The organism is Burkholderia sp. BCC1047, assembly GCF_902833155.1.
Classification (GTDB): domain Bacteria; phylum Pseudomonadota; class Gammaproteobacteria; order Burkholderiales; family Burkholderiaceae; genus Burkholderia; species Burkholderia sola.
The window spans coordinates 1-56,505 of record NZ_CADFEH010000029.1 but is presented as its reverse complement, the minus strand read 5'-3'; the positions used below and the strand labels follow the sequence as shown (position 1 = coordinate 56,505).

At 67.7% G+C, this 56,505-nt stretch carries 55 protein-coding genes (1 of these 55 only partly in view); 24 read left to right on the top strand and 31 right to left on the bottom strand.

The annotated features are described in order from the left end of the window. A protein-coding gene (locus tag HWX55_RS26295; protein ID WP_050011890.1) for a sulfonate ABC transporter substrate-binding protein crosses the window boundary here: on the top strand, positions 1–335 show its end. It extends 646 nt beyond the left edge of the window; only the last 335 of its 981 coding nucleotides appear in the window; the start codon falls outside the window, past its left edge; the stop codon is at positions 333–335. Between the two features lie 79 nt (positions 336–414). Here HWX55_RS26295 and speB read toward each other — a convergent pair whose 3' ends face one another. Further along, positions 415–1,383: an agmatinase gene (speB, locus tag HWX55_RS26290; RefSeq protein WP_175977841.1), complete on the bottom strand. Its 969-nt coding sequence runs from the start codon at positions 1,381–1,383 to the stop codon at positions 415–417. A 361-nt stretch (positions 1,384–1,744) separates the two neighbouring features. Between speB and HWX55_RS26285 the strand changes: the two genes are divergently transcribed. From HWX55_RS26285 to HWX55_RS26265, 5 genes are all read left to right on the top strand, one after another. After that, positions 1,745–2,416 (top strand): lysoplasmalogenase, encoded by a 672-nt coding sequence (locus HWX55_RS26285; RefSeq protein WP_175977840.1) that lies wholly within the window; start codon positions 1,745–1,747, stop codon positions 2,414–2,416. A 246-nt stretch (positions 2,417–2,662) separates the two neighbouring features. Beyond that, the gene (locus HWX55_RS26280) at positions 2,663–4,243 is read left to right on the top strand and encodes an NAD(P)/FAD-dependent oxidoreductase (RefSeq protein ID WP_175977839.1); all 1,581 of its coding nucleotides are present in this window, start codon (positions 2,663–2,665) and stop codon (positions 4,241–4,243) included. A gap of 21 nt (positions 4,244–4,264) precedes the next feature. Beyond that, on the top strand, positions 4,265–5,194 hold the full coding sequence (locus tag HWX55_RS26275) for an SDR family oxidoreductase (RefSeq protein ID WP_175977838.1): 930 nt from the start codon (positions 4,265–4,267) through the stop codon (positions 5,192–5,194). Next, positions 5,191–6,096, top strand: a complete 906-nt coding sequence (locus tag HWX55_RS26270) for a metal-dependent hydrolase (RefSeq protein WP_124638960.1) — start codon at positions 5,191–5,193, stop codon at positions 6,094–6,096. Before HWX55_RS26275 ends, HWX55_RS26270 begins: the two co-directional genes overlap by 4 nt. A gap of 4 nt (positions 6,097–6,100) precedes the next feature. Continuing rightward, positions 6,101–7,042: an alpha/beta fold hydrolase gene (locus tag HWX55_RS26265; RefSeq protein ID WP_175977837.1), complete on the top strand. Its 942-nt coding sequence runs from the start codon at positions 6,101–6,103 to the stop codon at positions 7,040–7,042. Here the strand turns inward: HWX55_RS26265 and HWX55_RS26260 are convergent. Further along, complete coding sequence (locus HWX55_RS26260) at positions 7,003–7,557, bottom strand: putative glycolipid-binding domain-containing protein (protein WP_175977836.1); 555 nt, start codon at positions 7,555–7,557, stop codon at positions 7,003–7,005. The two genes, HWX55_RS26265 and HWX55_RS26260, sit on opposite strands and share 40 nt — an antisense overlap. A gap of 358 nt (positions 7,558–7,915) precedes the next feature. Here HWX55_RS26260 and HWX55_RS26255 point away from each other — a divergent pair, with 358 nt between their 5' ends. From HWX55_RS26255 to HWX55_RS26240, 4 genes are all read left to right on the top strand, one after another. Then, a complete protein-coding gene (locus tag HWX55_RS26255; protein WP_175977835.1) occupies positions 7,916–8,806 on the top strand; it encodes an urea transporter in 891 nt (296 codons plus the stop codon). Further along, positions 8,784–9,557, top strand: a complete 774-nt coding sequence (locus tag HWX55_RS26250) for a class II aldolase/adducin family protein (protein WP_175977834.1) — start codon at positions 8,784–8,786, stop codon at positions 9,555–9,557. The genes HWX55_RS26255 and HWX55_RS26250 overlap by 23 nt, the downstream gene beginning before the upstream one ends. Continuing rightward, positions 9,554–9,811, top strand: coding sequence for a 4-oxalocrotonate tautomerase (locus tag HWX55_RS26245; protein WP_279612700.1), 258 nt, complete (start codon positions 9,554–9,556; stop codon positions 9,809–9,811). Before HWX55_RS26250 ends, HWX55_RS26245 begins: the two co-directional genes overlap by 4 nt. A 189-nt stretch (positions 9,812–10,000) precedes the next feature. Next, positions 10,001–14,842 (top strand): NAD-glutamate dehydrogenase, encoded by a 4,842-nt coding sequence (locus HWX55_RS26240; RefSeq protein WP_175977833.1) that lies wholly within the window; start codon positions 10,001–10,003, stop codon positions 14,840–14,842. Positions 14,843–14,864: 22 nt separating this feature from the next. Here HWX55_RS26240 and HWX55_RS26235 read toward each other — a convergent pair whose 3' ends face one another. The 6 genes from HWX55_RS26235 to HWX55_RS26210 all read right to left on the bottom strand — a co-directional run bounded on the left by HWX55_RS26235 (position 14,865) and on the right by HWX55_RS26210 (position 19,855). Further along, on the bottom strand, positions 14,865–15,728 hold the full coding sequence (locus tag HWX55_RS26235; protein ID WP_175977832.1) for a class I SAM-dependent methyltransferase: 864 nt from the start codon (positions 15,726–15,728) through the stop codon (positions 14,865–14,867). A 7-nt stretch (positions 15,729–15,735) separates the two neighbouring features. Beyond that, positions 15,736–16,086: a VOC family protein gene (locus HWX55_RS26230; protein WP_175977831.1), complete on the bottom strand. Its 351-nt coding sequence runs from the start codon at positions 16,084–16,086 to the stop codon at positions 15,736–15,738. 1 nt (position 16,087) lies between these two features. Continuing rightward, positions 16,088–16,264, bottom strand: coding sequence for a ribbon-helix-helix domain-containing protein (locus tag HWX55_RS26225; protein WP_175977830.1), 177 nt, complete (start codon positions 16,262–16,264; stop codon positions 16,088–16,090). A 115-nt stretch (positions 16,265–16,379) separates the two neighbouring features. Further along, entirely contained in the window at positions 16,380–17,210 is an 831-nt protein-coding gene (locus tag HWX55_RS26220; protein WP_175977829.1) for an arylamine N-acetyltransferase, read from the bottom strand. A gap of 120 nt (positions 17,211–17,330) precedes the next feature. Then, entirely contained in the window at positions 17,331–18,017 is a 687-nt protein-coding gene (locus HWX55_RS26215; protein ID WP_069620967.1) for a hypothetical protein, read from the bottom strand. A gap of 353 nt (positions 18,018–18,370) precedes the next feature. Further along, positions 18,371–19,855: an amidase gene (locus tag HWX55_RS26210; RefSeq protein WP_175977828.1), complete on the bottom strand. Its 1,485-nt coding sequence runs from the start codon at positions 19,853–19,855 to the stop codon at positions 18,371–18,373. 386 nt (positions 19,856–20,241) lie between these two features. On the opposite strand from HWX55_RS26210, the gene HWX55_RS26205 reads away from it, so the two are divergent. From HWX55_RS26205 to HWX55_RS26195, 3 genes are all read left to right on the top strand, one after another. Next, positions 20,242–20,676 carry a universal stress protein gene (locus HWX55_RS26205; protein ID WP_175977827.1) on the top strand — a complete coding sequence of 145 codons (435 nt, stop codon included), beginning with the start codon at positions 20,242–20,244 and terminating at the stop codon, positions 20,674–20,676. A gap of 478 nt (positions 20,677–21,154) precedes the next feature. Next, complete coding sequence (locus HWX55_RS26200; RefSeq protein ID WP_050011907.1) at positions 21,155–21,403, top strand: hypothetical protein; 249 nt, start codon at positions 21,155–21,157, stop codon at positions 21,401–21,403. Between the two features lie 136 nt (positions 21,404–21,539). Next, positions 21,540–22,013 (top strand): nuclear transport factor 2 family protein, encoded by a 474-nt coding sequence (locus tag HWX55_RS26195; RefSeq protein ID WP_175977826.1) that lies wholly within the window; start codon positions 21,540–21,542, stop codon positions 22,011–22,013. Between the two features lie 29 nt (positions 22,014–22,042). On the opposite strand, the gene HWX55_RS26190 is transcribed toward HWX55_RS26195, so the two are convergent. Further along, a complete protein-coding gene (locus HWX55_RS26190; protein ID WP_244140644.1) occupies positions 22,043–22,780 on the bottom strand; it encodes a BPL-N domain-containing protein in 738 nt (245 codons plus the stop codon). Positions 22,781–23,213: 433 nt separating this feature from the next. Between HWX55_RS26190 and acnB the strand changes: the two genes are divergently transcribed. Next, the gene (gene acnB, locus HWX55_RS26185) at positions 23,214–25,799 is read left to right on the top strand and encodes a bifunctional aconitate hydratase 2/2-methylisocitrate dehydratase (protein ID WP_175977825.1); all 2,586 of its coding nucleotides are present in this window, start codon (positions 23,214–23,216) and stop codon (positions 25,797–25,799) included. A gap of 125 nt (positions 25,800–25,924) precedes the next feature. Here acnB and HWX55_RS26180 read toward each other — a convergent pair whose 3' ends face one another. From HWX55_RS26180 to HWX55_RS26105, 16 genes are all read right to left on the bottom strand, one after another. Continuing rightward, positions 25,925–26,338 (bottom strand): PPC domain-containing DNA-binding protein, encoded by a 414-nt coding sequence (locus HWX55_RS26180; RefSeq protein ID WP_175977824.1) that lies wholly within the window; start codon positions 26,336–26,338, stop codon positions 25,925–25,927. Positions 26,339–26,412: 74 nt separating this feature from the next. Further along, positions 26,413–26,964 carry a GNAT family N-acetyltransferase gene (locus HWX55_RS26175; protein ID WP_175977823.1) on the bottom strand — a complete coding sequence of 184 codons (552 nt, stop codon included), beginning with the start codon at positions 26,962–26,964 and terminating at the stop codon, positions 26,413–26,415. Positions 26,965–27,133: 169 nt separating this feature from the next. Beyond that, positions 27,134–28,534 carry an MFS transporter gene (locus tag HWX55_RS26170; RefSeq protein WP_175977822.1) on the bottom strand — a complete coding sequence of 467 codons (1,401 nt, stop codon included), beginning with the start codon at positions 28,532–28,534 and terminating at the stop codon, positions 27,134–27,136. A 37-nt stretch (positions 28,535–28,571) separates the two neighbouring features. Then, positions 28,572–29,816: an FAD-dependent oxidoreductase gene (locus HWX55_RS26165; RefSeq protein ID WP_175977821.1), complete on the bottom strand. Its 1,245-nt coding sequence runs from the start codon at positions 29,814–29,816 to the stop codon at positions 28,572–28,574. Beyond that, positions 29,813–30,775, bottom strand: coding sequence for a VOC family protein (locus HWX55_RS26160; protein WP_175977820.1), 963 nt, complete (start codon positions 30,773–30,775; stop codon positions 29,813–29,815). Before HWX55_RS26160 ends, HWX55_RS26165 begins: the two co-directional genes overlap by 4 nt. Positions 30,776–30,793: 18 nt before the next feature. Then, positions 30,794–32,284, bottom strand: coding sequence for an aldehyde dehydrogenase (locus tag HWX55_RS26155; RefSeq protein WP_175977819.1), 1,491 nt, complete (start codon positions 32,282–32,284; stop codon positions 30,794–30,796). A 71-nt stretch (positions 32,285–32,355) separates the two neighbouring features. Next, positions 32,356–33,177 carry an aspartate dehydrogenase gene (locus HWX55_RS26150; RefSeq protein ID WP_175977818.1) on the bottom strand — a complete coding sequence of 274 codons (822 nt, stop codon included), beginning with the start codon at positions 33,175–33,177 and terminating at the stop codon, positions 32,356–32,358. Further along, positions 33,170–34,837, bottom strand: a complete 1,668-nt coding sequence (locus HWX55_RS26145) for a thiamine pyrophosphate-binding protein (RefSeq protein ID WP_175977817.1) — start codon at positions 34,835–34,837, stop codon at positions 33,170–33,172. The genes HWX55_RS26150 and HWX55_RS26145 overlap by 8 nt, the downstream gene beginning before the upstream one ends. Beyond that, the gene (locus HWX55_RS26140; protein ID WP_175977816.1) at positions 34,830–35,627 is read right to left on the bottom strand and encodes an SDR family oxidoreductase; all 798 of its coding nucleotides are present in this window, start codon (positions 35,625–35,627) and stop codon (positions 34,830–34,832) included. The genes HWX55_RS26145 and HWX55_RS26140 overlap by 8 nt, the downstream gene beginning before the upstream one ends. Next, positions 35,624–36,484 carry an IclR family transcriptional regulator gene (locus HWX55_RS26135; protein ID WP_175977815.1) on the bottom strand — a complete coding sequence of 287 codons (861 nt, stop codon included), beginning with the start codon at positions 36,482–36,484 and terminating at the stop codon, positions 35,624–35,626. Before HWX55_RS26135 ends, HWX55_RS26140 begins: the two co-directional genes overlap by 4 nt. Then, positions 36,481–37,383, bottom strand: coding sequence for an alpha/beta hydrolase (locus tag HWX55_RS26130; RefSeq protein WP_175977814.1), 903 nt, complete (start codon positions 37,381–37,383; stop codon positions 36,481–36,483). Before HWX55_RS26130 ends, HWX55_RS26135 begins: the two co-directional genes overlap by 4 nt. Positions 37,384–37,401: 18 nt before the next feature. After that, entirely contained in the window at positions 37,402–37,929 is a 528-nt protein-coding gene (locus HWX55_RS26125; RefSeq protein WP_175977813.1) for a cupin domain-containing protein, read from the bottom strand. Between the two features lie 34 nt (positions 37,930–37,963). Next, positions 37,964–38,734 (bottom strand): SDR family oxidoreductase, encoded by a 771-nt coding sequence (locus HWX55_RS26120; RefSeq protein ID WP_175977812.1) that lies wholly within the window; start codon positions 38,732–38,734, stop codon positions 37,964–37,966. After that, on the bottom strand, positions 38,727–39,797 hold the full coding sequence (locus HWX55_RS26115) for an aromatic ring-hydroxylating dioxygenase subunit alpha (RefSeq protein WP_175977811.1): 1,071 nt from the start codon (positions 39,795–39,797) through the stop codon (positions 38,727–38,729). Before HWX55_RS26115 ends, HWX55_RS26120 begins: the two co-directional genes overlap by 8 nt. 63 nt (positions 39,798–39,860) lie before the next feature. Continuing rightward, positions 39,861–40,172, bottom strand: coding sequence for a recombinase-like helix-turn-helix domain-containing protein (locus HWX55_RS26110; RefSeq protein ID WP_050011926.1), 312 nt, complete (start codon positions 40,170–40,172; stop codon positions 39,861–39,863). Position 40,173: 1 nt separating this feature from the next. Next, positions 40,174–40,491, bottom strand: a complete 318-nt coding sequence (locus HWX55_RS26105) for a non-heme iron oxygenase ferredoxin subunit (protein ID WP_011354710.1) — start codon at positions 40,489–40,491, stop codon at positions 40,174–40,176. 444 nt (positions 40,492–40,935) lie between these two features. Here HWX55_RS26105 and HWX55_RS26100 point away from each other — a divergent pair, with 444 nt between their 5' ends. After that, positions 40,936–42,015 carry a porin gene (locus HWX55_RS26100; protein WP_175977810.1) on the top strand — a complete coding sequence of 360 codons (1,080 nt, stop codon included), beginning with the start codon at positions 40,936–40,938 and terminating at the stop codon, positions 42,013–42,015. Positions 42,016–42,129: 114 nt separating this feature from the next. Here the strand turns inward: HWX55_RS26100 and HWX55_RS26095 are convergent, their stop codons facing one another. The 5 genes from HWX55_RS26095 to HWX55_RS26075 all read right to left on the bottom strand — a co-directional run bounded on the left by HWX55_RS26095 (position 42,130) and on the right by HWX55_RS26075 (position 46,521). Continuing rightward, the gene (locus HWX55_RS26095) at positions 42,130–43,026 is read right to left on the bottom strand and encodes an IclR family transcriptional regulator (RefSeq protein WP_175977809.1); all 897 of its coding nucleotides are present in this window, start codon (positions 43,024–43,026) and stop codon (positions 42,130–42,132) included. A 283-nt stretch (positions 43,027–43,309) separates the two neighbouring features. Next, positions 43,310–43,789 carry a type 6 secretion system effector deamidase TecA gene (tecA, locus tag HWX55_RS26090; protein WP_175977808.1) on the bottom strand — a complete coding sequence of 160 codons (480 nt, stop codon included), beginning with the start codon at positions 43,787–43,789 and terminating at the stop codon, positions 43,310–43,312. Positions 43,790–44,099: 310 nt separating this feature from the next. Continuing rightward, positions 44,100–44,306, bottom strand: coding sequence for a hypothetical protein (locus HWX55_RS26085; protein WP_175977807.1), 207 nt, complete (start codon positions 44,304–44,306; stop codon positions 44,100–44,102). 303 nt (positions 44,307–44,609) lie between these two features. Further along, complete coding sequence (locus HWX55_RS26080) at positions 44,610–45,209, bottom strand: alpha-ketoglutarate-dependent dioxygenase AlkB (protein ID WP_244140643.1); 600 nt, start codon at positions 45,207–45,209, stop codon at positions 44,610–44,612. Positions 45,210–45,375: 166 nt separating this feature from the next. After that, positions 45,376–46,521, bottom strand: a complete 1,146-nt coding sequence (locus HWX55_RS26075; RefSeq protein ID WP_175977805.1) for a metallophosphoesterase — start codon at positions 46,519–46,521, stop codon at positions 45,376–45,378. Positions 46,522–46,707: 186 nt separating this feature from the next. Here HWX55_RS26075 and HWX55_RS26070 point away from each other — a divergent pair, with 186 nt between their 5' ends. From HWX55_RS26070 to HWX55_RS26045, 6 genes are all read left to right on the top strand, one after another. Next, on the top strand, positions 46,708–47,031 hold the full coding sequence (locus HWX55_RS26070; RefSeq protein WP_175977804.1) for a hypothetical protein: 324 nt from the start codon (positions 46,708–46,710) through the stop codon (positions 47,029–47,031). A gap of 183 nt (positions 47,032–47,214) precedes the next feature. Continuing rightward, on the top strand, positions 47,215–47,508 hold the full coding sequence (locus HWX55_RS26065; protein ID WP_175977803.1) for a hypothetical protein: 294 nt from the start codon (positions 47,215–47,217) through the stop codon (positions 47,506–47,508). Beyond that, positions 47,505–48,554 (top strand): multidrug transporter subunit MdtN, encoded by a 1,050-nt coding sequence (gene mdtN / locus HWX55_RS26060; RefSeq protein WP_175977802.1) that lies wholly within the window; start codon positions 47,505–47,507, stop codon positions 48,552–48,554. The genes HWX55_RS26065 and mdtN overlap by 4 nt, the downstream gene beginning before the upstream one ends. Next, positions 48,535–50,580 (top strand): FUSC family protein, encoded by a 2,046-nt coding sequence (locus tag HWX55_RS26055; RefSeq protein ID WP_175977801.1) that lies wholly within the window; start codon positions 48,535–48,537, stop codon positions 50,578–50,580. Before mdtN ends, HWX55_RS26055 begins: the two co-directional genes overlap by 20 nt. Further along, complete coding sequence (locus HWX55_RS26050; protein ID WP_175977800.1) at positions 50,567–52,111, top strand: TolC family protein; 1,545 nt, start codon at positions 50,567–50,569, stop codon at positions 52,109–52,111. The genes HWX55_RS26055 and HWX55_RS26050 overlap by 14 nt, the downstream gene beginning before the upstream one ends. Positions 52,112–52,415: 304 nt before the next feature. Beyond that, a complete protein-coding gene (locus HWX55_RS26045) occupies positions 52,416–53,123 on the top strand; it encodes an MgtC/SapB family protein (protein WP_050011936.1) in 708 nt (235 codons plus the stop codon). Positions 53,124–53,174: 51 nt separating this feature from the next. On the opposite strand, the gene HWX55_RS26040 is transcribed toward HWX55_RS26045, so the two are convergent. Further along, complete coding sequence (locus HWX55_RS26040) at positions 53,175–53,894, bottom strand: autoinducer binding domain-containing protein (RefSeq protein WP_175977799.1); 720 nt, start codon at positions 53,892–53,894, stop codon at positions 53,175–53,177. An 89-nt stretch (positions 53,895–53,983) separates the two neighbouring features. On the opposite strand from HWX55_RS26040, the gene HWX55_RS26035 reads away from it, so the two are divergent. The 3 genes from HWX55_RS26035 (at position 53,984) to HWX55_RS26025 (ending at position 56,062) form a co-directional block, all read left to right on the top strand. After that, positions 53,984–54,427 (top strand): DUF4902 domain-containing protein, encoded by a 444-nt coding sequence (locus tag HWX55_RS26035; protein WP_175977798.1) that lies wholly within the window; start codon positions 53,984–53,986, stop codon positions 54,425–54,427. Between the two features lie 210 nt (positions 54,428–54,637). Beyond that, a complete protein-coding gene (locus tag HWX55_RS26030; protein WP_175977797.1) occupies positions 54,638–55,246 on the top strand; it encodes an acyl-homoserine-lactone synthase in 609 nt (202 codons plus the stop codon). 51 nt (positions 55,247–55,297) lie between these two features. Continuing rightward, positions 55,298–56,062 carry a hypothetical protein gene (locus HWX55_RS26025; protein WP_175977796.1) on the top strand — a complete coding sequence of 255 codons (765 nt, stop codon included), beginning with the start codon at positions 55,298–55,300 and terminating at the stop codon, positions 56,060–56,062. Positions 56,063–56,505 lie beyond the last annotated feature (443 nt).

Here is a 56,505-nt window from a genome sequence, read left to right as displayed (position 1 = left end):
ATTTCTACGAGGCGACGCGGCGTTTCGCGCAACAGCATCCCGACGTGGTCGGCGCGATCCTGAAACAGGCGCGCGAAACCGGCCAGTGGGTCAACGGGCATCCGGCCGACACGGCCGCGCTGCTTGCACCGAAGGTCGGGTTGCCCGAGGCGCTCGTCGAAACGTGGATCAAGCGGGTGCCGTTCGGTGCGGTGCCGATCGATGAGCGCATCGTCGCCGCGCAGCAGGGTGTTGCCGATGCGTTCTACGCGGCGAAGCTCATTCCGCAGAAGCTGAGCGTGGCCGACAACGCATGGGTCGACAAAACCGTGGCGAGTGCGCTGGCGGCGAAGTAACGCTCGCGGCCCCATCCATCAGCAGGCCGGCCGGGCGCGATGCCCCACCGGCCGCTTTCGTGTCCCGAGCGGCACGCGCTCAACGCGGCGCCCCCGCCACCTTCTTCTGCCGCCACAAACACAGCAGATCGCACGCCACATGCGCGGCCGCGATCGCCGTGATGTCCGCGTGATCGTACGCGGGCGCGACCTCCACCACATCCGCTCCGACCAGATTCACCGCGCCGAGCGAGCGCACGATCGCCAGCGCCTGTGCCGACGACAATCCGCCCGCGACCGGCGTCCCCGTCCCCGGCGCGAACGCCGGATCGAGGCAATCGATATCGAACGTCAGATACGCAGGCCGCGCGCCGACGATCTCGACGATCCGCTCGACCGCCGCTCGCGGACCATGGTCATGCACCCACGCGGCATCGAGCCGCTCGATCCCGAGAAAGTCGTCGTTCCACGTACGGATGCCGACCTGCACCGACGTCGCGGGATCGATCAGTCCTTCGTTTACCGCCTTGTAGAACATCGTCCCGTGATTGAGGCTGTCCGGATCGTCGTCGGCCCACGTATCGCAGTGCGCGTCGAAATGGATCAGCGATAGCGGCTTGCCGTAGCGCTCCGCGTGCGCGACCAGCAGCGGATACGTGATGTAGTGGTCGCCGCCGAGCGTCAGCATCTTCGCGCCCGAGCTCAGGATCGTGCGCGCATGCTCGACGATCGCCGGCTTGATCGACAGCGGGTTGTGCGCATCGAACCAGCAGTCGCCGTAGTCGACGGCCGCGAGATCGTCGAACGGATCGAAGCCCCACGGATACGGATTGAGCTCCGCGAGCTGCACGCTCGCCGCGCGGATCGCGGCCGGCCCGAGCCGCGCACCGGAGCGATAAGTCGTCGCGAGGTCGAGCGGCACGCCGGAAATCGCGACGTCGACGCCGTCGAGCGCGCGCGAGTAGTTGCGGCGCATGAACGACAGCACGCCCGCGTAGGTGTTTTCGATCGACGAGCCGTACGGCGTCGTTCGACGGATCGCGCCGTCGCCGTGGAGAAGTTCGGTCATGGTCGGACCTGTTTTCGTGATGGCCGGACCGCCCCGCTTCGACTGAGCGCGCGGGCCGGGCACGGCGGGGATTCATCGGGCATGTACCGGCTCGCGCATCCAGTCGCGAAGCAAGGCGGGACATCGACAACGACAACGGTAATACCGCGGCGATCGTAGCAAGCCGAATCGGAACCGTTGCCCCGGTTCAGCCGGGGCAACGCGCGAAAAAAGTCCGGTGGCGGCGCCGCCTGCGGTCGCCGTCGTTTCCTAGAAGGGTTCGCCGGTTTTCGCGCACCCGTTCTTCCGGATAATGGCCAGCAGCCACGCGGTGAACGGCACATCGTCCACCGCGGACGACAACACACCGGAGACACCCGCCTTGATCGCCACGCTTCCCGCCACCTATCGCCGGCTCTGGCCGCTCGCCATCGCGGCGGCGCTGCTGTACGGGCTGTCGCTCGCCGCCGCGCCCTATCCGGGCCAGGCCGCCGCGAAGGCCGCGACGGGCGTCCTGCTGCTCGCGGCGGGCGGCACCTGCGGCGCGCCGCGCGAACGCGCGTGGCTGTGCGCGGCACTCGCGACGGCCGTGCTCGGCGACGTGCTACTCGCGCTGCCCGACTGGCCGCTGTCGTTCGTATTCGGCCTCGGCGCGTTCCTGCTCACGCACCTGTGTTATTGCGCGATTTTCTTCCGGTGGCGCGCGCGGCCGCGTGGCTGGCGCATCGTTGCGCTCGTCGGGCTGTGGATCGCCGCGCCGGCGTTCTACGTCGCGTTCTTCCCGCACCTCGGCGAGCTGCTGGCGCCGGTCGCCGTCTATATGCTCGTGCTGTGCGCGATGGCGAGCTTCGCGCTCGCCGCCCGCACGCGCGGCCCGCTGGTCGCGATCGGCAGCCTGATCTTCGTCGGCTCGGACACGCTGATCGGCGTCGGCCGGTTCCTCGGCGGTTTTCCGGGCATCGACTATCTGATCTGGGGCCTCTATGCGCTCGCGCAGGTCACGATCGTGGCCGGGGTTTTCCATGAGACGGCCGCTCGATCGATCCGTCCCTGATACCGTTTCAAACAGGCCGCCGCGCGCCGGCGGCTTGATCGCCAGCGCCTCCCGCCCTGCCGACGGCCTTTTCCGCGCATCCCGCATGGCGGAAACGGAACCGTTCCAAACCCCGCTCAGCCTTTCCCCGCTTGATTTCCTGCCCTTAGAGCGTCGCTTCTAGCCTCTTGCGGTTTCCGGGTTCACCCACTATCGTTACATCAACCAATGTAACATTAAAAAATGAGCCAGATCGGAGACACCCGGATGAATGCTCGCACGTTGCCTTTCGGTCCACCCAGCCCTGACGGCCTGGATGAAGCCATCGACATCGCCATCATCGGCACCGGCTTCGCCGGCCTCGGGATGGCGATCCGCCTGAAACAAACCGGCGTGACCGACTTCGTCGTCCTCGAGAAGGCTGCGTCGGTCGGCGGCACGTGGCGCGACAATCATTACCCCGGGTGTGCATGCGACGTGCAATCGCACGTCTATTCGTTCTCGTTCGCGCCGAACCCGCGCTGGACGCGCATGTTCGCGCCGCAGCCGGAGATCCGCGCGTATCTGGAAGACTGCGTGCAGCGCTTCGGCGTCGGCCCGCACCTGCGGCTGAATCACGAGTTGCAGCGCGCCGAGTACGACGAAGCCGCGCAACGCTGGCGCCTCACGTTCGCGAACGGCAAGCGGCTGTCGGCGCGCGTGCTGGTGTCCGGGATGGGCGGGCTGTCGCGCGCCGCGCTGCCGGCGATTCCCGGTGTCGAAACCTTCAAGGGCCGCGCGTTCCATTCGCAGCAGTGGGATCACGCCTACCCGCTCGAAGGCAAGCGCGTCGCGGTGATCGGCACCGGCGCGAGCGCGATCCAGTTCGTGCCGCAGATCGCGCCGCGCGTGAAGTCGCTCGCGCTGTTCCAGCGCACGCCGCCGTGGATCATGCCGAAGCCCGACCGCAACCTGACCGGCGTCGAGAAATGGCTGTTCCGCACGCTGCCGTTCACGCAGAAGGTCGTGCGCAGCGGCATCTACTGGATGCTCGAATCGCGCGTGCTCGGCTTCGCGATCCATCCGTCGCTGATGAAGAACGTGCAGAAGCTCGCGCTGCGTCACATCCGCAAGCAGATTCCCGATCCGGCACTGCGCAAGGCCGTCACACCGAACTACACGCTCGGCTGCAAGCGCGTGCTGATCTCGAACGACTACTACCCGGCGCTGTCGCGCAAGAACGTCGACGTGATCACGACCGGCATCGATCGCATCGAAGCCGACGCGGTCGTGACGACCGACGGCAAGCGTCATGAAGTGGACTGTCTGATCTACGGCACCGGCTTCCAGGTGGCCGACCCGTATCCGCGCGGCGCGATCATCGGCCGCGGCGGCCTCGACATCGTCGATGCGTGGCGCGACGGCGCGCATGCGTATCTCGGCACGACGCTGCCCGGCTACCCGAACTTCTTCATGATCGTCGGCCCGAACACGGGCCTCGGCCACAACTCGATGGTGTTCATGATCGAGTCGCAGATCGAATACATCCTCGGCGCGCTGCAGGCGATGCGCCGCGAGCGCGCCGAGGCGATCGAGGTACGCCCGCTCGTCGAGGCGCAGTACAACGACGACCTGCAGGGCAAGCTGAAGAAGGCGATCTGGTCGACGGGCGGCTGCAAGAGCTGGTACCTCGACCCGCGCACCGGCAAGAACACGACGCTGTGGCCGGGCTTCACGTGGCGCTTCCGCCAGGCCACCGCGCAGTTCTCGATCGCCGATTACCACGCGTATCGCGCGCCGCACGACACGACCGCGCGGCCCGCCGCCGCGCCGGCCGCTTCCGCTTCCACGCCCGCCGAAGCGGCCTGAGCCAGACAAGGAGCCACCGACATGAGAGATTTCGCCAACAAGGTCGCCGCGATCACGGGTGCCGGCTCGGGCATGGGCCGCGCACTCGCGATCCAGCTCGCGCAGGCCGGCTGCCACGTGTCGCTCGCCGACAAGAACGGCATCGGCCTCGCCGAAACCGAACGGATCGTCGGTGCGATCGCGCCGAACGTGCGCGTATCGACGCGCGTGCTCGACGTCGGCGATCGCGACGCGATGTTCGCGTGGGCCGACGACACCGCGAAGGAGCACGGCAAGGTCAACCTGATCTTCAACAACGCGGGCGTCGCGCTGTCGAGCACGATCGAAGGGATGGACTACAGCGATCTCGAGTGGATCGTGAACATCAACTTCTGGGGCGTCGTGCACGGCACGAAGGCGTTCCTGCCGCACCTGAAGGCATCGGGCGACGGCCACGTGATCAACACGTCGAGCATCTTCGGGATCTTCGCGCAGCCGGGCATGAGCGGCTACAACGCGACCAAGTTCGCGGTGCGCGGCTTCACCGAATCGCTGCGCCAGGAACTCGACATGATGAAGTGCGGCGTGTCGGCCACCTGCGTGCATCCGGGCGGCATCCGCACCAACATCGCGCAGTCGAGCCGCGTCGCGAAGAACATGGTCGGCTTCATCGTCGAGAGCGAACAGCAAGGCAAGGACAGCTTCGAGAAGTTCTTCATCACGACCGCCGACGACGCCGCGCGCACGATCCTCGCCGGCGTGCGCAAGAACAAGCGCCGCGTGCTGATCGGCCGTGACGCGAAGGGCGCGGACTGGATGGCGCGCATCCTGCCGGCCGCGTACCAGGCGCTCGTCGTGCTCGCGACGCGCCGCGAGGCCGCGAAAGCCCGCCGTGCCGCACGCGGCGCGCCGGCGCCGGCACCGGTGCACGCCACCTACAACAATGCAGGCAATCAGGGAGAACAATCATGACGACACCGAACATGATGCCCGTACGGCGCGACATCCGTTTCGCGCTGCCACCCGAACGCGCGAAGGACTGGCATGTGCAGGGCGTGCCCGTCACGCACTTCATGAATGCGCTGTCGCTACTGTTCCCGGCCGGCGAACGCTTCTTCATGGATTCGGTACGCAACTACCGCGACCGGATCGAGGATCCCGAACTGAAGAAGCAGGTGATCGGCTTCATCGGGCAGGAAGCGATGCACACGCGCGAGCACATCGAATACAACGATCTGCTGCAGGCGTCAGGCCTGCCCGCGCACAAGCTCGACAAGCGTCTGTGGACGATCCTCGGCTGGTTCAAGAAGGTGCTGCCGCACTCGATGCAGCTGGCGATCACTATCGCGCTCGAACACTACACGGCGATCCTCGCGAACCAGTTGCTGTCGGGCCACGAGCACCGGATCGACGGCTCGGTCGAGGGCTACCAGCAGATGTGGATGTGGCACGCAATGGAGGAAACCGAGCACAAGGCGGTGTCCTACGACGTGTGGCGCACCGTGATGAAGCCGGGCCTCGGCAGCTACCTGCTGCGCACCGGCACGATGCTGACGACGACGGTATTCTTCTGGGCGATCGTGTTCGACTTCCACGTGCGGCTGATGCGCGCGCACCGTCGCGAACACGGCAAGTTCGACGGCATGTGGCGCCTCGTGAAGTATCTGTACAGCCCGAAGAACGGCGTGTTCCCGAGCATCGCGCGCGAATGGCTCGACTACTTCCGCCCGGGCTTCCACCCGTGGGATCACGACAACCATCAGTACCTGCAGGAGCTCGACACGCTGCTCGATAACATCGACGCGACCAACGCGCGCTATGCGGCGCAAGCCGCCCCGCGCCGCGTGCCGCTGCATTCGGTAGCGCAGGCATGACGCGATGGCGCGCGCTCACGAGATGCTGACCGTCCGGTCCGGCGACGTGAAACTCGCCGTCTACGTCAGCGGGTCGCGTCGCGCGCCGCCGCTGATCCTCGTGCATGGCTACCCGGACTCGGCGACCGTGTGGGCGCCGATCCGCGCGCGGCTCGCGAAGCGCTACCGCGTGATCGCGTACGACGTGCGCGGCGCCGGCGCATCCGATGCGCCGCGCCGCCGTGCCGACTACACGCTCGAACGGCTCGCCGGCGACCTGAAAGCGGTGGCCGACGCGACCTGCGGCGGCCGGCCGTTCCACCTGGTCGGCCACGACTGGGGCTCGATCCAGTGCTGGGAGGCCGTGACCGACCCCGCGTTCCGCAGCCGCATCGCGTCGTACACGTCGATCTCCGGCCCGTGTCTCGATCACGTGTTCCGCGCGAAGATGCGGCTCCGGCAGAGCCTGAAATCCTGGTACATCGCGTTCTTCCATCTGCCGCTCGTGCCGTCGCTGGTGTGGCGGCTCGGCGGCGCCGCGCTGTGGCCGCGCTGGCTGCAGCTCACCGAACGCGTGCGCGCCGAGCGCGATCCCGCGCAACTGAAGAACGCGCTGAACGGGATGCAGATGTACCGCGCGAACTTCCTTGCCCGGGCCCGGAAGCCGCGTGAACGGTACGCGCAGGCGCCGGTGCAGATTCTCGTTCCGCTGCGCGACCGCTACGTGACGCCCGAAATGTCGGTCGACCTCGACCGCTGGCTCGGCGAGCACGTGCGCGAGGAAATCGACGGCACGCACTGGATCGTGCTGCGCCATCCGGACATGATCGCGTCGCGGATCGACCGGTTCGCGGCCGCGCATGAACGGCCCGCGGTTGCCGCCGCGTCGGCAGCGGCGGTACCGGCCACGCGAACGGAAGCCGCGGATCAGCGCAACGGCGGCAGTCGCTTGAACAGCGTTTCGTAGTCGATCACGAGCCCGTCGTCGTCGATGTCCATCTCCGCGGTGAAATTCCGGAAGATCCCTTCGTAGCGATAGCGGCGGCCCGGTTCGATGCACGCATAAGCCTGCTTGACCGGCGTGACTTTCAGATCCGGCGTCGAGATGTACGCGACGTCGATCGGCCGCCGCTCGCCGCGCGCGAGCCCGAGGCGGCCGATCGGCAGCGAATTCGTGAACGGCGTCGCGGCGATGTCGATATCGATGCAGCCGTCGAGCTCGTGCAGTTCGCGGCCTGAGCCGTCACGCCAGTGCCCGGCCCCGTCGCCACGCAGTTCGAGCGTGCCGCCGCCCATCACCTTGAGCACCGCGTAGGTCACGCGCCATTGCGGATCGCATTCGACGCGATACGCGAGCCCGTACGCACGGCCATACCGCTGGCCGACCGCCGCGCTTTCGACGACGATGCCGGATTCATTCCGGTCGAACGTCAGATGTTCGATTCCGTCGCCTTCGAGCGACGCCCAACGTACTTCGCGCATCGTTCCACCTCCTTGGTATCCCGCGTCGGGGCATCGTCACACAAATCGTCGCTATCCGGAATGCCGCCGTCGATTGAGTCCAACTCGGCGGCCCGGTCGCTAGAGCGTTGAAATTGACGCGCATGGGTCCCCCCTCGGCAACCCCGCGTGCACACGAAAGCAATAGCGATGGCGCAAATTTGATATCGAATCGCCAGAATCTCGCGAAAACGCTAACAAAACATCCCGAGTACGCGCACCGCACCTCGCGATGCCCCGCTTCAGGGCATCGACCACAAATCCTGACTATCCAGAATTCCCTATTCCGGTGCATCGCAGAGTGTCCTATGCTCGCGGCTCATCCTGTTCCGCCGCGATCATGCCTACTGCCCGCCCCGCTTCGCCGTCGATCGACCTGCGCATCCTGCTGCGCGGCATCGGGCAGATCGTGCTGCAGGCGAATGCGCTCACCGGGTCGCTGCTGCTCGCCGCGCTCGCGCTGAACGACCTGCGGCTCGCATGCGCGGCGCTGGTCGGCTCGGCCGCCGCCAGCATGACGGCCGTGCTGACCGGCGCCGAACGCCGCGACGTCGAACAGGGGCTGCACGGCTTCAACGGTGCGCTCGCCGCGCTGATCGCCGTATTGTTCGCGCCCCATCAACTCGCCGCCGTCGCGCTGGTGCCGCTGGTCGCGATCGGCGCGGCGCTCGTGCAACGCGCGATGCGGGCGTCGCTCGCCCGCTGGCGCCAGTGCCCGTATTCGAGCCCGTGCCTGGCCGTCACCGCGCTGTGGCTGCCGTTTGTCGCGTTGCAACATGCGGACGGCGCGACCGCCGCCCCGGTGCCGACGCTCGCTTCCGCCGCCGACGCGCTGCTGTCGGGCATCGCTCAGACGACCTTCGCGCAAGGCGCATGGGCCGGCGCGCTGGTCGTCGCCGGCCTCGCCGTCGCGTCGCGCCGCGCGGCCGCGTTCGCGCTCGGCGGCGCGATCGCGTCGACCGTGCTGCTGGTCGCGCTCGGCGCAAGCGACGCGTCGTTCGCCGGCGGCCTGCTCGGCTTCAACGGCGCGCTCGCCGCACTCGCGCTGATGTCGCGCGGGCCGCGTGCGGCGCTCGCGGCCGCCGCACTCGCCGCGCTGATCCAGTGGCTCGCGATGCGCGCGGGCATCCCGGTGTTTACAGCCCCGTTCGCGCTCGCGGCGTGGGTGACCGTAGTCGTCGCGCGCCGCCTCACCCTCGGAGCACCCGATGTCATTCGCACACCGTCCTGACGCCGTGAAGCCCGGCGGCCCGATCTCCGACGCCGAACGCAGGCTGCGCGTCGACCTCGCCGCCGCGTACCGGCTCGTCGCGCTGAACGGCTGGGACGACCTGATCTACACGCATCTATCCGCGACCGTGCCCGGCGAGCCCGGCCACTTCCTGATCAACCCGTTCGGCCTCACGTTCGACGAGGTTCGCGCGTCGAACCTCGTGAAGATCGACGTGGCCGGCAACCGGATCGGCGACAGCGAGCACGCGGTCAACGTGACCGGCTTCGCACTGCATGCGGCCGTGCACACCGCGCGCGCCGACGCCGTCTGCGTGATGCACCTGCACAATACGGCCGGCATCGCCGTGTCGATCCAGCGCGACGGGCTGTTGCCGGCGTCGCAGCACGCGTTGCGCTTTCATGGCGATCTCGCGTACCACGACTACGAAGCGCTCGCGTTCTCGCCGGCCGAAGGCGCACGGCTGACCGCGAGCCTCGGCGCGAAATCGGCGATGCTGCTGCGCAATCACGGCACGCTGACGGTCGGCCGGACCGTCGCCGAAGCCTACGTGCTGATGGATACGCTGATCAAGGCGTGCGACATCCAGGTGCGCGCGCAAGCAGGCGGCGGGCCGCTCGTGCTGCCGGAGCCGGCCATCGCCGAGCGCACCGCCGAACAGTTGCGCGACGGCGGCGCGATCGAAGGCGAACTGGAATGGCCGGCGCTGCTGCGCCGGCTCGACCGGATCGATCCGTCGTATCGTGATTGACGGCGCATCCGCATCCGACCGAATCGTTCATCGTCAATCGTTCAATCCCAACCGGAGCCTGTGTCATGCCGACTTTCAATATCCAGCTGTTCGAAGGCCGCACCGTCGAGCAGAAGCGCGCATTCGTCGAAGCAATCACGCGCGTCACGTGCGACATGCTCGGCTGCACGCCGGGCTCGGTCGACATCATCCTGACCGACGTGAAGAAGGAAAACTGGGCAACAGCAGGGAAGCTGTGGAGCGACGAGCGCTGAGCACCGACGGCGGCGTCGCGTCGGCGCCGTCCGCCCTGCACTGAGCCCTGCACCGCAGCGCCTGCGACGCGTGCTGCACGCCGGCACCTCCACTCGCCTCCGTTGTGCGCCCGCACATCGCTTTGTCGCGCAATCGGCGCATAATGCCGGACAGACGCAGCAGCCAATGGCCACCCGACGGAGACCGCCATGGAAGCGAAGAACGAGGAAGTCGTCGCACACCTGCTCTCCGATGTCGTCGAATTCGCGCGCGCTCGTCTGCCCGACGCCACGTTCCGGATCGTCGAACCCTTCCTGCGTCATTACTACGATTTCGTCGATGCCGACGATCTGCAGAGCCGCGGCATCGCCGACCTGTACGGCGCCGCGATGGCGCACTGGCAGACCGCCCAGAAATTCGTGCCCGGCAGCGAACGCCTGCGCGTGTACAACCCGATCCTCGAACAGCACGGCTGGCATTCCGACCACACGGTGATCGAGATCGTCAACGACGACATGCCGTTCCTGGTCGACTCGGTGACGATGGCCATCAACCGTCTCGGGCTCGCGCTGCACTCGGCGCTGCATCCGGTGTTCCGCATCTGGCGCGGCGCCGGCGGCGGCATCGAGCGCGTCGACGCGGGCGGTGCGACGTCCGGCGACGGCCGGTCGCAACTCGCGTCGTTCATCCATTTCGAAGTCGACCGCTGCGGCGACGCCGCGCTGCTCGACACGCTGCGCGAGGACATCGCGCGCGTGCTCGGCGACGTGCGTGCGTCGGTCGAGGACTGGCCGAAGATCGTCGACATCGCCCGCGCGACGATCAAGGAGATGAAGGCGCGCGAATCGACCGCGGAGGACATCGAGGCGCGCGCGTTCCTCGAATGGATGGCCGCCGATCACTTCACGTTCCTCGGTCAGCGCGACTACGCGCTCGTATCGGACGGCACGGGCTTCGGCCTGCGCGGCATCGACGGCTCGGGCTTCGGGATCCTGCGCGAATCGCTGCGCACGTCCGGCGCCGCCGACGTGACGCCGCTGCCGCCGGCCGCCGCCGACATCATCACCGGCGCATGGCCGATCTTCGTGACCAAGGCGAATTCGCGCGCGACGGTGCACCGGCCCGGCTACCTCGACTACGTCGGCGTGAAACTCGTCGGCGCCGACGGCAAGGTCACCGGCGAGCGCCGCTTCATCGGGCTCTACACGTCGACCGCCTATTTCGGTTCGTACACCGAGATTCCGATCGTGCGCCGCAAGTGCGCGAACATCGTGCGGCGCGCGGGCTTTTTGCCGAAAGGGCATCTCGGCAAGTCGCTCGTGACGGTGCTCGAAACCTATCCGCGCGACGAACTGTTCCAGGCCGACGAAGACCGGCTCTACGACATCGCGCTCGGCATCCTGCGCCTGCAGGAACACCAGCGCACGCGGCTGTTCGTGCGGCGCGACCGGTTCGACCGCTTCGTATCGTGCCTCGTGTTCGTGCCGCGCGACAAGTACAACACCGACCTGCGCCGCCGCATCGCGAAGCTGCTGGTCGACGCGTACAACGGCGTGAACGTCGAATTCACGCCGCTGCTGTCGGAATCGGCGCTCGCCCGCATTCACTTCGTCGTGCATGCGGAACCGGGCACGATGCCCGACGTCGACACGCGCGAACTCGAAACGCGGCTCGTGCAGGTCACGCGCCGCTGGCAGGACGATCTCGCCGACGCGCTGCTCGACGCATTCGGCGAAGAACAAGGCAACCGCCTGCTGCAGCGCTATGCCGAGTCGTTCCCGGCAGGCTATCGCGACGACTATCCGGCGCGCACGGCCGTGCGCGACATCGAGCTGATCGAGCGCGTGAAGGATTCGGGCCAGCTCGCGATGAACCTGTACCGGCCGATCGAGGCCGAGCCGCGCGCGTTCCGCTTCAAGGTGTATCGCGCGGGCGACCCGATCGCGCTGTCGCGCAGCCTGCCGATGCTCGAACATCTCGGCGTGCGCGTCGACGAGGAGCGGCCGTACCGGATCCAGACGCAGGACGCCGCGCACGCGTGGGTACACGATTTCGGGCTGGAACTCGCCGACGATACCGAGTTCGACATCGAGCGCGTGAAAGGCCTGTTCGAAGATGCGTTCGACCGGATCTGGAGCGGCCGGATCGAGAACGACGACTTCAACCGCCTCGTGCTGCGCGCGCACCTGAGCGCGCGCGAGGTGACGATCCTGCGCGCGTATGCGAAATATCTGCGGCAGGTCGGCTCGACCTTCAGCGACGCGTATATCGAACGCGCGCTGACCGGCAATCCGGCGATCGCGCGGCAACTTGTCGAGCTGTTCCTGCTGCGCTTCGACCCGCGCATCGGCGACACGCGCGACGTGCAGGCCGAACGGCTGCTGAAGGCGATCGAAGGCGCGCTCGACCAGGTGCCGAACCTCGACGAGGATCGCATCCTGCGCCAGTTCCTCGGCGTGATCAACGCGACCGAGCGCACGAACTACTTCCTCGCGGACGCGAACGGCGAAGCGAAGCCGTACCTGTCGTTCAAGTTCAATCCGGCGAAGGTGCCCGGCCTGCCCGAACCGAAGCCGATGTTCGAGATCTGGGTGTATTCGCCGCGCGTCGAGGGCGTGCACCTGCGCGGCGGGCGCGTCGCGCGCGGCGGGCTGCGCTGGTCGGATCGCCGCGAGGATTTCCGCACCGAGGTGCTCGGGCTGATGAAGGCGCAGATGGTGAAGAACGTCGTGATCGTGCCGGTCGGCTCGAAAGGCGGCTTCGTCGTGAAGAACCCGCCGCCGCAGAGCGATCGCGAAGCGTGGATGCGCGAAGGCATCGCGTGCTACCAGACGTTCCTGCGCGGGCTGCTCGACCTCACCGACAACCTCGCCGGCAACGCGATCGTGCCGCCGCCCGACGTGGTGCGCCACGACGCCGACGATCCGTACCTGGTCGTTGCCGCCGACAAGGGCACGGCCACCTTCTCCGACTATGCGAACGCGATCTCGCACGAATACGGCTTCTGGCTCGACGACGCGTTCGCGTCCGGCGGCTCGGTCGGCTACGACCACAAGAAGATGGCGATCACCGCGCGCGGCGCGTGGGAATCGGTGAAGCGGCACTTCCGCGAGATGGGCGTCGACACGCAGGCGACCGATTTCACCGTGGTCGGCGTCGGCGACATGTCGGGCGACGTGTTCGGCAACGGGATGCTGCTGTCGCCGCATATCCGGCTCGTCGCCGCGTTCGATCACCGGCACGTGTTCCTCGACCCGAACCCCGACCCGGCGACGAGCTTCGCGGAGCGCCAGCGCATGTTCGCGCTCGAACGCTCGAGCTGGGCCGACTACGATACGTCGGTGATCTCGCCCGGCGGCGGCGTGTATCCGCGCACCGCGAAGACGATCCCGCTGTCGCCGGCCGTGCAGTCCGCGCTCGGTATCGACGCGCAGGCGCTGCCGCCGACCGAGCTGATCCGCGCGATCCTGCAAGCGCCGGTCGACCTGCTGTACAACGGCGGCATCGGCACCTACGTGAAGGCCGCGCGCGAAACGCACGCGCAAGTCGGCGACCGCGCGAACGACGCGGTGCGCGTGAACGGCGCGGACCTGCGCTGCAAGGTCGTCGGCGAAGGCGGCAATCTCGGCTGCACGCAGTTCGGCCGCATCGAATTCGCGCAGCGCGGCGGCCGCATCAATACCGACGCGATCGACAACTCGGCCGGCGTCGATTGTTCGGATCACGAAGTCAACATCAAGATCCTGCTCGGACTCGTGGTGTCCGACGGCGAGATGACCGAGAAGCAGCGCAACGCGCTGCTCGCCGAGATGACCGACGAAGTCGGGCTGCTCGTGCTGCGCGACAACTACTACCAGACGCAGGCGCTGTCGATCGCCGGCCGCTATGCGGTCGAACTGCTCGACGCCGAGGCACGCCTGATGCGCTGGCTCGAACGCGCGGGCCGCCTGAACCGCGTGATCGAATTCCTGCCGACCGACGACGAAGTCGCCGAGCGGCAGGCCGCGAAGCTCGGCCTCACGTCGCCGGAGCGCGCGGTGCTGCTCGCGTACAGCAAGATGTGGCTCTACGACGCGCTGCTCGAATCCGACGTGCCCGAGGATCCGCTGGTGGCCGCGATGCTCGTCGACTACTTCCCGAAGCCGCTGCAACAGCGCTTCAGCGAGCCGATGCGCCGCCATCCGCTGCGCCGCGAGATTCTCGCGACGCATCTGACGAATGCGCTCGTGAACCGCGTCGGCTGCGCGTTCGTGCACCGGCTGATGGAGGAAACCGACGCGCAGCCCGGCGACATCGTGCGCGCGTGCATCATGGCGCGCGACGTGTTCGACCTCGATGCGGTGTGGCGCGATATCGACGCGCTCGACAATCGCGTCGCCGACGACGTGCAGGCGCGCATGTTCGTCGACGTCGCGCGGCTGCTGGAGCGCGCGGCGCTGTGGTTCCTGCGGCATCTGCAGTCCGGCGCGGTGGCCGACGGCGGCGTCGCCGGATTGATCGCGCGCTGCCGCGACGCGGTGCAGCGCATCGCGCCGCAACTGCCGTCGCTGCTGCCCGCCGACGATCTGGAAGCGCTGTCCGAGCGGCAGCGCGTGCTGGTCGATGCCGGCGTCGACAGCGCGCTCGCGGTACGCGTCGCGAGCGGCGACATCTCGGCCGCGCTGCTCGACATCGCCGAAGTGGCGGCGACCTGCAACCGCAGCCTCGAACTCGTCGCGGGCGTCTATTTCTCGCTCGGCACCCTGCTCAATTACGGGTGGATCGGCGAACGCGCGGCGAACCTGCCGACGCCGACGCACTGGGACATGCTCGCGCGCGCCGCCGCGCTCGCGGAAGTCGCGCGGCTCAAGCGCACGCTCGCGACGAGCGCGCTCGCGGAATCGCCGGATTCGACCACGCCGGACACGATCGTCGGCGCGTGGCGCGTGCGCCGCGAGGCCGCGCTCGCGCGTTACGAGCACCTGCTCGCGGATCTACGCGCATCCGGCAGCACGAGCCTCGCGGTGCTGCTCGTGGTCGTGCGGGAAATGGCCGTGCTCGAACGCGCGTGACGAGAGCGACGAGGGCGACGGGTCAAACCGTCGCGACGAGCAATTCCTCCGCGCGGTTCGGCGGCCGCAGGCCGTCCGTGCGATCGGCGAAATAACGGCGCGTCAGCTCGGCGGCCGACACGTGTTCGGCCTTCGCAAAACCGGCCTCCCGTGCAAGCGCCTGGATCTGTTCCGGCATGAAGAAGCTGATGAACGGCGTGCCGCTCGCCTGCGCGCCCTTCGCGGCCATTTCCAGCCCCGGGCGCACGTCCGGATCCGCATTTTCCAGCGGCAGCAGGAACGTCATTGCGAACGTGGAACCGGGCGCGAGCGACGCGACTTCGCGCAGCGCGGCCGCATTCGCTTCGCGCGTCAGGTACATGCTGACGCCGGTGGACACCACGACCGCCGGCTGGCCCGCCTCGAAGCCCGCGCCGACGAGTGCATCGCGCCACGACTGCTTCGCCTCGAAATCGACCGGCACGAAGCGCAGCCAGCCGGGCACGCCGAAGCCGAGTTCGACCAGGCGGCGCTGCTTCCAGCGCTGCGGCGCCGGCTGGTCGACTTCGAACACGGTCACGCGCGACGCCATGTCCGGCCGGCGCTGCACGAAGCTGTCGAGCCCCGCGCCGAGGATCACGTACTGGCTCACGCCGCGCGCCGCCTGTTCGGCCACGAGATCCTCGATGAAACGCGCCCGCGCGACGATCGAGGCGCGAAACGGCCGCGTGAACTGCGGATCCATGTCGCCGCGCTGCTGCCAGCCGGGTGCCGGCGCGAGCAATTGCAACCCGATTTCGTCCGTGAGCACATGCGGCGGCGCGTCGAGTTCGACGTGCAGCGCACGCCACAGCGCGACGCGCGCGGCCGTGCTGTCGGGCGCGTCGTCTTCGCGGATAACCGTCATGTCGACCTCACGCGTGCTGCTTGCCCGGCGCCTGCAGACGCCACACCCGGCCGTCCGGATCGCGCACGGTCATGTCGCGCGTCCCCCAGTGCGTATCCTCGAACGGCGTGACGACATCGACGATCGGCTGCGGCTGCACCGCCTGCTCGTCGGCGACCTTGATCACGACCTGCATGTCGGGCTTTTCGCTCGGCGGCACTTCGGCGATGAACAGGAACGGGCCGTCGCCGCTGCGCAACTGGCCCGACTGGTGATCGGTTTCGAATTCCAGCGTGAAGCCCAGCGCCTGGAAGAACTTCGCCGACTTGCCCCAGTTATGCGTCGTCAGGTACACGGCTTCGATTCGCTCGGATGACATGTCACTCCTCCTTGTTGGACGGTCCCGCGCCGGGCGGCGGCGCGGCCAGGTACGCGCGCAACGCGTCGGCCACCAGCGCGGACAGCGATTGCTCCGTTTCGATGGCGCGATGCTTGACCTGCCGGATCAGGCCGAGCGGCAGGTACACGTTGAATTGCTTCACTTCTTCGTCGGTCATGGAGGCTAGTATGCTAGCAATCTAGCAAAAGTCAAATGCGGATGCGATGAAACGACTGGATTGAATCGGCGCGCGGCCCGCGAGCAGGCCGCTTGCAGTGCCTCGTATGCCCGCGTTACCGCGCTGTTCGCGCCGCGAGCCGCGCGAACAGCGCGTCGAGATCGAATCCCGCCGTATTGATGCCGATCGTGTCGCGCAGGCATGCGGCCCAGTCGGCTGCCTTGTCGAACGTGACCGTGCGCCCGGCGCCCGCCGCGTCGCGCAGCGTCAGCGCGGTGTTGAGCAGCGCCGCGCGGCCGTCCGGCAGCACGCGGCACGCGATCAGGTCGTTCACGAAGATCGATTCGGGATACGTCGACGTGAACCAGTTCGCGGCGTCGTAATCGATCCATTCGGCCGGCTTCAGCGAGAAGCGGTAGGTCGTGTGCCAGCCGTCGGGGATCTCGAACTGCATGTCGAATTCGCCGTCGACCGGCGCATCGACCACGCGAAACGCGCCGTGCGGCGTCAGTTGCCGCTCGCCCGGCACGAAGCGCAGCGGCGCGGTCAGCGTCGCGCTGCCGAAGCCGATGTCCGCGAGCCACGCCGCGCCGTCGAGGTCGATGCGCAGCAGCATGTGCGTCTGCGCGGTGACGATCTCGGGCGGCCGCATCCAGCGCACGCGCGCGATCAGCGGCGTCACGCGGAACCCGATCGTCGTGAGCGCGGTGTAGAACAGCTTGTTGAGTTCGAAGCAGTAGCCGCCGCGGCGGCGTTCGATCACCTTGTCGACGATCGCGGGCAGGTCGAGCGCGACGCGCGCGCCGGTCAGCGGATTGAGGTTTTCGAACGGAATCGCCTGCGGGTGCAGCAGATGCAGCCGGCGCAGCACGTCGAGCGTCGGCTCGACCGGGCCGTCGTAGCCGATGCGGGAAAAATAGCGCGAGAGGTCGAACGAGTCAGTCATGAACCGGCACCGATGAAAGGGACCCGCCACGATAGCATCGCGCGAAATCCCCATGTTGTGCGGGACTATCGTTCGTGGCCGGCGTGCGCGATGCCGGCCACGCATCGCACCCGCACGACGTTACGGCAGCAGCTTCAGTGCGGACGACGCGACCGACGGCACCGAAATGCCCTGGCTCGTCGCGAACTGCACGGCCTGGCTGAGCGTTGCGGCAAGCGACTGCAACTGGCCCGGCGCGCTTTGCGCGATATACGTCGCGGCCTGCATGTTCTGCGGATTCAGGCCCGACTGCAGCAGCGACGCCGCGCTCGTCGAACCGAGATTGCCGAGCCCCGACTGCAGTTGCGAATACTGCGTGAGCCCCTGCCCAAGCGAAGCGAGGCCGTTGCTGAACGCCTGCTTGTCGATCGGCCCGTGCGTGGCGCCGCCGCTCGCGAACGCCTGGCCGAGCGCCTGCGACACCGATTGCTGCGCGCCGCCCATCTGCGACAGCGTGGCGGGCGACAGCGCATCGCCGCCTGACAACTGGCTCGCCGCCTGCTGCGCCTGCCCGGCCGCCCCCGTCAGCCCCATCGCCGACGCGAGCGACGACTGGCCGCTCAGCACCTGCTGATTCGCGCCGACATACGCCTGCAGCAACTGCGCGACACCGCCCTGCGCCGGCGCCGCCTGCTGCTGCCCGCCGCCGAGCAGCGACGCGCCGATCGACTGCAGGTCGAGCTGGGCGTGCGCGGCGCCGCTCGCCAGGATGCCGAACGCGATGCCTGCCGAGGCCAGATGCCGGCCCGTCGCGCGAATGTGCTTCATGTGTTTCCCTCGTGCCCGAATGGTCGAGGCGATATTGTCGAAGCGCGTCGCGCGCCGCCGCAACGACTGAAACACATCGAAACGAAATCGCCGCGCGCCGCCGCTTGCAATTCCGCGGCCGGCGACCGTCGTCGCGCCGATTCGTCCATGTTTGCGGCGCGATGTGATACGCGTACCGGCATTCTTTCTCCGGTTGCGTCAATGGACGCAGGCTCCGGCGTGCGCAGGCAGCGCGCCGAAACACCTCGACGGGCGCGTTTCGCGTCGAGCGATGCCAAGCAAAACGGGCAGCGCATCGCCGCCCGCTTCGTCATGCGGCCACTACCGCCCGCCACTGCCTGCCGGCGGCGCCGTTACGCTACCATCCACGCGGGCATCCGCTGGTTGACCCAGTCGGCTGCCTGCTCGTACCCGCGCGCAAGCTGCAGCACGGCGAGATCGGCGCGCGGACGCCCGATCAGCTGCATCCCCATCGGCAGCCCCGCGTCGTTGAAGCCGACCGGCACATTGATCACCGGGCAGCCGGCCAGCGTCCACGGCACGACCGTTTCCATCCAGCGGTGGTAGGTATCCATCGCGCGGCCCGCGATCTCCTTCGGCCAGCGCTGGTCGACGTCGAACGGGAACACCTGCGCGGTCGGCGCCGCGATAAAGTCGTAACGGTCGAAGAAACTCAGCACCGCCTGATGCCACGCGGTCCGTTCGACGCTCGCGTCGAACACCGCCGCGCCCTGCATCGCGAGCAGCCCCTCGACCTCGTAGATCGCCTCGGGCTTCAGCAGCGCGCGGCGCGCCGGGTCGCGATAGTGCGCGAGCAGCCCGCCACCCGACAGCAAGTGCCGGTGCGTGAGCCACAGACGCCAGATCCGGTCGGGCGCGAACGCCGGCAGCGCCGCATCGACGTCGCAGCCGATCTCGCGCAGCGTCGCCAGCCCGCGCTCACACTGCGCGAGCACGCCGGCCTCGGTCGCGAGATAGCCGTTCCAGTCGCCGACCCACGCGACGCGCTTGCCGCGCAGGTCCGCGTCGAGGGGCTGCGCGAACACGGCCGGATCTTCCGCGAGCGACAGCGGATCGTTGCGGTCGTAGCCGGCCTGGATCGCGAGCAGTTGCGCGACGTCGCCGACGGTGCGGCCCATCGGCCCTTCGATGCCGAGCTGCTGCATGAACACGTCGACGCCCGGCCAGCGCGGCACGCGGCCCTGCGACGGACGCAAGCCATAGATGTTGCAGAACGCGGCCGGATTGCGCAGCGACCCGCCGAAATCGCTGCCGTCCGCCACCGGCAGCATCCGCGACGCGAGCGCCGCCGCCGTGCCGCCGCTGCTGCCGCCCGCGCTCTTCGTGAGGTCGTACGGGTTGCGCGTCGCGCCGTAGACCTCGTTGAACGTGTGCGAACCGAGCCCGAACTCGGGCGTATTGGTCTTGCCGATGAAGATCGCGCCGGCCGCGCGCATCCGCGCGACGCCGACGGAATCGGCCTGCGGCACGTTCTCGCGAAAGATCGGCGAGCCGTAGGTCGTGCGCAGCCCCTTCGTCATCGCCAGATCCTTCGGCGCCTGCGGGATCCCGTGCAGCCAGCCGCGATAGTCGCCGCGCGCCAGCTCCGCATCCTTTTCCGCGGCTTCCGCCAGCAGCGTATCGCGGTCACGCAGCGCGACGATCGCGTTGACCGCGCCGTTCACGCGCTCGATATGGTCGAGATACGCACGCATCGTCTCGACGCACGAAACCGCCTTGCTGCGGATCGCCGACGCAAGCTCGCCGGCCGACAGGCGCACGATAGGATCGACGGAAATGGAAGCGGGAGCGAGAAACTGCGGGGCGCCGTGCGGCATGCGGGGTCTCCTGGGAAACGGTATCGGATGGCGCGCCGCCCGGCGGCGGCCGCCGCTCTACTCTACGCGACGCGATCCGGGCGACCTCCGATATTTTGCGGCGCAATTCATTGAGGATTCGACTGAATCGCGATGACCCGGACAGCCGGTGGCGGACCGGGCGGGGCCGGTGGCGGACCGGGCGGGGCCGGTGGCGGACCGGGCGGGGCCGGCGCCGCCGCTCGCTGCCGTTTATGCGCATAAACTTAAATTTCTTATATTTTTAATCGGCGCGTCACGGGACCGCGCGCGTTAACGACATTTTTATGCGGCCGGCCGATCTCTTTAGATCGCTTCGTCCGGCCGCCCGCTACGCTTGAAGCACTTCGTTTCCGGGTTCATCGTCCATGCTCAAGCTGCTGGTTCCGGTCGGCCATTCGCCCCGCTCGCTTCAGGCGGTTCGTCACGCGACGTTCCTGTATCGCGAGCGCTGCGCGTCGGAGGTCGTGCTGATCAATGTGCAGGCGCCGCTGGAATCGACGCGGCTCGAGGCCTATCACCCGCTGTCGCGGCTGCGCGCGATCGAGACACGATTCGCGACCGACGATCTCGCGATGGCCGAGCGGATCCTGCGCGATGCGGACGTGAAATTCAGCGTCGTGTTGAAGGTCGGCCCGGTGGCCGATACGATCGCGGCCGCGGCGGCCGAGACCGGGTGCGACGAGATCGTCGTCGCCGCGCCGAGACGCGATCCGCTGCACGCGCTGATGTCGGTATTTCGGCGCAGCGTGATGGCCCGGCTGGTGCGGATTTCGAACGTGCCGGTGACGGCGGTGCAATGACGGAAAGGCGCGTCACGCGTGCGCATCGTGCGCACGCTGTCGCGCGGCGCTTATTTGATGACCTTGCGCCAGAACACGAAATAGGCGGCCGCCGAAGACGCCAGCAGCAGGATCGCCCACATCGGGGCAAGACTGATCAGGACGGACGAGACGTTCAACATTTGGATTCCTCACTATTTCGACAGCGATATTCAACACCCGCGTGCTTGCCGGACCTGACGCGTTGACCCTGCGTCGCGTTCCGTCAAATCATGCATTCATGCTATCGCTTTGAACGGCCGCGCGACCGTCGCCGCCCGCCCGTACCCTGACATTCGTCAAACTACCGCGCATTGCCCGCCCGCCGGGCGGCGGCGACGGAAAAACAGGACAGGATCGTCCCGCCCCGCCACCGCTTTCAGCAGACGTTTACCGGGGGAAGCCCCAAGTGCTTCGTCGAACGTGTCCGCGTTACGCTTGAGCGACGAGGAGACGAACCATGAGACGAGCCGTCCATATCGCTGTTTTTGCACTGCTGGCCTATCTCATCGGCGATCGCGCGATCCTGCATGCGCAGGGCCGCGACGCCAGCCCGCTCGCGTGCGAGCAAGGCGCCGCGCAGGTAAAGGCCGACGCGCTCGGTCGCGGCTTCGGCGAAGCCGCCGCCGGCAGCCAGAGCGAAGCCTTCATGTCGGGCTGCCTGGTGACGGGAAGGAACGATCGGAACGTCGCGATGGCGGCCCGCTGACGCGTATCATCCGTGGGCGAGCCTGCGCGCCTGAAGTCGCAGGAACGGGCGCCGGTTTGCGCTGCCGGCCGCCACTTTCCCGATCGACGTTTCGACGGACGTCATCGTCCGCCCTCCCTTCCCCGTTACGCCCAACATGACCGATCCGAACACCGCGTTGATCCAGCGCTTCTACACGGCCTTCCAGCAGCGCGACATCGATGCGATGCTCGCGTGCTACGCCGACGACATCGTGTTCAGCGATCCCGCATTCGGCGAACTGCGCGGCGAACTTGCGCGCGACATGTGGCGGATGCTGGTCGCGCGAGCCCAGGAGTTCTCGCTGACGTTCGGCGAAGTCGCCGCGGACGACCAGGCCGGGCGCGCGACGTGGAGCGCGCGCTACCGGTTCGCCGCGAGCGGGCGGATGGTGGTCAACCGGATCGATGCGCGCTTCCGGTTTCGCGACGGACGCATCGTCGAGCATCGCGACCATTTCGACCTGTGGCGCTGGGCGCGTCAGGCGCTCGGGATGAAGGGCGTGCTCCTCGGCTGGACGCCGCTCATGCAGCGCGCAATCCGTGCACAGGCACGGAAAAATCTCGACGCGTATCGCGCCAAACGGAAATAAATGAACCCGCGCGCGCCGCGGCCCCTCCGCTAAGGCTTCATCGTCGCGTTGATCAGGTCGTACGCCATGTCCGGCACCACGCCGTCCGGGTTCGTGAGGCCGTTCTGGCGATACCAGCTTTCGTCGGCCTCCGGATGCGGGCCGGCAAGGCCGACGCGCCCTTTGCCGTAGCGATACGTGGCAGCCGCGATGTCCTTGTTCGGGTAGATCGCCAGCACGATTCCGCCGGAGCCGATCGGCGCGACCGGCAGCCTCGCGCCGTCCTGATAGTAGATCCAGCGCTTTTTCCCGCGCCAGACGACCGGCGTCACCGTGTCGGCGATGCTGTGAAGCGTCGAGCCAGGCCGATCGACCTCGGAGTCGATATCGCCGGCAACCAGCCCGAAACCCTGCGCGCCGGCCAGGTAGGCGCCCATGCACAGCCCGAGGTATCGGCCGCCGTTCGCGACGTAGCGCCGCACGGCCCGCATTTCGTTTCGGCCGATGCTGGCTGCCGCGCCGGGAATGTCCTGTCCGCCGCCGGGCTGCACATAGAGCGCCGCACCGGCCAGCGCGGCGGGCGTGATCCTGAGCTTTTCCGCCGGCCCCACGTAGATCACCCGGAACCGCTGGTCCGATTCCCGCAGGCGTCTGGCGATGGTTTCGGCGCAGCCGTCGCACGCGGCAGGACCGCGATAGACCAGCGCGACCGGCCGACTCGCCGCATCCCCCGCTTCGTCGCCGCGCGTGGCCGCGTAAACGGCCGGCGACGCGACGAGCGCCATCATCAGGAAAATCGCGTTTCTGGAGTGCATGTCGTGGATCGCCGGAGTCAAGGGAAGCGCTACCGCCCGGGCCGAATCGACGGGTGCGCGACGACTTCCGCCTCCCGTTCCGACACCCGATTGCAAGCTGCGTGACGGCAAGCGTAGCGGCCCGAACGCGCCCGGTGTGTACCGTTTCCTGCGGGCTTGTGCAGATATGTGCGACGCCGACGACCTGAACCGACACCCTGCATCCGCCCGCCGGCCCCGTCCGACAAGGCCGACTCCGCCATGCAGCCGCGTCTCCCGTCTTTCGCATTGCCAAGTCTTATATAAGACATAAGACATTTGACGTTCCAGACCATTGAGATTAGAATCCCGCTCAAAGCAGTGCCTGGAATAGCCCCGGAGTGCCGGCAAGGCCTTCCCCTCAAACGCAATATCAGCAGGTCTCCCCATGCTTGAAAACTTTCGTGCTCACGTGGCCGCCCGCGCCGCGCTCGGTATTCCTCCCCTGCCGCTGACGGCTCAGCAGACCGCCGAACTGGTCGAATTGCTGACGAACCCGCCCGCCGGCGAAGAGCAGACGCTGCTCGAGCTGATCACCCATCGCGTGCCCGCCGGCGTCGACGAAGCCGCCCGCGTGAAGGCCGGCTTCCTGGCCGCCGTCGCGAAGGGCGAGACCGCCTGCCCGCTGATCTCGCGTGCGCGCGCCACCGAGCTGCTCGGCACGATGCTCGGCGGCTACAACATCCAGCCGCTGATCGAGCTGCTGTCCGACGAAGCCGTCGCCGCGGTCGCCGCCGACGCGCTGAAGAAAACCCTGCTGATGTTCGACCAGTTCCATGACGTGAAGGAACTCGCCGACAACGGCAACGCGCACGCGAAGGCCGTGCTGCAAAGCTGGGCCGACGCCGAATGGTTCACGAGCCGTCCGGAAGTGCCGGAAAGCCTGACCATCACCGTGTTCAAGGTGACGGGCGAAACCAACACCGACGATCTGTCGCCGGCGCCGGACGCCACCACCCGCCCGGACATCCCGATGCACGCGCTGGCGATGCTGAAGAACGCGCGCCCGGGCATCACGCCGGAAGAAGACGGCAAGCGCGGCCCGGTCAAGTTCATCGAATCGCTGAAGGAAAAGGGTCACCTGGTCGCCTACGTCGGCGACGTGGTCGGCACGGGCTCCTCGCGCAAGTCGGCCACCAACTCGGTGCTGTGGTTCACCGGCGAAGACATCCCGTTCGTCCCGAACAAGCGCTTCGGCGGCGTGTGCCTCGGCGGCAAGATTGCCCCGATCTTCTACAACACGATGGAAGACGCCGGCGCGCTGCCGATCGAGCTCGACGTGTCGCAGATGGAAATGGGCGACGTGGTCGAACTGCGCCCGTACGAAGGCAAGGCGCTGAAGGACGGCAAGGTCATCGCCGAATTCCAGGTGAAGTCCGACGTGCTGTTCGACGAAGTGCGCGCCGGCGGCCGCATTCCGCTGATCATCGGCCGCGGCCTGACCGCGAAGGCGCGTGAAGCGCTCGGCCTCGCGCCGTCGACGCTGTTCCGCCTGCCGCACCAGCCGGCCGATAGCGGCAAGGGCTTCTCGCTCGCGCAGAAGATGGTCGGCCGCGCGTGCGGTCTGCCTGAAGGCCAGGGCGTGCGCCCGGGCACGTACTGCGAACCGAAGATGACCTCGGTCGGCTCGCAGGACACCACGGGCCCGATGACCCGCGACGAACTGAAGGATCTGGCTTGCCTCGGCTTCTCGGCCGATCTCGTGATGCAGTCGTTCTGCCACACCGCCGCATATCCGAAGCCGGTCGACGTGAAGACGCACCAGACGCTGCCGAACTTCATCAGCACGCGCGGCGGCATCGCGCTGCGCCCGGGCGACGGTGTGATCCACTCGTGGCTGAACCGCATGCTGCTGCCCGACACCGTCGGCACCGGCGGCGATTCGCACACGCGCTTCCCGATCGGCATCAGCTTCCCGGCGGGGTCGGGCCTGGTCGCGTTCGCGGCCGCCACCGGCACGATGCCGCTGGACATGCCGGAATCGGTGCTGGTCCGCTTCAAGGGCAAGATGCAGCCGGGCGTCACGCTGCGCGACCTCGTCAACGCGATTCCGCTGTACGCGATCAAGCAAGGCATGCTGACTGTCGCCAAGCAAGGCAAGAAGAACATCTTCTCGGGCCGCATCCTCGAAATCGAAGGCCTGCCCGACCTGAAGGTCGAACAAGCGTTCGAGCTGTCGGATGCATCGGCCGAGCGTTCGGCCGCCGGTTGCACGGTGCACCTGAACAAGGAACCGATCATCGAATACCTGAACAGCAACGTCACGCTGCTCAAGTGGATGATCGCGCAGGGCTACCAGGATCCGCGCAGCCTGCAGCGTCGTATCGCCGCGATGGAACAGTGGCTGGCCGACCCGCAACTGCTGTCGCCGGATGCCGACGCCGAATACGCGGCCGTCATCGAGATCGACCTCGCCGACATCCACGAGCCGATCGTCGCCTGCCCGAACGACCCGGACGACGTGAAGACGCTGTCGGACGTCGCCGGTGCGAAGATCGACGAAGTGTTCATCGGCTCGTGCATGACCAACATCGGTCACTTCCGTGCCGCGTCGAAGCTGCTCGAAGGCAAGCGCGACATCCCGGTCAAGCTGTGGGTCGCGCCGCCGACCAAGATGGACCAGAAGCAGTTGACGGAAGAAGGTCACTACGGCGTGTTCGGCACGGCCGGCGCACGGACCGAAATGCCGGGCTGCTCGCTGTGCATGGGTAACCAGGCACAGGTGCGCGAAGGCGCGACGGTCATGTCGACGTCGACCCGCAACTTCCCGAACCGTCTCGGCAAGAACACGAACGTGTACCTCGGCTCCGCGGAACTGGCGGCGATCTGCTCGCGTCTGGGCAAGATCCCGACCAAGGAAGAGTACATGGCCGACATGGGCGTGCTCACCGCCAACGGCGACAAGATCTACCAGTACATGAACTTCGACCAGATCGAGGACTTCAAGGAAGTCGCCGACACCGTGCAGGTGTAAGCACGCAGTCGGGCTGCGACGGGCGGTCGACGTCGCAGCGCACTGACAGGCGCCGCAAGCCGAAAGGCCGCGGCGCTTTTTTTATGCGGCGTGAAACAGACGCAGCGATCGATGCAGAGACGCATTCATGCGGCGTCGCCGCCCGACTCGCGACGGATCACCAGTTCGTTGAAGCCGGTGCCCGCATCCGGCTCGCGCGAGAAGCGATGCGCGGGCAGCAGCGCGAGCAGGATCTCGGCCGTCGTGCGCACCACGCAGCCGCTCGCAACGTGGCCGCCCGTCACGCGGCCGGCTGCATCGGAGATCGACATATGCAGGTGTGCGCCGTCCGGCGATACGGAGCCGGCCAGCGTCAGGATTTCGAGGTCGCCGCGCAGTTCGGTCGGCTGATCGACGCCGGCGAAGCGCAACTGCGCGACGCTCAGGCTGCCGATGCCCTGGATCACGAAGGCCGCATGCGCTTCGTGCTGGCGTAGCGCTGCCTCGATGGCGCCGCGCAGATCGTCGCCGGGAGAAAGACGCAAAGGATGGACTTGCATGGTCGAGAACCTGTGGGTCGATCGTGGTATCGAGCAAGCGTACGTTCGCCCGGCGAATCCGGCAAGTCGGCTATTTACGCGCGGCGGTCACGCGCCAGCAACCCGTACAGCGCGCTATCCGACACTTCGTCGCCAACGATCCAGCGTTCGCGCAGCAGCCCTTCCCGGACGAAACCCAGCCGTTCGAGCAGCCGCGCCGACGCGACGTTGCGCGGATCGATATCGGCCTCGAGCCGGTTCAGCCGCAGCGTGTCGAACGCATGATCGATCATGGCCGACGCCGCTTCGCGCATGTATCCGCCGCGCCAGAACGCGCGCCGCAGGCTGAAGCCGATCTCGGCGCGTCGGCATTGCGCGTTCGCGTGGAACAGCGCGCATTCGCCGAGTGTTTCGCCGGTTTCCCGCAGTTCGAGCACGCAGGTCAGGCTCTCCCCGCTCACGGACGTCTGCACGTTGCGCGCGACGCGCGCCTCGGCCTGCTCGATCTGCGTCATCGGCGAGAACGAGAAATAGCGCATCGCTTCCGCATCGGACCAGATCTCGAAGAACGCCGGTGCGTCGGCGTCGCGAAGCGGGCGCAAGACGAGGCGGGAGGTATCCAACGTGACGGGTTCGAACAGGGGCATGGCAGCGGTCTGATGAAAATCGGGACCGTGAATTAGAACACGCGAGCCGTGCGGCAACCAGGGCGACCGCTGCAGCGCCCAACATGGAACGACGGATGGGCGTGAAACAAAAAGGCCCGGGCGACATCCCCCCGGGCCTGAGCACCTCATCCCTTACTGCCAGCCACGCTTACGCCTCGAGCGCCTCCAGCACCTTCCCCTTCGTCTCGATCCCGACGAAATGCACGGTCAGTGCCGCGATCAACGGCACCACGCCGATCAGATAGAACGCCGGCGCAAGGTTCCCGCCGATGATCGCGTGCGGCACGATCATCGGCGCCGCGAACGACGCGATCTTCAGCCACGCGCTGCCGAGCCCGCAGCCCGACGCGCGGATGCTCGTCGGATACTGCTCCGGCGTATAGACGTACGCGGTAATGAACCCGGACGCCATCAGCCCGAGCGACAGCGAACAAAAGAACGCGACCACGTACACCGACGACGCGTGATAGATACCCGCGAGCGCCAGCGACAGCGCGCACAGCACGAACGACCACACGATCACCGGCTTGCGGCCGAGCTTGTCGACGAGCAGCGCGGAGGCCAGCGACCCGAGCACGCCCATCACCGAGCCGATCACCGCGAGGTTCAGCGCGAGCTGCAGCGGCGCGTGATAGAAGTTCTTGTAGATCGTGGGCAGCCACGTCGACAGCCCGTACTGGATGAACCCGCAGGTCGCCCATAACGTCGCCACCGCGAGCGTGCGCTTGCGATATGCGGCGCTGAACAGGTCGCTCATCCGGCGCTTCGGATGCTGGCGCACCATCTCGTCGAACGCAGCCACCTGCGTGACCGGCGGCAGTTCGCCGCGCACCGATCCTTCGAACACGCCGACCGCGCGCCCGGCTTCCGCGAGCCGCCCGCGCGACGCGAGCCAGCGCGGCGATTCGGGCACGAGGTGCGTGAGCACGAGCGACAGGATCAGCGGCAGCCCGCCGACGAAGTACATGATCTCCCAGCCGAAGCGCGGCACGAGCCACGCACCGAGCGCCATCGACACGAGCAGGCCGATCGGGAACACGATCTCGTACAGCAGCACGAAACGGCCTCGGCCATGCGCGCGCGTGATCTCGTTGATGTACGTGGCCGCGACCGGCAACTCGCCGCCGAGCCCGAGCCCCTGCAGAATCCGCAGCAATACGAAGATCTCGAACGTCGGCGCGAAGCCGCACGCGATGCTCGTGATGCCGATCACGGCCGAACTCCATGCAATCGCTTTCACGCGCCCATGCTTTTCCGCAAGGGCGGGAAACAGGAATGCGCCGATCAGCTGGCCGATCGCGCCGGACGCGATCAGCATGCCGATCTGCGTCGGCGACAGCCCCCACTTGTGAATCAGCAGCGGCAGCGTCGCCGCGATCGTGATCACGTCGAAGCCGTCGAAGAACGTCGCGGTGCCGATCAGCACGCGCGCGCGGATCTGCATCGCGTTGGCCGGAAGCCGCTCAAGCCGCGCGATGATCGCGCCGGGCGTGGAGGCGGCAGCATCCATCGTGGCCCTGCCGGCCACGACGTTGTCGAAAGTGCTCATGCGGGGTGTCTCCTGGGTCTCTTTCCGGTCGAGCCGGTCAGGCAAGCGCTTGGGTCGTGTCTGCCAGGGCTTCCGTATCCACTGCCCGGCCCTGGTTCATCCACTTGCGCGCGAGCTTCAGCTCACGCGCGTTGTTCACGGCGATGACACCTCTCACGTGCCCGTCGCCCACAAAAAACAGCGTCGCACGACGCGCGGCGAGATCGCCGCGCACGACGAGCTGCGCATCGGCCGGCAGATCGCCGAGGATCTGCAGGTTCACGTCGTACTGATCGGACCAGAACCACGGAATCTCCGCGTACGGTGCACGCACGCCGAGCACGGCCTTCGCCGCCGCGATCGCCTGGTTCTGCGCGTTCGCCCACGATTCGAGCCGCACGCGCCGTTTCAGCCAGCCGTTGTGATGGTTCGCGACGTCGCCGCACGCGAAGATCGCCGGGTCGCTGGTCGCGCCGTATTCGTCGACGACGATGCCGTCGTCGACCGCGAGCCCCGCATCGCTCGCGAGCGACGCGTTCAGCGCGAGGCCGATGCCGGCCACCGCGAAGTCGGCGTCGATCGTCGTGCCGTCGGCGAGCGTCGCGCGCGTCTTCGATGCATTGCCAGGCTGCGCATCGAGCGACGCGAGTGCCGCGCCGAGCCGCACGTCGACACCGTTCGAGCGATGCAGGCCGAGCAGGAAATCGGACACGACCTGCGGCACCGAGCGACCGCACAGACGTGGCGCACCTTCTACGACCACCGCGTCGACGCCGAGCTTGCGCGCGGTCGCCGCGACTTCGAGGCCGATCCAGCCGCCACCGATCACGAGCACGCGCCGGCTCGCACGCAGCTTCTCGCCAAGCGCGGCCGCTTCGTCGAGCGTGCGCAGGTAGTGCAGATTCGGCGTGTGGACGAGCGCATCGGGCAGGCGTCGCGACGTGCCGCCGGTCGCGATCACGAGCCGGTCGTATTCGATCTCGCGACCGCTTTCGGTTTTCACCACACGGCGTGCGCGATCGATCGACGCCGCGCGTTCCGGCTGCCACGCTTCGACGTTCAGCACGTCGAATTCATCGGGGCGCACGACGCGCACGGTTTCGATGTCGGCGTCGCCGGCCAGCACGGCCTTCGACAGCGGCGGGCGCTCGTACGGCAGGTGCGGCTCGTCGGCGATCATCACGAGGCGGCCCGCATACCCTTCCGCGCGCAGCGTCTTCAGCACCCAGCCGGCCGCCTGGCCGCCGCCGATCACGACGACCGTGCCCGGCGCGGCCTGCGCCTGTGTGTTTGCTTCGTTCAAGATTTGCGCTCCGTCATGAACTTGCCTTCCGGCGCCTTCGCGTTCTTCTGCCGGCGCGTGTTGCCGTCGAGGCCGCCGTCGACGGCCCATTCGGCGAACACGGTCGGGCCCGGTTCGAATTCGCGCGGCTGCCATTCGGGCGTCAGCACGTCTTCGTCCGCGTAGTACTCGATCAGCGCGCCGGCCGGATTCTGGAAGTACCAGAAGTACGCGGACGACACCGGATGACGCCCCGGGCCGAGTTGCGTTTCCCAGCCGCAGCGGTCGATGTGCATGCCGCCGCCGAACACTTCGTGGATGTCGCGCACGGTGAACGCGACGTGGTTCAGGCCGCGCTTGCCATTCGGCAGCGCGAGCAGGAACAGGTCGTGATGGCCGCCGTGCGGCGCGCAGCGCATGAACGCGCCGCGGCCCGGATAGCGATCCGACGTCTCGAAGCCGAGCAGTTCGTGATAGAACGTTTCCTGCGCGTCGAGGCAGTTCGTGAAGAACACGACGTGCCCGACTTCGACCGGCTCCGCGCGCGCGTAAATCGGGCTCGGCTGGTCGACGCGCAGCGTCTGGCCCCACACGTTCGACGGCGAGCCCGCGAGGTCGAGTGCGCGCTTGCGCGTGACTTCGACGCGAATCGCCATCCCGTTCGGGTCGATGCAGCCGACCGCATCGTCCTGTGCGTAGTAGCCGGGCTGACCGGCCAGCTTCGTGCGCAGTGCGTCGAGTTCGCGCCGCGTCGCGACGCCCCACGTGACTTCCCGCAACGTCGGCCCCGCTTCGAACGCAGGCGGCAGCGACGGATCGTCGGCTTTCACGACGAGCACGGTGCAACCGTTCAGCGTCTCGAAACGCGCACGCGTGTCGTCGTGCGCGACTTCCTTCAAGCCCCAGTCGGCGAAAAAGCGCCGGCACGTCGCGAGATCGTCGACACCGTACGTGATCTGCTCGATTCCCAAGATGCTCATTGCGTCATTCCCCTTCGCTCAGTTCGCCCACGGCAGCGGCGCGTCGTTCAAGCCCCAGTAGAGGCTCTTCTGCTGCATGTATTCGCGGATGCCGAGACGCCCTTTCTCGCGGCCCATCCCGCTCTCCTTCCAGCCCGAGAACGGCGTGGAGATCGAGAACAGCTTGTACGTATTGATCCAGACGGTGCCCGTCTCCAGCGCCCGCGCGATGCGCCACGCGCGCTTGTAGTCGCGCGTCCAGATGCCGGCCGCGAGGCCGAACACGCTGTCGTTCGCCTGCGCGATCAGCGACGCTTCGTCGTCGAACGGCATCGCGACCAGCACCGGCCCGAAGATTTCCTCCTGGCAGATGCGTGCGCTGTTCGACAAGCCTTCGAGAATCGTCGGCTGATAGAAGAAGCCGTTCTCGCGCCCGTCGCCCGCCGGCCGCTCGCCGCCGCACAGCAGGCGGCCGCCTTCTTCCAGCCCGAGCGCGACGTAGCGTTCCACCGACTCGCGATGCTTCGCGGTGATCAGCGGACCCATCTGCGTGTCGGGCCGTGTCGGGTCGCCCACGCGCAGCTTGCGCGCGCCGGCCACCAGCCGCTGCATGAATGCGTCGTACACCGCGCGCTGCACGAACAGCCGCGAACCGGCGACGCACGCTTCGCCCGACGAGCTGAAGATCCCGTACAGCACGCCGTTGACCGCGTGATCGAGATCGGCGTCGTCGAACACGATCGTCGGCGACTTGCCGCCGAGTTCGAGCGATACCGGCATCAGCTTTTCCGCCGCGATGCGCGCGATGCCGCGGCCTACTTCGGTGCCGCCGGTGAACGACACCTTCTTCACCAGCGGATGACGCACGAGCACGTCGCCGATCACCGAGCCCTTGCCCGGCAGCACGCTCAGCACGCCCTTCGGCACGCCGGCTTCCTCGCAGATGCGCGCCAGCGCGAGCGACACGAGCGGCGTGACCTCGGCCGGCTTGAGCACCACCGCGTTGCCGCCGGCCAGCGCCGGCGCGAGTTTCTGCGCATCGGATGCGATCGGCGAATTCCACGGCGTGATCGCCGCGATCACGCCGATCGGCTCGTACACGCTCATCGTCAGGTAGTCGCCGCGCGACGGCGTCAGTTCTTCGTCGAGCGTTTCGAGGCAGGCCGCGAAATAGCGGAACGTGTTCGCCGCGCTGGCCACCAGCACGCGCGTCTCGGCGATCGGCTTGCCGTTGTCGCGGCGCTGCAGGTTCGCGAGCGCCTCGTGACGCTGCATGATCAGGTCGGCGATCCGGTACAGCACCTGCGCGCGCTGATGCGGCTTGAGCCCGGCCCAGTCGGCGCGGCGCCATGCGGCGTCGGCGGCCGCGACGGCGTCGGCCGCGTCTTCCGCGTTCGCCGTCAACACTTCCATGGTCACCGACTGGTCGGCCGGATAAATGCTCGCGTAAGGCGCGCCACGGCCACGCCGCCACTCGCCGCCGATCAGGATGTTGCCGTCGGGCACGAGGCTCGTATCGAAAGGAGTCATGTCACAAGTCCCACAAGTCTGTCTCTGAACATCCGCCCTCGCCGTGCGCGAGCGGACGCTCGATGGTCCGGTCAGATCACGCAGCAGGCCGCGCGGTTGCGCAGCGCGCGGATCGCGCTGTACGCCGTCAGCGCGGACGTCTTCGGGTTGTCGGGCAGCGGCTTGCCGCTCATTTCCAGCGACATCTCGCCGAATGCGCCGCGCGCGGTGATGCGGTGCACGTTGCGGGCGACGGCCGGATCGGCGATCAGGCGCACGTGCGTCGCGTCGAGGCCGACGCCCGCGAGCGCGACCGTCGCCGCGACATTCGCGTTCTTCGGATACAGCCGCGCGGCGTCGCGCGCGGTGCCTTCGAAGATCACCTTCTCCTCGGTCATCGCGCGCAGGTCGCATAGTTCCTCGGCCGGCGTGCCGAGCCAGCCGAGCGGCGGCTTGCGGCCGACGTACAGCACTTCGTCGAGGCCGCCCTGCTGCGCGGACGCCAGCGCATCGATGCCGCCGATCGCGCCGGACAGCAGCGTCACGGTGGCGCCACCTTCGTCGGCGGCCTGCGACAGCACGTCGAGCAGCGCGAGATCGGACAACGCGCCGATCGACGCGACCGCACAGTCGGTGCCGGCCCTCAGCAGCGGCACGACGTGATCGACGAGCGCGCTGTGACCCGCGCATTCGAGCGCGAACGCGGGGCGGCGGGCCAGTGCGTCGACCGACGACACGACCGCCACCGCGCTGCCGAGTTCGCGCTGCACCGCGTCGCGCTGGTGCTCCGGCACGATCACGTGCGCGACGTGCAGCGACGCATCGTGCTCGACCGCGCGGTACACGGCCGCGCCGATCGCGCCGAAGCCGATCATCGCGACGTCGACGGGTGCCCGCTTGTGCCCGTTACGCATACTGGCGCTCCGTCGGCGCTTCCTTCTTGACCGGCGGGCCCGCGAACGCGGACGCGAACGAGCCGACCGACAGCATGTCGACCTCGACCATCACCGGCCCTTCCTTCGCGATCCCTTCGCGGACGATCGCTTCGGCCTGGTCGAGCGACGTGATCCGGTAGTGCGTGAGGCCGAAGCTCGCGCAGAACTGCGCGAAATCGGGCTGGTGCAGTTGCACGAAGCAGCGGCGGCCGCCGTAGTGCGCGTCCTGGATGTTGCGGATCACGCCGTAGCATTGGTCGTTCATCAGCACGATCATCACGTTCGCGTTTTCCTGCACGGCCGTGACGAGCTCGCCGACGTTGACCATCAGGCCACCGTCGCCGACGAGGCAGACCGTCTTCGCCGCCGCGCCCGCGAGCGCCGCGCCGATGCCCATCTGGATGCCCTGGCCGATGCCGCCGCCAAGCGCATGCACGCCTGCGCGCGGCTCGAAGATCTTCAGCAGGCGGTTGCCCCACGTGCTGTTCGAGATCGTCACGTCGCGCACCCAGTTGTAGTCGCGGCCGACGGCGCCTTGCAGCGTGTCGACGAGCTTCTTGTACGGCCCGAGGCCCTTCGCCACGTCGGCCACCGCGTCCTCGCGGGCCGCCGCGAGATCGGCCGCGAATTGCGGATCGACCGACAGACGGCCTTCGAGGCGGTCGGCCAACTCCGCCAGCACGCGCTTCGAATCGCCGTGCACGAACAGCGCGTTGCGATAGCCGCGGTTGTCGGCGAGCGCATCGGCATCGACGCGGAACAACGGCTGCGGTAGCGCAAGCTTGTACTTCAGCGTTTCGTTGCCGCGCAGGCGCGAGCCGACCACGACAAGCGCGTCGCAGGTCTTGTAGAACGCTTCGACCGACGCATGCACGTTGAACGCGCCGAGCGTCGCGGGGTGATCTTCCGGCAGCACGCCGCGGCCCTGCACGCTCGTCACGACGCCGAAGCCGAGCTTCACGAGGCGTTCGACCTCGTCGCGTGCATGGCGCGCGCCGCCGCCGAGCCACAGCAGCGGGCGGCGCTTGGCCGCGAGCGCGTCGGCGAGCTTCGCGACGCGTGCTTCGTCGTGCTCGCGCACCGCGACGTGCGCCGGTGCGAGGTCTTCCGGCCATTCGATTTCGGCTGCCTGGATGTCGATCGGAATCTCGACCGACACGGGGCCCGTCGGCGCGGTCTGCGCGACGCGCACGGCTTCGCGGATCGTCGGCAGCACCGTTTCGACCGTGCGCACGCGGAACGCGGCCTTCGAGATCGAGTCGAGCATCGACAACTGGTCGGGCGCTTCGTGGATGTACGCGAGATCCTGGTCGAGGTACGGCGTCTCGATCTGCCCGGTGATGTGCAGCAGCGCGGTGCCGGCCGTCAGTGCCTCGACCATCGCGCCGGCCGCGTTGCCGGCCGCCGTGCCGGTGCTCGTGAACGCGACGCCGAGGCCGCCCGACACGCGGGCCAGCCCGTCGGCCATGTTCAATGCACCGGCTTCACCGCGTGCACCGACATACCGGATGTTGCCGCGCGAGTTGATTGCGTCGAGGATCGGCATGTTGTGGATCGAGATGACGCCGAACGCGGTTTTCACGCCGCACTGCTCGAGAAAGGCGGCAATCAACTCGCCAACCGTGGTTTTTTTAGACATGGCGTGCAAAGCCTCCAGAAACGTCGATATGGCTGCCCGTCGTGTAGGACGACAGATGCGTTGCGAGATAAAAAAGGGCCCACGCCGCCTCGTCGGGCTTGCCGAAGCGATTCAGCGGAATGTTCTTCTTGCGGGCGAGCGCGCTCGTCCAGTCCTCCCAGCTTTCGCCGGGCTGCGCCTGCGCTTCATGGCGGCGGCGCCACTGCCCCGACTCGACGATGCCGATCAGGATCGAGTTCACGCGGATGCGCTGCGGCGCGAGTTCGGTCGCGAGCGATTTCACGAGGCTCAGCACGCCGGCGCGCGCCGACGACGTCGCGACCATGTGCGGCTCCGGCTGCAGCGCGAGCAGCGAGTTCACGCAGGTGATCGACGGCGCGGCCGCCTCGCGCAGCAGCGGCAGGAACGCGCGCGTCGGGCGAATGATGCTGAAGTACTTCAGCTCGAGTTCTTCGCGCCACGCGTCGTCGGTCGTGTCGGCGAAGGTCGACACGCGGCCCTGGCCGGCGTTGTTGACCAGCATGTCGGCGCGGTCGAAACGGGCGGACACCGCTTGCGCGAATGCGGCCACGTCGGCTTCATCGAGCACGTTGCAGCGCGTGGCGAGCAGCTGTGCATCGGCGTACTTGTCGCGCAGCATCGCTTCGGCGCGTGCGAGGCGGTCGCTGTCGCGGCCGCAAATCGCGACCGACGCGCCGGCCTGCAGGAACCGTTCGGCCGTCGCGAAGCCGATGCCGGACGAACCGCCCGTCACCACCGCTACTTGTCCGGTCAGATCGATCTGGATCATCGAAGTCCTAAAGCTTTGAGAAACGTGTGCTCGTCATCCGAGCGGTAATTGAGCCGCCGCGACAACTCCGCCGCCGCGCGCTGCACCTTGTCGATCAGCCCGTCCGCGATCAGCGCCGCATCGATCTCCGGACGCGGCACCGTCACCGTGATGCACGCGACGATCTTCTGCGTGTCGTTGCGCACCGGTGCCGTGACGACCGAAATCCCGCGCTCGAACGACGAATTGCTGACGCCGTAGCCGCGCAGCGCATCCTCGCGAATCACTTCGTACAGCGCGTCGACCGTCTCCGGCGTCGCGCTCGTCATCCGGTTCAGCGCGCCTTCCGGATACAGCGCGTGCAGTTCGTTCAGCGACAGGTCGCCCATCAGCACGTGGCCGTGCGTCGTCGCATGCGCGGGCAGCCGCGTACCGACGTTCACGCGAATCGAGCTGAACACCGGCGACTGGCTCTGCGCCTTCGCGACGAACACCACGTCGCGGCCGTCGCGAATCACGATATGCGTCGTGAAGCCGGTCGCACCGCGCAGGCTCTCGATCACGGGCAGGCCGAGATCGGTCAATTCCAGCGAGCTCAGGTATTCGAAACCGAGCCGCAGCACGGCGATGCCGAGCTTGTAGTTGCGATCCTTGTCCGCACGTTCGAGAAAGCCGAGCGATTCGAGCGTCTGCAACAGACGGAACACCGTCGTGCGCGGAATGCCGAGCCGTTTCGACAGTTCGGGGGCACCGAGCACGGGCTCGCGCGGCGAGAATTCGGCGAGGATGCGCAGCCCGCGTTCGAGGCCCGGCACCACGTAGCCGGCTTCGGCCTTCGCGTTGTCCGCGTCCTGCCGGTGTTGCAACGGTTCGCTCATTCCCGCCCCCGTTGACCATCGCACTGGCGGCAGAAGCCGTCGATCAGCACGGAATAGACTGCCGGCGCTTCCACATAACCGGCGTGCCCTGCCTGCGGAATCACCTGCAGCCCGACGTGCGCGGCCGCGGCGATCCGCTCGCATGCAGCGGGCGGCGTGATCGCATCGTTCGCGCCGACGGCCACGGCGATGCGGCCGCGAAAGCCGGCGAGATCGGCCGCGAGATCGGCGTTCGCGAGCAGATGCGTGGCCTGCGCATAGCCGGCCGGCACGATGCGCGCCATGTTCCAGCGCACCCACGCCCGCGCCTCGTCGTTCGCGAAACCGGACAGCATGTTGCCGCTGCGCTGCTCGGCGAGCCCGGCCGGGCCGAGTTTCGCGAGCATCGCGAGCCGCGCGTCGCGGCGCGATTCGCGGGTGTCGGCCGGTGCGCTGCCGTAGCCGCCCGCTGGCGAAATCAGCAGCAGGCCGGCGATCCGCGCGGGCATCACGCGCGCCAACCCGCCCGCGATGATCGCGCCCAGCGAATGCCCGACCAGCACGCAGCGTTCGATGCCGAGTGCGTCGAGCCACGCGTTCAGCGATGCCGCGTAATCGGCGGCGGCCGGCGACGCGCCGCGCACCGGCGTCGACACGCCGTAACCGGGCGCATCCCACGCGAGCACGCGGCGCGACGCGCCCAGCGTGTCCAGCTGGCTCACCCACGATGCGGCGCCCGAGCCGATCCCGTGCAGCAGCACGACGGGCAGCGTGGGCCCCCCATGCTGCGCGCCGGCCTCCCGGTAGCCGATCGTGCCCGCCGCGCGGGCTTCGCAACGCTGCTCGGGAAACTGCCCGAGCAGCGCGGCGAACGCCGCGGTGCGGTCGCGTTCATGTTCGCGTTTGTCGATGACACTCATTGCTTCACCGGCTCCGTCTCAACGCTTGATCTTCGCGAGCGGCGAATCGGGCGGATACGTCGGCGTGATCGGCTTCGACGAACCGAGCATCACGCACATCAGCGCATCTTCCTCGCCGATGTTGATTTCCGTCCGATACACGCCCGGCGGCACCGAGATCAGGTCGCGCTCGCCGAGGATCGCTTCCCAGGTCTCGCCGTCGCGCTCGCAGATCACCTTCATCTTGCCGCGCAGCACGAAGAAGATTTCCTCGACGTCGATGTGGATGTGGCTCGGGCCGATATTGCCGGCCGGGATCACCATCGTCGAAAACGTGAAGTTGCCGGCCGGCACCGTGTTGACGTCCTTCGCGACGCCCGTGCCGCCCGTGCCGACATAGCGCATCTGCGCACGGCGGTACTTCGGGTCGTAGTCGACCTGGAACTTCAGTGCGTCCCAGTCGTAGCGCCGCGTCGCGTAGCGCGCGACGCGCCCTTCCATCCAGTCGTTGAAGCTTGCGCCTTCCGGCTGGTCCCACGACTTGCGTTCGAGATCGGCGTCCGCCATCGTCCTCTCCTTCATTTCGAGTGAAAACTTCAAATCAGTTCATTACGAAGCCGCCGTTCACCGGCAGCAGTTGGCCCGTCACGAAACGCGCGCCGTCCGACAGCAGGAACAGCACCGGGCCCGTCACGTCGTCGGGCACCTGCGCGCGCGTCAGCGCACGGCCCTGCAGGTAGAACGCATGCCGTTCGGCCGGCACGTAGGCGGTTGCCTCGACTTCGGTCAGCCCCGGCGCGATCGCGTTGACCGTCACGCCATGCGGGCCGAATTCGCGCGCCTGCGCATGCGTCATCGCGATCACCGCGCCCTTGCTCGCGACGTAAGCGAGCAGCTTCGGCGCGCCCCACAGCGCGGTGTCCGATGCGAGGTTCACGATCGCGCCGCGGCCCGATTGCGCGAGATGCGGCAGCGCTGCGTTGCTGACGAGCCACACGCCGCGCACGTTCACGTTCATCACGGCATCCCACGTCGACACGTCGAGCTCCGTCGAGAGCTTGCCGCCCGAGTTCGTGATTGCCGCGTTGTTGATCAGCGCGTCGATGCCGCCGAGCGCCGCCGCGCCCTGCGCGACGAACGTGTCGATGCTGGCCGGATCGGCGAGATCGAGCGCGAAGCAATGCGCGGTGTGGCCGGCTTGCGCGAGCTGCGCGGCCAGCGCGCGGCCCTCTTCGATCAGCACGTCGCCAAACGCGACCTGCGCGCCCGCCTCGACCAGCGCCTTCACGAAGGCGGCGCCGAGACCGCGCGCGCCGCCCGTGACGAGCACGCGGCGACCGGGCAGCGTCACGACCGGAGCAAGCTCAGCCATTCGCGGGCTCCGAAGCGGCGTGGGCCGCGCGATGCGCGTCGAGCGCGGACAGATGCTCCTGCGCCCGCTGGCGCAGCATCCGGCGCACGCGCGTGATGCCGACGTCGTGCTGGTACAGGTATTCGTGATCGCGCGCATGCGGCGCGAGGCTTTCGAGGACGTAGCGATCCTGCTCGAGCACGTCCCAGTGCAGGCCCTCGAGGCGGTTGCGGTACATGAAGCGCCACACGTCGCGCTGCCAACCGCCGACCTTGCGGGTACGCCAGAAGTAGACCTGACAGTGGTCGCCGTCGACCGGCGTCGCGAAACCGATGATCCCGAAGTTGCCGCCCGGGCCGAACTTCTGCTTGTACGGAATCGCGAGGCGCATCCACAGGCAGCCGGTTTCGCCGAGCTCGACCCAGTCGAAGTTCACGTCGCGCTGGCCGATCTTCTCGAACATCAGGCCCGTGTCCGTCTTGCGAACGCGCATGTCGGCCTGCTTGTCGCCTTCGGCCATCGAGTGCGACGTCGCATGCAGATACGCGCCGTGCATCGGATCCATCACGTTGTCGATCGCATACTGGTAATTGCACTTCCAGTTCGACACGCACAGGAAGTGCGCGTATTCATCGGCGACCAGCTCTTCCGGCAGGTTCAGCGCCGCCGGCTCGCCGTGCGCTTCGTCGCCGAACCACAGGAAGATCGCGCCGGCCTTCTCTTCGACCGGATACGACTTCACGCACTTCGTGCCTTCGAGCGGACAGTTCGACACGGCCGGCACGCGATTGACCGTGCCGCCGCCGTCTACTTCGATGCCGTGATACCAGCACGCGATGTTGCCGCCTAGGTTCCAGCCGAGCGACAGGCGCGCGCCGCGGTGCGGGCAGCGATCTTCCAGCGCGTGGACCTTTCCTTCGTGATCGCGCCACAGCACGATCTGCTCGGACAGGCGCGTGAGGCCGACGGGCGCGTTCGACACCTGCCAGCTCGGCGCGACGGGATACCAGTAGTTCTTGATGCCGCGGTCGAGATACTCGCGGACCGCGTCGTGTTGGGTTTCGTGTTGGTCGAGGGACGTCATCAGTGTGCTCCGGATGCGGTTGTCGTCGGGCCGCCGCTCAGGCGCGCGGCGCGGTCGGTGCGTTCATTCCGCCAGCGAGGCCATTTCGGCGCGGAAACGCTCAGGTGTCCAAATCGTGCCGTCCGGCGCGCGAAAGCCGATGCGGTTCAGGCCCGCGACGACGTCGTCCAGCTCGGTCGCGCCGCTCTCGAACACGCGTTCGAGCGCATCGCCGAGGTCGTTCTCGTACTGCGTCGGTTCGGCCTTGCGGTTCTGCCAGACCTGGTTCTCGACCTGCCCCGGAATCTCGATCTGCCCCTTGCCCGCGACGTTGTTCGGCTGCGGCGCCACCCACGGCTTCAGGAACGGATTGAAGTTGACGGTCGCTTCTTTCATGTCATTCCACCTTGATCTGGATTTCTTCACCGGCCAGACGCACCGCGTACTGCTTCAGCGCACGCCCGCCCGGGCCCTTCAGGCATTCGCCCGTCTTGATGTCGAACACGGCTTCATGCAGCGGGCATTCCACCGTGCCTTCGTCGACGAACCCCTGCGTCAGCAGCGCGTACGCATGCGGGCAAACGTTCTCGAGCGCATACACGTCGTCGCCGACGCGGTAGATCCCGATTTCCACGCCGTCGGTCCGCTTGAACTCGATCGGCGTGTCTTCCGACAGCGCGCCGGCGTGACCGGCGCAAACCCATTGTTCAGACATCTCGCACCCTTCCTTCTGATCGACTCTCGGTTTGTTCCGACTTGTTCCATATTCGGAACGTCAGTTTATGGATGGTGATTATAGGAGCGACTTTCCGCGAGTAAAATAAAAAGCTGTATGTCCTAGGGAAAACACCGACACCTCGCTCGACCGCTCCCTTCGCCTACCCTGCCGAATGTAATTTTTTGTTATGTGACGGGGATTTATAGGCTTTTTCGAGACGTCACGCAGGATTGCCGGGCGTCTGCCCGGCGCTCATCCGTCCCGAAAAATTTATTTTTGATCGGGCGTACACCCCCTCTATACTCCATCCCATTAAAGGCACATTGTTCCTTATATGGAACATAAGAATGCCCTTTCGGCGATGAACATGCGCGACGGCCGGCCGTCCCCGCGCAGGCCGTCACAACACGTATTCATCAGGTTGGAGAGTCAGGAGACGAAATGGTCAAGCATGCGGTAGCAGCAGCAGTCATCGGGATGGGCGCCGCGTCGGGCGCGTGGGCGCAGAGCAGCGTGGTGCTGTACGGCAGCATGGATGCGGGCGTCGCATACGTGAACAACGTCGGCGGCCACGCGAAGTGGGCGATGATCCAGGGCAATACGCAGCCCGACCGGTGGGGCCTGAAGGGCAAGGAAGATCTCGGCGACGGGCTGTCGGCGATCTTCCAGCTGGAAAACGGCTTTTACACGAACAACGGCCAGTTCGCGACCGCGAACACGATCTGGAACCGCGCGGCGTTCGTCGGCCTCGGCTCGGAGCGCTACGGCACGCTGACGCTCGGCCGCCAGACGCCGCTGACGTTCGACTATCTCGATCCGCTCAGCACCGCGTACCTCGCGCTAAGCTGGTACGCGTTCCACCCCGGCAACATCGACGGGCTCGCCGCGACCGGTAACGTGCCGTACAACAATTCGGTCAAGTACCGCTCACCGACGTTCGCCGGTTTCTCGGCCGCGGCGACGCTCGCGCTCGGCAACACGACGAACTTCTCGACCGGCAAATCGGTCGGCGTCGCGCTGAACTATGCGAACGGGCCGTTCAAGGCGTCGGCCGTCTACTCGAACGAGCACGACCGCGCGATCCTGATCAGCCAGACCGGCATCACGTCGTTCCAGGGGCAAAACACCGCGAACGGTTATCTCGCCAGCAAGGTCGAGAACATCGGCGCGGGCGCGTCGTACCAGATCGGCGACTTCCTCGTACACGGCCTCTACACGCGCGTGAAGATGCAGTCGAACGGGTTTTCCGACACGTTCCAGAGCTACGACGCGGGCGTGAACTACCGCAGCAGCGCGTTCAACACGATCGCGGGCGGCGCGGCGACCACGACGCTGGCCGGCCGACGCTGGACGCAGGTCGAACTCGGCGACATCTACGCGTTGTCAAAGCGTACGCAGTTGTATGCGAACGTGCTTTATGAACACGGTTCGGGCGGCGCGAAGGCCGCATTCTTCACGGCCGGCGTGTCGAGCACCGCGAACCAGGTGATCGTGCTGACCGGGATTCATCACTCGTTCTGAAGTTCTGAGCGCGTTCGGGCACCGGGCTTCGGCGCCCCAAAACGACAAGAGCGGCCCGCGGGCCGCTCTCTTCGTTGCGATGCCGCGCGCCGCGGCCGGATCGATGCGCGAACGTCAGAACATCGCGACCTTGTGGCGCGCATGCGCGAACGTCGGGTCGCTTTCGAGCGGACGATAGTTCAGCCGTTGCGACAGGTCGACCGCCGCGCCGCACACCGCTTCGACGAGCCGTTCCTTCTCGCCGGCCTCGCCGATCTCCGAGCGCGGCACCGTCGCGGTGATCGCCGCGACGATCGAGCCCGAATGATCGCGCACGGGCGCCGTCACCGCGGAAATGCCGCTCTCGAACGCCGCCTCGCTGACCGCGTAGCCGAGCCGTGCGTAATGACGCACGCGTTCGTACAGCTCGTCGACGGTGCCGGGCGTGCGCTCGGTGAACTGTTCGAGTTTCTTCTCCGGATAGAGCTGCCGCAGCGCGTCGCGCGTCAGGTCGCCCATCAGCACGTGGCCGTGCACGGTCGCATGCGCGGGCAGCCGCGTGCCGACGTGCACCTTCACCGAACCGAACATCGACGCATTGCTCTGCGCCTTCGCGACGAACACCACGTCGCGCTGGTCGCGGATCAGCAGGTGCGTCGACAGGCCGGTCGAATCGCGCAGCCGCTCGAGCACGGGCGCGCCGAGATCGGTCAGTTCGAGCGAATTCAGGTATTCGAAGCCAAGCCGCAAGACGCCGACGCCGAGCCGGAAATAGCGGTCGCCGTTCACGCGTTCGAGGAAACCGAGCGCCTCGAGCGTCTGCAGCAGGCGGAACGTGGTCGTGCGCGGAATGCCGATGCGCTTCGACAGCTCGGGCGCGCCGAGCACCGGCTCGCGCGCGGAGAATTCAGCGAGGATCCGCAGCCCGCGTTCGAGTCCCGGCACCAGATAGGACGAAGCGCCGCCGCCCGACGACTCGTCGTCGCCAGGCACCGCCGGCTCAGGGGCATCGCTCATCGTTGTCTTGACCATGTGGACATGGACGGAAGGAAATCAGTCACGAAACAGGTCATGGATCGCCGTGGAGATTCAGTCATGCTACCTCAGTGCGCGCGTGGGCTCGCACCGCTGCGCGGCGCCGCGATGCAGCACGCGCATCCACGCACCATGACGCGTCATTCAAGGTCGAGAGGATAGCAGCGTTGGACGGCGCGACGCCATGCGGAAATCGCCGGACGGCGGAAAGGCGGCCGCGCGGCACGCGGCACGCGGTCGGGCGACGATGGCCGGAGCGTGAGATTCGACGCCGGACAGCCTACAGGCGCGACAGATAAACGCGAATGGTCGTGCGGTCGTACGTAAAGCCGCCGGCCGGATCCGGCTGCAGTACCCGCGCCAGATCGACCGGATGCAGCCATCCGGCGCCCAGCAGGCCGCCGTTGATCCCGCGGATCCGGGTGCCGCCGACAGCGATCGCGGCGTGAAAAACATTGGTGCCCCGCGCGAAGCCCACCGCGGTGCCCGCCGGAATGCTCGCGCGCCCGTCCCACTGATTGCCGGTCTCGAAGTTGAAGCGCGTCTTCCACAGCTGGCCGATCGTGTCGAGCAGCGCGCCCGGCGCGATCATCGCATCGGCGCGCAGCAGATACCGGACATACGCCGCGGCGTCGTAGCAGACGCCGCCGGACACGTACTCGTCGATGTTCGCCATCCCGAACATCAACGCCTGCGCGTGTTTTTGCCGCTCGGCGATGCCGGATTGGGCGACATGCCCGCCTAACTGGGTCAGTTGCACGGATAACTCCTTTCAGGAAGGCGGGACGTCATTGGCCCGCCGGTGCGATAACGTCATATCTTATTACGATATGGCTTGGCCTTTTCCGGGCTTGTTCGCGCCAAATGCGGTTCGTGCTCACCGGGGAGGGTCGTGAGCCCGCGTACAGGCTTTCGCCACGCGCGTCGCATCGTCGGCGCAGGGACACCGGCGGACAGTCGCCTCTCGCCACCAGCGAAAAGCGAAAAATGGAAGGCAGTCGGGAAAGCACCGCCCCGTAACGGACGGCACAGAGGAAGACGATCCTCGGGCGGAAATCGCCGCGACGGCGTCAGGCCGTCACGGCGGCGTCATATTCGGCGCGGGCAAGCTGGCCGGCGGCGTATGCCTCGGCTTCGCCGCGAAAGCCTTCGCGGCTGAACGCCACGACTTTCACGCCGACGCCGGTCGCCCGCTTCACCGTCAGCGCCCATTGCCATCCGCCGTCTTGCTCGAAGACGTGCAGCGAGGGTGCGAAGGAAGGGTCGAGTAGGGTCACGCGTTTTGCTCCTGCCCCGTTGCGCGCTGCGTCGGCCACGCACGGAGACATGTCGAAAGGGTCGCGCCGATAGGCCGGCGCATTTCTGTCATTCGACAGTTTATTCAAGGATTGTTGCGACGCACCATCAGAGGTTTCACTCACCTATCGGAACCGGGCGGTCGATCAAATCTATCTGAAACCCATACGGGACGGGCCTCCGCGCCCGGTCGCACCGGCCGGCATCGCGTTCGTGCGGCAACGTGCCGCACGCGCGGCCGATTGCTTGCATCCGTTTCGTGGATCAAGAAAACGGGGCGCGATCTATCCGCCCGCCATCGACACGCGCCGGAAGGTCAGGTTCACGCGTTCGCCGTGCACGCCCGGCGCCTTCGGCACGCGGTGCTGCCATTCGGCCTGCGTGCGTCCGCGCATCACGAGCAGGCTGCCATGCACGAGACGGTATGCATGCGTGACGCCCGTCGCGCGATGACGAAGATCGAAGACGCGCATCGCGCCGAGACTCACCGACGCGATCACCGGCGCGTCGCCGAGTTCGGGTTCGTTGTCCGCGTGCCAGCCGAGGCTGTCCAGCCCGTTGCGATAGCGATTGAGCAGCACGCTGTTGAAACGCACGCCGCAGGTCGCCTCGACCGCCTGCTTCAGCCCGAGCGCGGCCGGCGTCCACGGCTCCGGGACGTTGCGGATCCCCGAGTACACGTAGACGGCATCCGGTTCGCCCTGCCACGCGGTGAGCCGCGGCAACGGAATGCGTCCGCGCGGCGTGCGGATCGTGTCCTGCCGCCACGCGACCTCGTCGATCAGCGCGGCCAGCGCGCGATCGGCGTCGGGCGGCGCAAGCCAGTCCGGGTACCAGTCCACGTCGGGCACGGGCGTATCGGCGAAGAGATCGGGGGTCGACATGTCGGCAGGAACGGGCAAGGAACGGAGCGAAAGATGCATGTCTGCATACTAGCCAACGGCGCCGCGCGCCGCCATGCGCTGTCATTCGCGCCGAAAGGCCGACAGGAAGCCGCCGTGCGCCGCGAGGCGCATTCGTATCGCGCGACGGCCGCCTCCCGGCTATCGGCTAGCCGCGCGTCAGCCGAATCAGCGTGATCTCGGATGGCACGCCGAAACGGTTCGGCGGCCCCCAGTAGCCGGTGCCGCGGCTCGTATACAGCCACATGTCGCCGAAGCGGTTCAGCCCGCCGATCACCGGCTGCTGCAACCGCACGAACGGCGGCCACGGCAGGAACTGGCCGCCATGCGTGTGCCCCGACAACTGCACGGTAAAGCCCGCGCGGCTCGCCGCTTCGGCGCTGCGCGGCTGGTGCGCGAGCAGGATCTTCGTGCCGACGTCGCGCGGCGCCCCGGCCAGCGCCTGCTCAGGATCGCTGCGATGCGCGGGATCGAAGCCGCCCGCGGTGAAATCGGTCACGCCCGCGAGCACCGCCCGCGCGCCGCCGTGCTCGATCAGCACGTGCTCGTTGAGCAGCACCGTCAGCCCGATACGACGAAACTCGTCGATCCATGCATGCGCACCCGCGTAGTACTCGTGGTTGCCCGTCACGAGGAAGGTGCCGTGCCGCGAGCGCATCTGGCCGAGCGGCGCCGTGTGTTCGCGCAGGCGCTTGACCGAACCGTCCACCACGTCGCCCGTCACGACCACTAGGTCGGCGTCGAGCGCATTGACCGCGCGCACGATCCGTTCGATGTACGGCCGCTTGATCGTCGGCCCGACGTGGATGTCGGACAGTTGCACGATCGTCAGCCCGTCGAGCGCGGCCGGCAGTCCGGCGACCGGAATCGACACGCGCTTGACCGCCGCCGTGCGGCGCGCGCCGACGAACCCGATCGCGGTCGCGAGCACCGCGGCCGCCAGCACGCCGAGCGCCGTGTCGGGCGCCGCGCGGCTCCATGCGCCGTCATGCCCCAGATGCCGCCACGCGAACACGCCGAGCAGCACGATTTCGCGCAGGAACGTCAGCACCAGCAACGACGAGAAGAAGCCCATCGCGAGCGCGCCGGCCCATCCGACCAGCGTCGCGGCCCACCCTTCGTCGAAGCGGCGCGAGAACATGCCGACCGGAATCAACACGACGAAACTCGCCAGCACGAGCGCCGCGATCGTGCGTGCGAGCGGCGACGCGAACGCATCGGGAATGATCCGCATCCCGACGTACAGATGGAACAGCACGCCGATCGCAATGAACCGGACAAAGAAACTTCGCATGGAACGTTCACCTTCGTTGCAGTACCGCTTCCCCGACGCGCGTCGCGCGGGCCGTGATGCCCGGTGCGGCGCGTCGCGCCCTACGCACGATGGTACACAGATCCCGGCCGCGACGACGGGTCGCGGCCGGCGGCGCAGCCCCGTGCGGCTGCGCACGCCACTCGGCCACCTTCCCGCCGCAACGCCATGCGCTTCGTTCTCGTCGACGTCAAACTTTTCACGCAGATCGCGAAAGCGAACAGCCTGCCGGGCGTGCTGCACCACGCTCTCGTCGACCTGCGCGTCGAGGCTGCGCGCGGGTCAGCCGGACCGACCGGATTTGCATGGATCCAGGCGGCAATCGACGGTTTGCGCGCCGATTGCCGCTGCGTCGACATGGAAAATTCCGCTGCGCGATTTCATCTGACGATCCTTTACAGTCCGTTAGCAACCCTACGCGAGCGGGTGCTGGCAGAATCGCGACGGTCCGATCATCGATGCCGACACACACTGCCGGACCGTCCGGCATGACCGACCACGCGGCCACGGCCAGCCTGTGCCCATGCGGCAAACGTGCCGGATCGCTGGCGGTCCGCATCGCGCTGATTTATGATCGCCTCCGTATTCAGGAATCGTCGTCGCGGCCCGGCCGGTCGCGACGATCCGCATTGCGCCGCGCCCGGCATCCACCCCCAACGTCGAGCTCGTCACACCATGAGAAGAACAACGCCGCGCGCGCCCCTGCGCGTCGCCGCCGTGCTGGCGCCCGCCCTGCCGCTCGCGGGCTGCGCATCGCGCGGCGCACCGTCCTACGTGCTGTTCGGCGCGTATTTCCCGCTGTGGCTCGTCAGCGCGATCGTCGGCATCGTCGGCGCGATCGTCGCGCACCGCGTGTTCGTCGCGACCGGCTGGGCCGCGACGGTGCCCTACCAGCTCGCCGTCTGCACCGCGATCGGGCTCGTGGTCGCCGTGATCGTCTGGCTCACCGGCACGGGGCCGTTCGCATGAAGGCCGCCGGCATCGCCCGCCCCTCCGTCAAAGGCCGCGTGATCGCGCTCGCGATCGTCGCGCTCGGCATCGCGGCGCTCGCGTACGCGTACCACCGCACGACCGCCTATCCGTCCACCGACGACGCGTCGATCGACGCCGACGTCGTGCACGTCGCGTCGCCGGTCGGCGGCCGCATCGTGCAGCTCGCGGTACATGAAAACCAGCGCGTCGCGAAAGGCGACCTGCTGTATGTGATCGATCCCGTGCCGTACCGGCTGACCGTCGCGCAGGCGCAGGCCGACCTCGAACTCGCGCGCGCGTCGCTCGACACGCGCCGCCGTTCGCTGATCGGCGAGCGCTCGAACGCATCCGTCGCTGCCGAGCAGGTCAAGCGCGCGACGCAGAACTACGATCTCGCGACGCGCGACGTGAACCGGCTCGCGCCGCTCGCCGCGCAGGGCTACGTCAGCGCGCAGCAGTTCGACCAGGCGAAGGTGCGCCAGCGCGACGCGTCCGTGTCGCTCGCGCAGGCGCAGGAGCAGCAGCGCGCGTCCGCGCAGACGATCGGCGACGATGCCGACGCGATCGCGACGCTGCATGCACGCGAAGCCGCGCTGGCCCGCGCGGAGCATGCGCTCGACGATACGGTCGTGCGCGCGCCGCACAACGGGCTCGTGACGGGCCTGAGCGTGCTCCCCGGCGAAACCCTCGCACCGAACCAGTCGATCTTCACGCTGATCGACGCGAGCGAATGGTTCGCGGTGGGCAATTTCCGCGAGACGTCGCTCAATCGCATCGCGGTCGGCGACTGCACGACCGTCTATTCGATGATCGACCGCGACCGCCCGATGACGGGCAAGGTCGTCGGCATCGGCGCCGGCATCGCGGACAGCGCGCGCATCAACCTGCCGCGCTCGCTGCCGATCGTGCAGAACTCGGTGAACTGGGTGCACGTCGCGCAGCGCTTCCCCGTGCGCGTGAAGCTCGACGAACCCGACGGCAAGCTCGTGCGTGTCGGCGCGAGCGCGATCGTCGAGGTCCGGCATGGCTCAGCCTGCCGCTGACGTCCGCACGCCGGGCCCGCGCGAAGTCCTGCGGCTGCTCGCGCCGTTTCCCGGGCGCGCGGCCATGGCCGTGCGCGTCGCGCTGATCTGCGCGCTCGTCGTGCTCGTGACGAGCGGATACGGCACGCCGGAAGCCGCGATTTCCGCGTACGTCGTGTTCTTCCTGAACCGCGCCGATCGCGTGACGAGCGTCGTGCTCGCGGTCGCGATGTTGCTGCTCGTCACGGTCGTGATCGCGCTCGTGATCGGCGTCGCGATCTTCAGCATCGAGTATTCGGTACTGCGCGTCGCATGCATGGCCGTGCTGTCGGTCGGCCTGCTGTACCTGACGTCCGCGAGCAAGCTGCGTCCGGTCGGTGCGATCCTCGCGATGATCGTCGGCTTCGGGCTCGACGAACTCGGCCTGGCGCCGGTCGGCGAAGCCGCGACGCGCGCGCTGCTCTATGCATGGCTGATGGTCGCGATCCCGGTCGGCGTCGCGATCGTCGTCAACCTGCTGATCGCGCCGTCGCCGCGCAAGCTCGCGCACGCTCAGCTCGCGAAGCGGCTGCGGCTCGCCGCGCGGCGGCTGCGCGGCGACGACGACGCGCGCGCCGCGTTCGACGCCAGCCTGCGCGAAGGCGACAAGCCATTGCTCACGTGGCTCAAGCTGTCGAAGCTCGAAGGTTCGTCGTCGGGCGCCGATGTCGTCGCATTGCGGCAGGCCGTCGCGTCGAGCACCGCGCTGCTCGTCGCGGTCGCGCTTGCGGATCGCGAAGCGGACGCGCGGCTGCCCGACGCGTTCGCCACGCCGATCGCGACGACGCTCGACGAGATGGCCGCGATCCTCGAACGGGGCGGCTATCCGGTCGACGTGACGCTCGCGCTGCCGGCCGCCGATGCGCTGCCGCCGCTCGCGCGCGTCGTCGCGACCGACCTGCACACGGCGATCACGCAGTTCGCGCAACCGCCCGCGATCGACGCGGCGGCCGCACCGACCGATACCGCCGACACGCGCGCCGCCGACAAACCGGCTGAACCCGCCGCACCGCCCGCCCCGCGCGGCGGCTTCTTCCTGCCGGACGCGCGCACCAATCACGACCACATCCGCTATGCGCTGAAAACGACGGTAGCCGCCATGTTCTGCTACCTGCTGTACTCGCAGCTCGACTGGTCGGGCATCCATACCTGCTTCATCACCTGCTACATGGTGTCGCTCGGCTCGACGGCCGAAACGGTCGAGAAACTGACGCTGCGCATCGCCGGCTGCATCGTCGGCGCGCTGATCGGCACGGCCGCGCTCGTGTTCGTCGTCCCGTCGCTGTCGTCGATCGGCGAACTGATGGCGCTCGTCTTCGCCGGCGCGTGGTTGTCCGCGTGGGTCGCGTTCGGATCGCCGCGCATCGCGTACGCGGGCTTCCAGGTCGCGTTCGCGTTCTTCCTGTGCGTGATCCAGGGTGCGGGCCCCGGCTTCGACCTGACGCTCGCGCGCGATCGCACGATCGGCATCCTGCTCGGCAACGTGGTCGTGTATCTCGTGTTCACGCGCATCTGGCCGGTCAGCATCGGCAAGCAGATCGACGCGGCGCTCGCAACGCTGCTCGACCAGTGGCGGCGCGTCGCGCAGATCGCGCAGCCGGCCGAACGGCGCGCGCTGGCCGCCGAAGCGTTCGCGCGCCACGGCGCGATCTCGCAGGAGCTCGGCCTGATCCATTACGAACCGTCGTGGGTGCGGCCGGCCGCGACGTGGCTCGCCACACGGCGGCGCGCACTCGCGGAACTCGGGGCGATCGAAGGTCCGCTGTTCCTGCTCGCCGAGCGCAAGCCCGGCGACGCGGCGATCGGCGCGCAACTCGCGCGCGTGACTGCGCCGGGCGACGACGAAACCGCGCCCCGCACGAATGCCCCGACACCACCGTCGGACATCGCCGCCGCCGACCCCACGCGCGACGCGCTACTGAACCTGATCGACGCGCGGCTCGCGCAGATCGCCGACGCCGCCCGTCAAGCCACACCGAAGGAGCCTGCCCCTCATGCGCCCACCTGAACCGCCGGCCGCGTCGATCGCCGCCGCCGCGCTCGCGACCGCCGTCGCGCTGGCCGGCTGCGCGACGTCGTCGATCGATCTGGCGCCGGAGGCGTCCGACCGCCCGTGGCAGCCGCAAACGTCGGCCGCGGGCGACATCGTGGCGGCGCCGCCGCGCGCGTCCGCACAAGGCGCGCACGACTACACATTGCCTGCCTCGCCGGCGCTCGCGTCGGTGTCGGCGCCGGCCGCGCTGGATGCCGCGCATGCGTACACGCTGCCCGAGCTGATCGATCTCGCGGAATCTTCGAACCCGCTGACGCGTATCGCGTGGAACGACGCGCGCAACGCAGCGCTCGCAGTCGGCCTCGCCAAGTCCGCCTATCTGCCGCGCCTGTCGGCGACGGCGATGGGCGCGTACCAGGCGAACCACGGCTCGACGTCGACGATCCTCGGCGATTCGTCGAGCAACACCACCGCGCACGGCACGATTTCGGCGCTGTCGCTGCAATGGCTGCTGTTCGATTTCGGCGGCCGCGCGGCGCGCGTCGAAGCGGCCGAACAGGCGTCGATTGCATCGAACGTCGCATTCACGGCCGTGCATCAGCAGGTGATCCATGACGTGACCGTCTCGTACTACCGCTACGAAGCCGCCCGCTCGCGCGCGCTCAGCGCGCAACAGGGCCTCACGAACGCGGATGCGATCCTCGCGGCGTCCCGCGCGCGGCTCAAGCACGGCGTCGGCACGGTCGTCGAGCTCGCGCAGGCGACGCAGAACCGTGCGCAGGCGAACCTCGCGCTCGTGCAGGCGAACGGCGCCGAGAGCGACGGCTATCTCGCGCTCGTCTCCGCGCTCGGCATCTCGCCGCTGTCGAAGCCGACGATCGCCGCGTTGCCGAAGCGGACGCTGCCGCCCGCGCTCGGCTCGTCGGTCGACGCGATCGTGTCGGACGCGATCGCGCGCCGCCCCGACCTGCAGGGCGCGTTCGCGGTCGAGAAGGCCAATCGCGCGAAGATCAAGGCGGCTCAAGCCGCGTTCATGCCGAAGATCTTCCTGTCCGCGTCCACGTCGTATGCGAGCGGCGGCACGTCCATCTCCGCGCTGCCCGCGATCGGCGACCAGGCGCCGACCGTCAACCTGAACGGCAGCCGCTACGGCGGCGGCGTGTTCCTCGGCGTGACGATTCCGCTGTACGACGGCGGTTTGCGCTCCGCCGTCTTGATGCAGGCGCGCAACGACGCGGAAAGCGCCTCCGCGCGCCTCACGCGGACCAAGGAGGAAGCTGTGCGCCAGGTCGTCGCCGCGCAGAACGCGGTGCAGACGAGCCTGGCGTCGCACGACGCCGCGAAGGCGCTCGTCGATGCCGCGCAAACCAGCTACGACGCGGCGCTGACCGCGTACCGGAACGGCGTCGGCTCGATTACCGATGCGACGATCGCGCAAAGCCAGCTGCTCGCCGCGCGGAACGCGGAAGTCGACAGCTATGCCGGCGCATTGTCGGCCGCCGCGGCGCTCGCGCTCGCGATGGGCACGATCGGCTCGGCGCAGTAGCGCCGCCGCACGCGGTTGACGCGAGCGCGCGCCGCCCACTAGAATGCCGCCCATTCTTTCTTCAGGAACCATCGTGGACAGTTGCAGCACTCCGTTGCGTGCGCCGCTTGCCGCCTGAACGCCTGTCCGCCGCAGTTCTCCTGCCGCGGCTCGCGTTCCGCGAGCCGCACGCTCACTCCGTTTCACACTGAATGACGCATTCGCGCGGTACAGTACCGCGCGATGACGGCTATCGCCGCGTCGCGTTCGGCCTTGCGCCGCGGCGACGCGCGTCGGCATGCGCTTCTTGCACGTCAGGACAACCATGACTTTCGATTTCGCACTCCGTCTTTTCACCGCGTTCGCCTGCGGCGTCGCCATCGGCCTCGAGCGGCAGATGCGCCAGCGCACGGCCGGCCTGCGCACCATCACGCTCGTCGCGAGCGGCGCGTGCCTGTTCGTCACGCTCGGCGTGCTGACCGGCAACGGCGTCGCGGGCGTCACGCAGATCGCCGCGTACGTCGTGTCGGGCGTCGGCTTTCTCGGCGGCGGCGTGATCATGCGCGACAAGGGCTCGATCCAGGGCATCAACACGGCCGCGACGCTGTGGTGCTCGGCCGCCGTCGGCGTGCTGGCCGGCTCCGGTCACTACGTGCCCGCGCTCGCCGGCACGGCCGTCGTGCTGCTCACCAATACGGTGCTGCGCGGCGTCAGCCAGGCCATCAACGCGACGCCCGTGTCGAATGCCGACCTCGTGCGCGAATACCAGATCACCGTGATCTGCCTCGCCGCCGACGAAGTGCACATCCGCACGCTGCTGTCGAACGCGATGTATGCGAAGCCGCTGTCGTTCCAGAGCCTCACGAGCGAGGACGTGCCCGAGCAGCCCGACCGGCTGAAGGTGACCGCGACGCTGAAGCTGCATCCGAAGGATCAGCAGAAGCTCGAGCAGATTGCGAGCCGGATGAGCATGGAGAAAAGCATTTCCAGCGTGAGCTGGACCGCAAAGGAAGCGGAGCCGATGATGGAGTGAGCCGCGGCGCGGCGGACGCCGCCTCCGGCGCCGCCGTCGCGCGACGTCACGTCAAGGTGCTTCGATGAGCCCGGCCGAAATCGCCTTGACGACCGCCTGGACCTTGTTGGTCGCGCCGAGCTTCTCGAGGATGTTGTTCACGTGAAAGTTGACCGTCCGCTCGGAGATGCTGAGGATCTGGCCGATTTCGCACGCGGTCTTGCCCTCGGCCGTCCAGCACAGCACCTCGCGCTCGCGCGCGGTCAGCGTGACGCCCGCCGCGGGCGACAGCTTCGGCACCATGAAGCGGCTCATCAGCGAATGCGACAGGTTCGCGAGCCAGTTCGTCTGCAGCGTCAGCATGTTGATCTCGGCCGGCGTCAGCCGGTCGGCATGACGGGCGATGCTCAACAGGCCGAATGCGCCGCGCGCCGCCCAGCTCGATTGCGCGACGCCCACCGACAACCCGAAATCGCGCGCGTCCTGCCACAGCGGACCTGCGTCGAGGTTGTCGACGTCCGGCCAGACGATCATGTTGGTGCTGAGCGCGCCGTCGCGAACCGTCGAGTCGATCTCGATATAGTTCTGCGCCTGATAGTGCGCCATCCAGCCGTCCGGATAGGTATTGAAGATGGCGACCGCCGGCTTCGAAACGGGCAGCGGTACGCGAATGCCGTAACAGCAATATTCGAATCCCAGCCGCCTGGAATAGGCGGCGATCCGCTGGAAGAGCTGCTGCTCGTCTTCCGCGGCGCTGAATTGTTGGTAGGCATCCTGCCAGCGCAGTTCCATTCTTTCTCCGACAACGTCACGCTGTCATACTTTCACGCTGTCATACTTGTCAGGTTCCAGCACCCGTTCGAGGCTGATACATTCCGCGCATGACTTCACCCTTGCTGCACCCAGTCCCCGGCCCGTCCCCGGACGGCTACGTACGCCTGTCAGAAGGCGCACTGGCCGCACTTGTGCTCGACCACGTCGCGAGCGGCCTCGACCCCTCGCTGCTGGCCGAACTGCGCGACAACGCGATCGACGCCCGCCTCGCCGGCTATACCGAATGGCATCGCGCGGCCGGTGCCGGCGTCGCGTACGTGACGGTCGGCTGGGACTGGTACCTCGAACGCACGACGGGCACGTTCGTGATCGCGGGCGGCGACGTCCGCAGCAACGTGATGGCCATCGACGCCAAGGGCGCCGACATCGGCATGTTCCGCACGGCCGCCGCGCTCGCCGCGCGGCTCGCCGCCATCGACTGGCCTGCCGCGGTCGCGTCGGCCCTCCTCGGGCACAACGACGCCTATCATGCCGGTCCCACGCTCCAGTGACAACCGGCCGCGCATTCCTCTGACTATTTTGCAAGACTGGGGCTCTTTATAAATAAAACCGCCCCGGTTTTCAATCCCGTCGATCAAGAAACCGTTACCACCGCGCAAATGGCGTCTTTACGCCATCACCCTGTAAGAGTTACCAGTTACAGGCTCCTCGTGCCGCGCGCTGTAATGCGTGCATACAAAAGCACAGATCCGAGGACATCCATGCAGACCTTCGTTCACGAGGAAGGGCGGTTACCACACGCACTCGCGGCGGATCTCGGGCGCTATCGGCGCCGTGTGTTCGTCGAACAGCTCGGTTGGGCGCTGCCGTCGGCGAACGAAAGTTTCGAGCGTGACCAGTTCGATCGCGACGATACCGTCTACGTGTTCGCACGCAACGCCGACGGCGACATGTGCGGATGCGCGCGCCTGCTGCCGACGACGCGTCCGTATCTGCTGAAGTCGCTGTTCGCCGATCTGGTCGCCGAGGACATGCCGCTGCCGCAATCGGCCGCCGTGTGGGAACTGTCCCGATTCGCGGCGACCGACGACGAGGGCGGGCCCGGCAATGCCGAATGGGCCGTGCGCCCGATGCTCGCGGCCGTCGTCGAATGCGCGGCGCAGCTCGGCGCGCGGCAGTTGATCGGCGTGACGTTCGCGAGCATGGAGCGCCTGTTCCGCCGGATCGGCATACACGCGCACCGCGCAGGCCCGCCGAAGCAGGTCGACGGACGTCTGGTGGTCGCGTGCTGGATCGACATCGACTCGCAAACGTTTGCTGCGCTAGGAATCGAGCCGGGGCAGGCTGCCCGGCAAGCTATCGCCGCCTGAGCCGGAACGCAGGTTTCGGTCCGGGCGGCATCGTAACGAAGGAGAACCAACGTGGACCAGTCCCAGGTCTTTCGCGCGATGATGCCCGGCTTGACGAGCGCCACCGGCGCCGGCATCGCGGTCGCCTATCCGGCGTTTCCGAGGCCGTTGCCGCTCGTACGGCTCGACCGCCGCGGGCTCGTGTTTCGTGCGGCCGGCGCCGCGCCGCTCGTATGCGGGCTGCCGCGCCCGGCAACCCTGCTGGTCGGGGACGAGCCGCTGTGCTCGCTGCGCCTCGTGATCCGCGACATCGCCGCGACCGGCGACGGCCGGCACGACCTGACGATGCAGCCGTCCGGCGCTGCCGGCGACGAATTGCTGTGGCACGCATTGCGCGATCGCGAGCCGTACCGGCAGATGCGGCACCCGCTCGCGCCGGTCGACGCGCCCGTCGCCTCGGCCCGGGAACCGCGTCCGGCGCCCGGCGAAATCGCGGCGCGCCCGTCGCGCAGCGCGGCTTTCCGCCTGCCCAGCCACAGCGACGCGCTGTTCTTCGCGGACTGGCTCGAATATCACTTCGACGAACTGCGCGCGCTGTCCCAACAGCACGGGCCGCAACTGCAGCTCAATCAGCTCGAACGACAGGTTGATGATGACGAGGTCGGCGTGCGTTTCGTCTACGACATCGACGGGCATGCGACGCGGCACGCATTGACCGACTGCGCGCGCGAGGCGTGCGCATGGATCGAGACGGAGATGCGCAGCAAATACGCGCTCCCCGTCGCGCAAGAGCGGTTCGGCGCGTATGCGGCGCATGCACGGGCGGGCGGCATGTGAATGAGGCCGTGCCGCGCGGCGGTCTGCGCGGCGGCAAGTTGTGCGGATACAACGAGGGCTTGCAAACGTCCGGGTTTTCCCTTAAATTTACGTCTGTCTCCTCCATGTCTCCAAACATGGATTCAGCCCGCTCAAGCAGCGGGCTTTTTTATTGCCTGAACGGGTTACGGGGCCATATCACCCTCGCCGTTGGGTAGCCCGCTGGACGCATACCAGTCGGTCGCAGCCAGTAGCGGTACACCGCAAATGTCAGCGCGACCGCGACGACAAGCGCCAGCAGTAGGTACAACCAGCCCTTTCGGGTCGTCGGCAGGTCCGTCAGGTGTTGATTTGCACGGAATCCTGACCCACCCTACGCAGTAATTTGCATCGAATATTGACCCACGTAGAACACTGACCTGCTCGGCAACGGGCAGGGGAACGGAGTGATCGACGTGGCTATA

Bases quoted from the DNA above. Each gene is read 5' to 3' on its own strand.
- speB (WP_175977841.1), bottom strand. From the start codon at position 1,383: ATGACCGAACTTCTCCACGGCGACGGCGCGATCCGTCGAACGACGCCG.
- HWX55_RS26280 (WP_175977839.1), top strand. From the start codon at position 2,663: ATGAATGCTCGCACGTTGCCTTTCGGTCCACCCAGCCCTGACGGCCTG.
- HWX55_RS26275 (WP_175977838.1), top strand. From the start codon at position 4,265: ATGAGAGATTTCGCCAACAAGGTCGCCGCGATCACGGGTGCCGGCTCG.
- HWX55_RS26270 (WP_124638960.1), top strand. From the start codon at position 5,191: ATGACGACACCGAACATGATGCCCGTACGGCGCGACATCCGTTTCGCG.
- HWX55_RS26265 (WP_175977837.1), top strand. From the start codon at position 6,101: ATGGCGCGCGCTCACGAGATGCTGACCGTCCGGTCCGGCGACGTGAAA.
- HWX55_RS26260 (WP_175977836.1), bottom strand. From the start codon at position 7,557: ATGCGCGAAGTACGTTGGGCGTCGCTCGAAGGCGACGGAATCGAACAT.
- HWX55_RS26255 (WP_175977835.1), top strand. From the start codon at position 7,916: ATGCCTACTGCCCGCCCCGCTTCGCCGTCGATCGACCTGCGCATCCTG.
- HWX55_RS26250 (WP_175977834.1), top strand. From the start codon at position 8,784: ATGTCATTCGCACACCGTCCTGACGCCGTGAAGCCCGGCGGCCCGATC.
- HWX55_RS26240 (WP_175977833.1), top strand. From the start codon at position 10,001: ATGGAAGCGAAGAACGAGGAAGTCGTCGCACACCTGCTCTCCGATGTC.
- HWX55_RS26235 (WP_175977832.1), bottom strand. From the start codon at position 15,728: ATGACGGTTATCCGCGAAGACGACGCGCCCGACAGCACGGCCGCGCGC.
- HWX55_RS26230 (WP_175977831.1), bottom strand. From the start codon at position 16,086: ATGTCATCCGAGCGAATCGAAGCCGTGTACCTGACGACGCATAACTGG.
- HWX55_RS26225 (WP_175977830.1), bottom strand. From the start codon at position 16,264: ATGACCGACGAAGAAGTGAAGCAATTCAACGTGTACCTGCCGCTCGGC.
- HWX55_RS26220 (WP_175977829.1), bottom strand. From the start codon at position 17,210: ATGACTGACTCGTTCGACCTCTCGCGCTATTTTTCCCGCATCGGCTAC.
- HWX55_RS26215 (WP_069620967.1), bottom strand. From the start codon at position 18,017: ATGAAGCACATTCGCGCGACGGGCCGGCATCTGGCCTCGGCAGGCATC.
- HWX55_RS26210 (WP_175977828.1), bottom strand. From the start codon at position 19,855: ATGCCGCACGGCGCCCCGCAGTTTCTCGCTCCCGCTTCCATTTCCGTC.
- HWX55_RS26205 (WP_175977827.1), top strand. From the start codon at position 20,242: ATGCTCAAGCTGCTGGTTCCGGTCGGCCATTCGCCCCGCTCGCTTCAG.
- HWX55_RS26200 (WP_050011907.1), top strand. From the start codon at position 21,155: ATGAGACGAGCCGTCCATATCGCTGTTTTTGCACTGCTGGCCTATCTC.
- HWX55_RS26195 (WP_175977826.1), top strand. From the start codon at position 21,540: ATGACCGATCCGAACACCGCGTTGATCCAGCGCTTCTACACGGCCTTC.
- HWX55_RS26190 (WP_244140644.1), bottom strand. From the start codon at position 22,780: ATGATGGCGCTCGTCGCGTCGCCGGCCGTTTACGCGGCCACGCGCGGC.
- acnB (WP_175977825.1), top strand. From the start codon at position 23,214: ATGCTTGAAAACTTTCGTGCTCACGTGGCCGCCCGCGCCGCGCTCGGT.
- HWX55_RS26180 (WP_175977824.1), bottom strand. From the start codon at position 26,338: ATGCAAGTCCATCCTTTGCGTCTTTCTCCCGGCGACGATCTGCGCGGC.
- HWX55_RS26175 (WP_175977823.1), bottom strand. From the start codon at position 26,964: ATGCCCCTGTTCGAACCCGTCACGTTGGATACCTCCCGCCTCGTCTTG.
- HWX55_RS26170 (WP_175977822.1), bottom strand. From the start codon at position 28,534: ATGAGCACTTTCGACAACGTCGTGGCCGGCAGGGCCACGATGGATGCT.
- HWX55_RS26160 (WP_175977820.1), bottom strand. From the start codon at position 30,775: ATGAGCATCTTGGGAATCGAGCAGATCACGTACGGTGTCGACGATCTC.
- HWX55_RS26155 (WP_175977819.1), bottom strand. From the start codon at position 32,284: ATGACTCCTTTCGATACGAGCCTCGTGCCCGACGGCAACATCCTGATC.
- HWX55_RS26150 (WP_175977818.1), bottom strand. From the start codon at position 33,177: ATGCGTAACGGGCACAAGCGGGCACCCGTCGACGTCGCGATGATCGGC.
- HWX55_RS26145 (WP_175977817.1), bottom strand. From the start codon at position 34,837: ATGTCTAAAAAAACCACGGTTGGCGAGTTGATTGCCGCCTTTCTCGAG.
- HWX55_RS26140 (WP_175977816.1), bottom strand. From the start codon at position 35,627: ATGATCCAGATCGATCTGACCGGACAAGTAGCGGTGGTGACGGGCGGT.
- HWX55_RS26135 (WP_175977815.1), bottom strand. From the start codon at position 36,484: ATGAGCGAACCGTTGCAACACCGGCAGGACGCGGACAACGCGAAGGCC.
- HWX55_RS26130 (WP_175977814.1), bottom strand. From the start codon at position 37,383: ATGAGTGTCATCGACAAACGCGAACATGAACGCGACCGCACCGCGGCG.
- HWX55_RS26125 (WP_175977813.1), bottom strand. From the start codon at position 37,929: ATGGCGGACGCCGATCTCGAACGCAAGTCGTGGGACCAGCCGGAAGGC.
- HWX55_RS26120 (WP_175977812.1), bottom strand. From the start codon at position 38,734: ATGGCTGAGCTTGCTCCGGTCGTGACGCTGCCCGGTCGCCGCGTGCTC.
- HWX55_RS26115 (WP_175977811.1), bottom strand. From the start codon at position 39,797: ATGACGTCCCTCGACCAACACGAAACCCAACACGACGCGGTCCGCGAG.
- HWX55_RS26110 (WP_050011926.1), bottom strand. From the start codon at position 40,172: ATGAAAGAAGCGACCGTCAACTTCAATCCGTTCCTGAAGCCGTGGGTG.
- HWX55_RS26105 (WP_011354710.1), bottom strand. From the start codon at position 40,491: ATGTCTGAACAATGGGTTTGCGCCGGTCACGCCGGCGCGCTGTCGGAA.
- HWX55_RS26100 (WP_175977810.1), top strand. From the start codon at position 40,936: ATGGTCAAGCATGCGGTAGCAGCAGCAGTCATCGGGATGGGCGCCGCG.
- HWX55_RS26095 (WP_175977809.1), bottom strand. From the start codon at position 43,026: ATGGTCAAGACAACGATGAGCGATGCCCCTGAGCCGGCGGTGCCTGGC.
- HWX55_RS26080 (WP_244140643.1), bottom strand. From the start codon at position 45,209: ATGTCGACCCCCGATCTCTTCGCCGATACGCCCGTGCCCGACGTGGAC.
- HWX55_RS26075 (WP_175977805.1), bottom strand. From the start codon at position 46,521: ATGCGAAGTTTCTTTGTCCGGTTCATTGCGATCGGCGTGCTGTTCCAT.
- HWX55_RS26070 (WP_175977804.1), top strand. From the start codon at position 46,708: ATGCGCTTCGTTCTCGTCGACGTCAAACTTTTCACGCAGATCGCGAAA.
- HWX55_RS26065 (WP_175977803.1), top strand. From the start codon at position 47,215: ATGAGAAGAACAACGCCGCGCGCGCCCCTGCGCGTCGCCGCCGTGCTG.
- mdtN (WP_175977802.1), top strand. From the start codon at position 47,505: ATGAAGGCCGCCGGCATCGCCCGCCCCTCCGTCAAAGGCCGCGTGATC.
- HWX55_RS26055 (WP_175977801.1), top strand. From the start codon at position 48,535: ATGGCTCAGCCTGCCGCTGACGTCCGCACGCCGGGCCCGCGCGAAGTC.
- HWX55_RS26050 (WP_175977800.1), top strand. From the start codon at position 50,567: ATGCGCCCACCTGAACCGCCGGCCGCGTCGATCGCCGCCGCCGCGCTC.
- HWX55_RS26045 (WP_050011936.1), top strand. From the start codon at position 52,416: ATGACTTTCGATTTCGCACTCCGTCTTTTCACCGCGTTCGCCTGCGGC.
- HWX55_RS26040 (WP_175977799.1), bottom strand. From the start codon at position 53,894: ATGGAACTGCGCTGGCAGGATGCCTACCAACAATTCAGCGCCGCGGAA.
- HWX55_RS26035 (WP_175977798.1), top strand. From the start codon at position 53,984: ATGACTTCACCCTTGCTGCACCCAGTCCCCGGCCCGTCCCCGGACGGC.
- HWX55_RS26030 (WP_175977797.1), top strand. From the start codon at position 54,638: ATGCAGACCTTCGTTCACGAGGAAGGGCGGTTACCACACGCACTCGCG.